Annotated in this window: 50 protein-coding genes (1 of these 50 running past the window's edge); 34 read left to right on the forward strand and 16 right to left on the reverse strand. The window is 39.2% G+C overall.

Translation table 11 applies throughout. The features are described from left to right. The first annotated feature begins 113 nt into the window (after positions 1-113). From AM305_RS05015 to udp, 4 genes are all read left to right on the forward strand, one after another. Positions 114-3,125, forward strand: coding sequence for a glycoside hydrolase family 2 TIM barrel-domain containing protein (locus AM305_RS05015; RefSeq protein ID WP_005823669.1), 3,012 nt, complete (start codon positions 114-116; stop codon positions 3,123-3,125). A gap of 206 nt (positions 3,126-3,331) precedes the next feature. Then, the gene (gene ppnN, locus AM305_RS05020; protein WP_035293988.1) at positions 3,332-4,696 is read left to right on the forward strand and encodes a nucleotide 5'-monophosphate nucleosidase PpnN; all 1,365 of its coding nucleotides are present in this window, start codon (positions 3,332-3,334) and stop codon (positions 4,694-4,696) included. A gap of 8 nt (positions 4,697-4,704) precedes the next feature. Then, complete coding sequence (locus AM305_RS05025) at positions 4,705-6,264, forward strand: DUF2813 domain-containing protein (protein ID WP_005823674.1); 1,560 nt, start codon at positions 4,705-4,707, stop codon at positions 6,262-6,264. Between the two features lie 203 nt (positions 6,265-6,467). Next, a complete protein-coding gene (udp, locus tag AM305_RS05030; protein WP_005823676.1) occupies positions 6,468-7,229 on the forward strand; it encodes a uridine phosphorylase in 762 nt (253 codons plus the stop codon). On the opposite strand, the gene rlmD is transcribed toward udp, so the two are convergent. Then, the gene (rlmD, locus tag AM305_RS05035; protein ID WP_005823678.1) at positions 7,230-8,552 is read right to left on the reverse strand and encodes a 23S rRNA (uracil(1939)-C(5))-methyltransferase RlmD; all 1,323 of its coding nucleotides are present in this window, start codon (positions 8,550-8,552) and stop codon (positions 7,230-7,232) included. Between the two features lie 153 nt (positions 8,553-8,705). On the opposite strand from rlmD, the gene AM305_RS05040 reads away from it, so the two are divergent. The 4 genes from AM305_RS05040 (at position 8,706) to AM305_RS05055 (ending at position 14,769) form a co-directional block, all read left to right on the forward strand. Then, positions 8,706-9,071 (forward strand): hypothetical protein, encoded by a 366-nt coding sequence (locus AM305_RS05040; RefSeq protein ID WP_005823680.1) that lies wholly within the window; start codon positions 8,706-8,708, stop codon positions 9,069-9,071. Positions 9,072-9,699: 628 nt separating this feature from the next. Continuing rightward, positions 9,700-12,609 carry an RNA polymerase-associated protein RapA gene (gene rapA / locus AM305_RS05045; RefSeq protein WP_005823682.1) on the forward strand — a complete coding sequence of 970 codons (2,910 nt, stop codon included), beginning with the start codon at positions 9,700-9,702 and terminating at the stop codon, positions 12,607-12,609. Positions 12,610-12,740: 131 nt separating this feature from the next. Further along, entirely contained in the window at positions 12,741-13,409 is a 669-nt protein-coding gene (rluA, locus tag AM305_RS05050; RefSeq protein WP_005823684.1) for a bifunctional tRNA pseudouridine(32) synthase/23S rRNA pseudouridine(746) synthase RluA, read from the forward strand. 274 nt (positions 13,410-13,683) lie between these two features. Next, on the forward strand, positions 13,684-14,769 hold the full coding sequence (locus AM305_RS05055; RefSeq protein WP_005823686.1) for a 5-methyltetrahydropteroyltriglutamate--homocysteine S-methyltransferase: 1,086 nt from the start codon (positions 13,684-13,686) through the stop codon (positions 14,767-14,769). Between the two features lie 62 nt (positions 14,770-14,831). On the opposite strand, the gene modB is transcribed toward AM305_RS05055, so the two are convergent. The 8 genes from modB to AM305_RS05095 all read right to left on the reverse strand — a co-directional run bounded on the left by modB (position 14,832) and on the right by AM305_RS05095 (position 21,952). Further along, positions 14,832-15,527: a molybdate ABC transporter permease subunit gene (gene modB / locus AM305_RS05060; RefSeq protein ID WP_035293990.1), complete on the reverse strand. Its 696-nt coding sequence runs from the start codon at positions 15,525-15,527 to the stop codon at positions 14,832-14,834. Between the two features lie 64 nt (positions 15,528-15,591). Beyond that, positions 15,592-16,356 (reverse strand): molybdate ABC transporter substrate-binding protein, encoded by a 765-nt coding sequence (gene modA, locus AM305_RS05065; protein ID WP_005823690.1) that lies wholly within the window; start codon positions 16,354-16,356, stop codon positions 15,592-15,594. A gap of 92 nt (positions 16,357-16,448) precedes the next feature. After that, on the reverse strand, positions 16,449-17,210 hold the full coding sequence (locus AM305_RS05070) for an ABC transporter permease (protein ID WP_005823692.1): 762 nt from the start codon (positions 17,208-17,210) through the stop codon (positions 16,449-16,451). Between the two features lies 1 nt (position 17,211). Beyond that, positions 17,212-18,120 (reverse strand): ABC transporter ATP-binding protein, encoded by a 909-nt coding sequence (locus AM305_RS05075; RefSeq protein WP_005823695.1) that lies wholly within the window; start codon positions 18,118-18,120, stop codon positions 17,212-17,214. A 4-nt stretch (positions 18,121-18,124) separates the two neighbouring features. After that, complete coding sequence (gene dnaX, locus AM305_RS05080; protein WP_005823697.1) at positions 18,125-20,221, reverse strand: DNA polymerase III subunit gamma/tau; 2,097 nt, start codon at positions 20,219-20,221, stop codon at positions 18,125-18,127. Between the two features lie 11 nt (positions 20,222-20,232). Next, positions 20,233-20,772, reverse strand: a complete 540-nt coding sequence (apt, locus tag AM305_RS05085) for an adenine phosphoribosyltransferase (RefSeq protein WP_005823699.1) — start codon at positions 20,770-20,772, stop codon at positions 20,233-20,235. A 132-nt stretch (positions 20,773-20,904) separates the two neighbouring features. Continuing rightward, positions 20,905-21,240 carry a TusE/DsrC/DsvC family sulfur relay protein gene (locus tag AM305_RS05090; protein ID WP_005823700.1) on the reverse strand — a complete coding sequence of 112 codons (336 nt, stop codon included), beginning with the start codon at positions 21,238-21,240 and terminating at the stop codon, positions 20,905-20,907. A 46-nt stretch (positions 21,241-21,286) separates the two neighbouring features. Then, positions 21,287-21,952 carry a Bax inhibitor-1 family protein gene (locus tag AM305_RS05095; RefSeq protein ID WP_005823702.1) on the reverse strand — a complete coding sequence of 222 codons (666 nt, stop codon included), beginning with the start codon at positions 21,950-21,952 and terminating at the stop codon, positions 21,287-21,289. 165 nt (positions 21,953-22,117) lie between these two features. On the opposite strand from AM305_RS05095, the gene pgsA reads away from it, so the two are divergent. From pgsA to AM305_RS05140, 9 genes are all read left to right on the forward strand, one after another. After that, the gene (gene pgsA, locus AM305_RS05100) at positions 22,118-22,666 is read left to right on the forward strand and encodes a CDP-diacylglycerol--glycerol-3-phosphate 3-phosphatidyltransferase (RefSeq protein WP_005820829.1); all 549 of its coding nucleotides are present in this window, start codon (positions 22,118-22,120) and stop codon (positions 22,664-22,666) included. Between the two features lie 181 nt (positions 22,667-22,847). Beyond that, on the forward strand, positions 22,848-24,683 hold the full coding sequence (gene uvrC / locus AM305_RS05105) for an excinuclease ABC subunit UvrC (RefSeq protein WP_035293992.1): 1,836 nt from the start codon (positions 22,848-22,850) through the stop codon (positions 24,681-24,683). Positions 24,684-24,695: 12 nt separating this feature from the next. Beyond that, positions 24,696-25,667 carry an o-succinylbenzoate synthase gene (gene menC, locus AM305_RS05110; RefSeq protein WP_005823706.1) on the forward strand — a complete coding sequence of 324 codons (972 nt, stop codon included), beginning with the start codon at positions 24,696-24,698 and terminating at the stop codon, positions 25,665-25,667. Between the two features lie 284 nt (positions 25,668-25,951). Further along, the gene (gene rsuA / locus AM305_RS05115; protein ID WP_005823707.1) at positions 25,952-26,644 is read left to right on the forward strand and encodes a 16S rRNA pseudouridine(516) synthase RsuA; all 693 of its coding nucleotides are present in this window, start codon (positions 25,952-25,954) and stop codon (positions 26,642-26,644) included. Then, a complete protein-coding gene (locus AM305_RS05120; protein ID WP_005823708.1) occupies positions 26,644-27,843 on the forward strand; it encodes a Bcr/CflA family multidrug efflux MFS transporter in 1,200 nt (399 codons plus the stop codon). The genes rsuA and AM305_RS05120 overlap by 1 nt, the downstream gene beginning before the upstream one ends. Before the next feature lie 183 nt (positions 27,844-28,026). Further along, positions 28,027-30,684 carry a DNA topoisomerase (ATP-hydrolyzing) subunit A gene (gene gyrA, locus AM305_RS05125; protein ID WP_005823710.1) on the forward strand — a complete coding sequence of 886 codons (2,658 nt, stop codon included), beginning with the start codon at positions 28,027-28,029 and terminating at the stop codon, positions 30,682-30,684. Positions 30,685-30,926: 242 nt separating this feature from the next. Beyond that, positions 30,927-32,219 (forward strand): nucleobase:cation symporter-2 family protein, encoded by a 1,293-nt coding sequence (locus AM305_RS05130; protein WP_005823713.1) that lies wholly within the window; start codon positions 30,927-30,929, stop codon positions 32,217-32,219. A 130-nt stretch (positions 32,220-32,349) separates the two neighbouring features. Beyond that, complete coding sequence (trxA, locus tag AM305_RS05135; protein ID WP_005820842.1) at positions 32,350-32,667, forward strand: thioredoxin; 318 nt, start codon at positions 32,350-32,352, stop codon at positions 32,665-32,667. 122 nt (positions 32,668-32,789) lie between these two features. After that, a complete protein-coding gene (locus tag AM305_RS05140) occupies positions 32,790-34,733 on the forward strand; it encodes an ABC transporter ATP-binding protein (RefSeq protein ID WP_005823715.1) in 1,944 nt (647 codons plus the stop codon). A gap of 42 nt (positions 34,734-34,775) precedes the next feature. On the opposite strand, the gene ispC is transcribed toward AM305_RS05140, so the two are convergent. From ispC to infC, 5 genes are all read right to left on the reverse strand, one after another. Continuing rightward, positions 34,776-35,966, reverse strand: coding sequence for a 1-deoxy-D-xylulose-5-phosphate reductoisomerase (gene ispC / locus AM305_RS05145; RefSeq protein ID WP_005823717.1), 1,191 nt, complete (start codon positions 35,964-35,966; stop codon positions 34,776-34,778). A gap of 80 nt (positions 35,967-36,046) precedes the next feature. After that, positions 36,047-36,358: a hypothetical protein gene (locus AM305_RS05150; protein WP_005823718.1), complete on the reverse strand. Its 312-nt coding sequence runs from the start codon at positions 36,356-36,358 to the stop codon at positions 36,047-36,049. Between the two features lie 133 nt (positions 36,359-36,491). Beyond that, complete coding sequence (rplT, locus tag AM305_RS05155; RefSeq protein WP_005714486.1) at positions 36,492-36,845, reverse strand: 50S ribosomal protein L20; 354 nt, start codon at positions 36,843-36,845, stop codon at positions 36,492-36,494. 91 nt (positions 36,846-36,936) lie between these two features. Continuing rightward, positions 36,937-37,134 carry a 50S ribosomal protein L35 gene (gene rpmI / locus AM305_RS05160; RefSeq protein ID WP_005596065.1) on the reverse strand — a complete coding sequence of 66 codons (198 nt, stop codon included), beginning with the start codon at positions 37,132-37,134 and terminating at the stop codon, positions 36,937-36,939. 101 nt (positions 37,135-37,235) lie between these two features. After that, the gene (infC, locus tag AM305_RS05165; protein ID WP_081453538.1) at positions 37,236-37,775 is read right to left on the reverse strand and encodes a translation initiation factor IF-3; all 540 of its coding nucleotides are present in this window, start codon (positions 37,773-37,775) and stop codon (positions 37,236-37,238) included. A 244-nt stretch (positions 37,776-38,019) separates the two neighbouring features. Here infC and AM305_RS05170 point away from each other — a divergent pair, with 244 nt between their 5' ends. The 5 genes from AM305_RS05170 (at position 38,020) to AM305_RS11990 (ending at position 45,453) form a co-directional block, all read left to right on the forward strand. Then, positions 38,020-39,411 (forward strand): MATE family efflux transporter, encoded by a 1,392-nt coding sequence (locus tag AM305_RS05170; RefSeq protein WP_005823721.1) that lies wholly within the window; start codon positions 38,020-38,022, stop codon positions 39,409-39,411. A 33-nt stretch (positions 39,412-39,444) separates the two neighbouring features. Continuing rightward, positions 39,445-43,053 (forward strand): exodeoxyribonuclease V subunit beta, encoded by a 3,609-nt coding sequence (gene recB, locus AM305_RS05175; RefSeq protein ID WP_005823723.1) that lies wholly within the window; start codon positions 39,445-39,447, stop codon positions 43,051-43,053. Between the two features lie 132 nt (positions 43,054-43,185). Then, entirely contained in the window at positions 43,186-43,452 is a 267-nt protein-coding gene (locus AM305_RS05180) for a FeoA family protein (RefSeq protein ID WP_005823725.1), read from the forward strand. 1 nt (position 43,453) lies between these two features. Next, positions 43,454-45,310 (forward strand): ferrous iron transporter B, encoded by a 1,857-nt coding sequence (gene feoB / locus AM305_RS05185; protein WP_005823727.1) that lies wholly within the window; start codon positions 43,454-43,456, stop codon positions 45,308-45,310. Then, positions 45,310-45,453: a FeoB-associated Cys-rich membrane protein gene (locus AM305_RS11990; RefSeq protein WP_005820859.1), complete on the forward strand. Its 144-nt coding sequence runs from the start codon at positions 45,310-45,312 to the stop codon at positions 45,451-45,453. Before feoB ends, AM305_RS11990 begins: the two co-directional genes overlap by 1 nt. Before the next feature lie 181 nt (positions 45,454-45,634). Here the strand turns inward: AM305_RS11990 and radA are convergent, their stop codons facing one another. Then, positions 45,635-47,014 carry a DNA repair protein RadA gene (radA, locus tag AM305_RS05190; RefSeq protein WP_005823729.1) on the reverse strand — a complete coding sequence of 460 codons (1,380 nt, stop codon included), beginning with the start codon at positions 47,012-47,014 and terminating at the stop codon, positions 45,635-45,637. A gap of 184 nt (positions 47,015-47,198) precedes the next feature. Here radA and AM305_RS05195 point away from each other — a divergent pair, with 184 nt between their 5' ends. The 9 genes from AM305_RS05195 (at position 47,199) to AM305_RS05235 (ending at position 54,327) form a co-directional block, all read left to right on the forward strand. Then, entirely contained in the window at positions 47,199-47,645 is a 447-nt protein-coding gene (locus tag AM305_RS05195) for a prepilin-type N-terminal cleavage/methylation domain-containing protein (RefSeq protein WP_005823732.1), read from the forward strand. Between the two features lie 49 nt (positions 47,646-47,694). Next, the gene (locus tag AM305_RS05200; protein WP_005823734.1) at positions 47,695-49,080 is read left to right on the forward strand and encodes a GspE/PulE family protein; all 1,386 of its coding nucleotides are present in this window, start codon (positions 47,695-47,697) and stop codon (positions 49,078-49,080) included. Continuing rightward, positions 49,073-50,269, forward strand: coding sequence for a type II secretion system F family protein (locus AM305_RS05205; RefSeq protein WP_005823736.1), 1,197 nt, complete (start codon positions 49,073-49,075; stop codon positions 50,267-50,269). The genes AM305_RS05200 and AM305_RS05205 overlap by 8 nt, the downstream gene beginning before the upstream one ends. Positions 50,270-50,276: 7 nt before the next feature. Further along, the gene (locus AM305_RS05210) at positions 50,277-50,918 is read left to right on the forward strand and encodes a prepilin peptidase (RefSeq protein WP_005823737.1); all 642 of its coding nucleotides are present in this window, start codon (positions 50,277-50,279) and stop codon (positions 50,916-50,918) included. Between the two features lie 25 nt (positions 50,919-50,943). Further along, the gene (gene coaE / locus AM305_RS05215; protein WP_005823739.1) at positions 50,944-51,576 is read left to right on the forward strand and encodes a dephospho-CoA kinase; all 633 of its coding nucleotides are present in this window, start codon (positions 50,944-50,946) and stop codon (positions 51,574-51,576) included. Continuing rightward, the gene (yacG, locus tag AM305_RS05220) at positions 51,558-51,743 is read left to right on the forward strand and encodes a DNA gyrase inhibitor YacG (protein WP_005823741.1); all 186 of its coding nucleotides are present in this window, start codon (positions 51,558-51,560) and stop codon (positions 51,741-51,743) included. Before coaE ends, yacG begins: the two co-directional genes overlap by 19 nt. A gap of 108 nt (positions 51,744-51,851) precedes the next feature. Further along, complete coding sequence (locus AM305_RS05225) at positions 51,852-52,814, forward strand: helix-turn-helix transcriptional regulator (RefSeq protein WP_005823743.1); 963 nt, start codon at positions 51,852-51,854, stop codon at positions 52,812-52,814. A 75-nt stretch (positions 52,815-52,889) separates the two neighbouring features. Next, complete coding sequence (locus AM305_RS05230) at positions 52,890-53,663, forward strand: PDDEXK-like family protein (RefSeq protein WP_005823745.1); 774 nt, start codon at positions 52,890-52,892, stop codon at positions 53,661-53,663. 16 nt (positions 53,664-53,679) lie between these two features. Then, positions 53,680-54,327, forward strand: coding sequence for a hypothetical protein (locus AM305_RS05235; protein WP_005823747.1), 648 nt, complete (start codon positions 53,680-53,682; stop codon positions 54,325-54,327). Positions 54,328-54,594: 267 nt separating this feature from the next. Here AM305_RS05235 and AM305_RS05240 read toward each other — a convergent pair whose 3' ends face one another. Next, positions 54,595-55,101 carry an opioid growth factor receptor-related protein gene (locus tag AM305_RS05240; RefSeq protein WP_005823749.1) on the reverse strand — a complete coding sequence of 169 codons (507 nt, stop codon included), beginning with the start codon at positions 55,099-55,101 and terminating at the stop codon, positions 54,595-54,597. A gap of 203 nt (positions 55,102-55,304) precedes the next feature. Between AM305_RS05240 and AM305_RS05245 the strand changes: the two genes are divergently transcribed. The 3 genes from AM305_RS05245 to AM305_RS05255 all read left to right on the forward strand — a co-directional run. Then, on the forward strand, positions 55,305-56,048 hold the full coding sequence (locus AM305_RS05245; RefSeq protein WP_005823751.1) for a PP2C family protein-serine/threonine phosphatase: 744 nt from the start codon (positions 55,305-55,307) through the stop codon (positions 56,046-56,048). 10 nt (positions 56,049-56,058) lie between these two features. Then, complete coding sequence (cobB, locus tag AM305_RS05250; protein ID WP_035294002.1) at positions 56,059-56,769, forward strand: Sir2 family NAD+-dependent deacetylase; 711 nt, start codon at positions 56,059-56,061, stop codon at positions 56,767-56,769. Between the two features lie 76 nt (positions 56,770-56,845). After that, positions 56,846-57,671, forward strand: partial view of an SIR2 family NAD-dependent protein deacylase gene (locus tag AM305_RS05255; protein ID WP_005823755.1) — the 5' portion only. It continues 11 nt past the right edge of the window; only the first 826 of its 837 coding nucleotides appear in the window; its start codon is at positions 56,846-56,848; the stop codon falls past the right edge of the window.

Genomic DNA, 57,671 nt, shown 5'->3' on the forward strand with positions numbered 1-57,671 from the left:
GGGCGGGGATAAACCCCGCCCCTACGAAAAAATTAAGCGTTTGTGCAAGTGCTACATAATATCAAAAATCCTCCTCTTTTATAAAAAAGAGGCACCAAAATAGGAGAATGAAAATGCAACTTCCAAACTATTTCCAAGACCCAAACACATTACACATTAATACCTTGCCTCATCACGCCTATTTTATTCCCCATCAAAGTGTAGAAACGGCAGAGGAGCGAGAAAATTCAGCCTATTTTACTTTGCTTAATGGCGATTGGGATTTCAATTATTACGAAAGCTATCATCAACTGCCTCAAGATTTTTTAAGTATGGCGTTTGAGCATAAAATTCCTGTGCCATCTAATTGGCAAAATCATGGTTTTGATCGACATCATTACACGAATATTAACTACCCATTTCCATTCGATCCGCCATTTGTGCCACAGCAAAACCCTTGCGGCGTTTATCATCGCACCTTTACAGCACAGCCTAAATCGGCTAAACGCTACCTATTGAATTTTGAAGGCGTGGACTCTTGCTTGTTTGTTTATCTCAATAAACAATTTGTCGGGTATAGCCAAATTAGCCATAACACTTCGGAATTTGATGTGACGGAATTCCTGCAACAAGGCACAAATCATTTAACAGTTGTCGTCTTAAAATGGTGCGATGGCAGTTATTTGGAAGATCAGGACAAATTCCGAATGTCGGGCATTTTCCGAGATGTGTATTTGCTAGAACGCCCAGAAAATTATTTGCAAGATTTCTTTATCCGTTATGAGTTAGACGAGCATTTAAGCCAAGCGGAGCTTCGTTTAGAAACGCAATTTGTAGGGCAAAAACAACCGCTTGATGTTCAGCTTTTTGATCCGAATGGTGTTTTAGTTTTACAGCAACAAGCGGTCGATTTTTGTGAAAAAATCACGAATATTCAACTTTGGAATGCAGAGAACCCACAACTTTACACCTTGATTTTACGCTATGCTGATGAAGTAATTGTCCAAAAAATCGGCTTTAGAAAAGCGGACGTGAAAGAGGGCATTTTCTATTTCAATGGGCAGCCGATTAAATTTAGAGGCGTGAACCGCCACGACAGCGATCCGAAAACAGGGTATGCCATCAGCTATGCGCAAGCCTTGAAAGATTTACAGTTGATGAAACAACATAATATCAATGCCATTCGTACCGCCCATTATCCGAATGCCCCTTGGTTTAGCGAACTTTGCGATCGATATGGTTTCTACCTGATTGGCGAAGCAGATGTGGAAGCGCACGGAGCGAGTATGCTCACGGTAAAAACACCGGAACCGAGCATTTTCCTTAATCACGAAAATGATCCTGAAACGGCACGTATTCGCCAAGATACCATTGATAATTTCTGCTACTTTGCACGTGAGCCTGCTTTTAAAAAGGCGATTTTAGATCGCCAACAAGCGAATGTAGAACGAGATAAAAATCGTACCTCAATTATCATTTGGTCGCTAGGTAATGAAAGTGGCTACGGCGAGAATTTTGAAGCGGCTGCCGAATGGATAAAATCACGAGATCCATCTCGTTTGGTGCATTATGAAAGCTCAATTTATCAACATTCCCAGCACCAAAATGATCTCTCGAATTTAGATTTTTACAGTGAAATGTACGGCTCAACAGAAGATATTGATCGCTATTGTGAACAGCCGAAAGCGAAGCCGTTTGTCTTATGTGAATACACTCACGCAATGGGGAACTCTAACGGTGATGCGGAAGATTATTGGCAAGCGTTCCAACGCAATCGCCAATCTTGTGGTGGTTTTGTGTGGGAATGGTGCGATCACGCTCCTTACTTACCAAACGGCAAATTTGGTTATGGCGGCGACTTTGGCGACACGCCGAATGACGGTAATTTCTGTATGGACGGTTTAGTTTCGCCGGATCGTATTCCGCACAGCAACTTATTAGAGTTGAAAAATGTAAATCGCCCTGTTCGAGTAAGTTATCAAAATGGCGAATTACGCCTGCATAATTATCTTGATTTCACGGATTTAGCGGATTTCTTAACGGTGCATTATGAATTTGTTCAAAACGGTGTGGTAACAAGCGGTGGAAAATGCCAAATCGATTGCAAACCGCAGCAAAGTGCCGTGCTTAATTTGACGATACCTGAAAATAACGGCGAGCATTGGCTACTAAATTTACGTTATACGCAAAATCACGCTTCGGCATTGGTGGCAGAAAATCACGAATTAGGCTTTGATCAAATTCTGCTTTATCCGCAAAATCGCTTCAAAAAACAACCGCTTGTTAAAGAAGCAACCTACTTTGAAGTAACCGAAACAGCCCTTACCGTTGAGATTAAAAATGGTGCTTATCGTTATCTGTTCGATAAACAGAAAGGCATTTTCAGCCATATTGAGAAAAACAACGTTGCACAAATTGAGCAGCCTCTAGATTTTGTGATTTGGCGAGCGCCAACGGATAACGACCGTCTTATTCGTGAAACGTGGCAAAATGCCGGTTACGATAAGGCGTATAGCCGAGCTTATGAAACTATTGTAAAAGTGACGGAGCAAGCGGTTGAAATTGCCGTGAAATCTGCCATTTTAGCGATTTCTCGTGGGCGCATTTTGACTTTAGATCTCCATTATCAAATTTGGGCAAACGGGCAAATCTCATTGCATATTCAAGGAGAACGTGAAGGATATTTACCGTTCTTACCTCGCTTTGGACTACGTTTCTATTTACCGAGAAATCAAATTTCAACAGCGGAGCCGTTAGAGTATTTTGGCTATGGCGAAGCAGAAAGTTACATTGATAAACACCATTTAGCAAAATTGGGGATTTACCGCACAACGGCAAAAGCGAACCATACGGATTACGTCAAACCGCAAGAAAATGGTAGCCATTTTGGTTGTGAGTATCTGAAATTAAATAGATTGTATATTAGTGCAGATAAAGCGTTTAGCTTTAACCTCTCGCCTTATACTGCGGAAGAACTTACCACGAAAAAACATCATTATGAGTTAGAAGAAGCCGCTTCAACCATTTTGTGTGTAGATTACAAAATGAGTGGTATCGGCTCTAATTCTTGCGGTCCGAATTTGAAAGATGAGTATCGCTTGAATGAAGAACGAGTTGAAATCACGTTTCATCTAAACTTTAATTAATGTTGTTCAAGAAATAGTAGGGGCGCCACGTTGGCGCCCGTTTTTATCATGTTCTAAAAATACATTGTTTTTCCGTGTTGGATTTATACGGAGGTCAGCGTGATGTCCCTGTTATATTAAATAAAAGCGAGAGAATTACCGATAAATCTATTTCATAAAAATTTATTTTTTGTTATGTTGTTTGAAAAGACTAGAAGGAATCCGATATGAGTCGTTATAGAATCGCCCCCAAAGGAAGCATGGAACAACTCTCTCAGTTAGAGGTGGAGCTATTAAAAAAAGAAGCTAAAGGGAGTTTATACCCGCTTTATCGTAATTGTTCGCTGGCGGTGTTAAATTCAGGGGCGGTAACAGATGATAGTCGGACACTTTTGGCGCAATATCAACATTTTGATATTGAATTAGTCGCTTGTGAGAAAAGTATTGTGCTTGAATTGCATAATCCGCCTGAAACGGCATTTGTCGATCAAAAAATTATTCGAAATATCCAATACCATCTCTTTTCTGTATTGCGTGATATTGTTTTTGTGAATGGTATGGCAGGGCGACTAAAAGAGATATTGGACATTCCTTTATCAAAATACAGCAGTAATCTAATCTTCTCCATTTTACGTAATGCTAAGGCATTTCCGGCAAACAATGATTTAAATTTGGTCGTTTGCTGGGGAGGGCACTCTATTAGCGAAACGGAATATCAGTATTGTAAAGCTGTTGGGACAGAATTAGGATTAAGAGAACTTAATATCATTACCGGCTGTGGCACGGGTGTGATGGAAGCGCCGATGAGAGGGGCTGCTATCGGGCATGCTCATCAGCGTTACAAAAATAGCCGTTTTATCGGTATTACCGAGCCTTCCATTATTGCTTCTGAACCGCCAAACCCTATTGTCAATGAGCTTATCATTATGCCTGATATCGAAAAACGTCTTGAAGCTTTTGTGCGTTTTGGGCATGGTATTGTGATTTTTCCGGGCGGTCCGGGGACATTAGAAGAGCTATTGTATATTTTGGGGATTAAACTCAACTTTGCCAATCACGATCAACTGCTTCCAGTCATCTTAACGGCGCCAAAAGCATCTGCAAATTACTTTGAAGAAATCGACCGCTTCATTGGCGAAACGTTAGGGAAAGAAGCACAAGCGTTGTATGAAATCATCATCGATGATCCTGTGTTAGTGGCAAAAAAAATGAAATCTTCAATCGCTCGTTTAAAACAGCAACGTAGTCAAAATGGCGAGGCTTATCATTTTAACTGGTCACTCAATATTCCTGAAGCACTGATCAAACCTTTTGTGCCAACGCATCATTCAATGGCACAACTGAATTTACATTTTGAACAATCAAAAGAAGCACTTGCCGCAAACTTGCGTTGCGCATTTTCGGGCATCGTGGCAGGGAATATCAAGCCTGAAACCCAAGCATTGATTGAAAAAGAAGGGCGGTTTAAGTTATCCGGCGATCTGCTGTTGATGGAAAAAATGGATCGACTTTTACAATCATTGGTGCAACAAAACCGAATGAAATTGCCGACAGAAAAAGCCTATCAGCCTTGTTATGAAATTTTGAAATAGGGGGAGATATGTACCTAAAATTTGTTGAAATTCACGGATTTCGTGGCATCAATTCCCTCTTTTTGAAATTACGTCCAAATATGGTGCTTATTGGCGAAAATACTTGGGGTAAATCCAGTTTGTTAGGGGCATTGAGTACAATCTTCAGCTCCAGCGATGAACTTTATCAATTTACGGAAAACGATTTTCACGTTGAATTTGGTAGCCAGCCGAAAAAGCATCCACAAATTCGATTACGTTTTACGTTTTGTGAAGAGCGGGAAAACGAACATCGAGAAGCAGAGTTAAAACCTTGTCGTGGACTATTTATCAATGATGATAAAGGGTTGCACTATCTTCATTTGGAGGTTTTTGGAGAGCGGAATAATGGGGAAGTAACAACGCACTATCGTTTTACGAATGAACGACACCGCGTGATAAGTTGTGAAAACGAACAAGAGGTTATTCGTTATTTAATTCAGCGACACCCTGTATATCGTTTACGTGATGCACGTTTAAATAAATCGATCAATCAGGTGCAATTAACACCGATGCCTATTAACGCTTCAGATCAAGCGTTTGCTCAAGAGTTAGATGCTCTTGCATTGTTGATGAAGTACTATTTTTTAACGGCACAAAGCCGAAAAAATGCCCTCGAAGCTATGCAAGATAATGCTTTCTTATGGGAAAAGGCTAAAGCGCTTTGTATTCGATTACAAAAAGAACCTCATCTTGCGGAAAAAGTCCGTGAATATCTCTCAGCCTTTTTTGTTCGGGATAAAAAATTAGCCAATATAGGCACACCGATCATCTTATTTGAAGATCTTGATACGCAATTACACCCTAGAATGATTGCTATCTTATGGGCATTAATCAGCCAATTACAAATTCAGCGGATTACCACCACCAATTCAATGGAGTTGTTATCACATATTCCGTTAAAAGAGATCTGCCGATTAGTCCGTTCCCCTGATCATACTCATGCTTACCAAATTGAAGGTGGTATGTTAGGTAAAGAAAACTTAAGAAAACTAACCTTTCATATTCATCATAATCGGGGGCTAGCACTCTTTGCCAAAACGTGGATTTTAGTAGAAGGCGAAACAGAAGTTTGGATCTTAGAAGAGATGGCAAAATTACTGAATATCGATTTAGATATCGAGGGAATTCGGATTGTAGAATTTGCCCAATGTGGTTTAAGGCCTCTGATTAAATATGCTAAATCAATGGGGATTGAATGGTACGTCTTAACCGATGGCGATGATGCCGGTTTGCGCTATGCTGATACTGTTCAAAGTTTAGAGGATAATTTTGCCAACCGTTTAACCATTTTGCCTTATCGGGATATTGAGCATTTCTTTTATCATTCCGGTTTTAAGGCTGTTTTCTTAAAGTTAGCACGCTGGCAACCGAATGGAAAATTTTATCCCACTTCGCAAATCATTAAACGAGCCGTGCATTTTACCTCTAAACCCGATTTAGCAATTGCACTTTCAAAAGAGATGGAATTAAGAGGGGAAGATAAAATCCCTGTCTTATTTAAACAGTTGTTTGAAAATGTGCTATTGCTTACGCAAAAGGCACAATGAGTATAATCGTTTACGTAGGGGCGGGGTTTATCCCCGCCCGTAAATGAACCTCGATATTTCGGGCGGGGATAAACCCCGCCCCTACGAAATTTTAACGGAATGTACAATAACATAATTGTGAAAAAATTTGTTTAAACGCAATAAGTTAAATATAGATTTTGTTAAAATAAACCTTAATTTAGGCAAGTATAAAGGAGAAAAATATGTCTGAAGTATTCCATTTAGGCTTAACCAAAGCAATGTTAAACGGCGCGAAAGTTGCGATTATTCCGGGCGATCCGGCAAGAAGTGAGCGCATTGCGGCAAAATTAGAAAATCCAACCTTTTTAGCCAGCCATCGTGAATTTAATTCTTGGCTGGGATATGCCGATGGCGAGCCGATTGTGGTTTGTTCTACGGGGATTGGCGGCCCTTCAACCTCTATTTGTGTGGAAGAGTTAGCACAATTAGGTGTGCGTACCTTCTTGCGTATTGGCACAACCGGTGCAATTCAGCCTCATATCAATGTTGGCGATTTATTAGTGACCACTGGGGCGGTGCGTTTAGATGGCGCAAGCCAACATTTTGCACCATTGGCTTATCCTGCAGTAGCGGATTTTGAATGTACCACTGCATTACATCAAGCTGCATTAGCGCAAGGCGTGAAAACTTATGTAGGGATTACCGCTTCATCAGATACATTCTACCCAGGACAAGAGCGCTACGACACCTATTCAGGTAAAGTCTATCCGGCATATCAAGGTAGCCTAAAACAGTGGCAAGATTTACACGTGATGAATTATGAAATGGAATCGGCAACGCTCTTTACGATGTGTGCTGCTTTAGGCTTAAAAGCCGGTATGGTTGCCGGTGTGATTGTAAACCGTACTCAACAAGAAATTCCAAATGAAGCAACAATGAAGAGTACGGAAGAAAATGCGATTGCGGCTGTTGTGGCTGCCGCTCGCCAATTAGCTAAAAACTAATTATTTTGCTTTAACAAAAAGCGAAATGGACTCTAAATGCCCCGTATGAGGGAACATATCAATCACGGCTACTTTCGCAAGAGAGTAGCCTGATTTTATGAGTTTTTCGGCATCTCGAACTAAGGTTGCCGGATTGCAAGAGACATAAACGATCCGCTCGGGATTAAGCTCACACAAATGATCTAACGCAAAATAAGCGCCATGGCGAGCCGGATCTAATAGCACCTTATTAAAGGCTTCTGTTGCCCACGGCTGATCGACAAAACGCTCGTCTAGATTGGTTTGATAAAAGGCGACATTATCCAACTGATTTTCTACGGCATTTTGACGAGCCGTAGCCACCATCTCTTCAACCCCTTCCACGCCGACAACATAGCCGGCTTGTTGCGCAAGCGGTAAGGTAAAATTCCCCATACCACAGAATAAATCTAAAACCCGATCTGATTTTTCGAGAGCTAACCAATTCAAGGCTTGCGCAACCATTTTTTGATTTTGTTCGGCATTGACTTGAATAAAATCACGAATAGAAAAATGTAGTGTTAAATCATTGAGTTTATAGTATGGTTTTTCGCCACAAATATGCTCAATTTGTTGTGCATCGTTCATTAAGAACAGCGAAAGTTTGGTTTCTTTTGCGAATGCAAGCAATTGAGCCAAATCAGATTGGGCTAGTTCGCCCATATATCTTAATAACATCGCAACAGTGTTATCTGCCTCAACTAACTCGATATGCCCTAAGTGTTTTTTCTGCTTCCAATTCAGCAATAAATTTTGCAATGGTAGCAATAAGGCGGAGAGTGCTGGTGTTAAAATTTCACACTGTTCAAGCGGTATAATTTGGTTGGAATTTTGCATACGAAATCCCATAACCACATTCCCGTTTTGTAGCGCAACACTTAATTTGGTACGGCGGCGATAGCCTTTCGCTTGCCCAACGAGCATTGGCTCAAGTGTAATAGGCGAAGATTGCAATTTTTGTAAACGTTGAAATAACGCTTGTTGTTTGGTTTCTCTTTGTACCTCAAGCGAAATGTGTTGCATTTGGCAACCGCCACATTGAGAATAAATTGCACAACTTGGTGTTTGACGGTTTTCTGTGGTTTTTAACCACTTAACCGCCTTTGCTCGCCCATATTGCCGTTTTTCCTCAATCACTTGAATTGCGACTTTTTCAGTCGGAAGTGCATGTTCAACAAACCAAGTTTTGCCATCGATTTTGGTTACGCCAAGCCCTTGATAATCTAACGATTGGATTTCAACCACAGGGTAAGCGGTCTTTTTTTGCGGCTTTTTTGCCATTTTTTCAGAATAGAATAACACCATTTTTTATCACATAAGATGAAAAGATAAATCACAATAATGAACCATTATATCGAAAAATAAAAAAGCGAACAAAATGGCTAAAAGGGGAACTTATTTGGAGACCCTCAGTCATAAAAGCAGATGATTTATTTTACCTTATGAAGGAAATCAAAAATGAAAATGTTATCTAAAGCTGCTTTATTCGCAACAACATTAGGTTTATTTACCTCATCAGCATTTGCTGCAAGCATTCCGAGTGAAATTTATCGTCCGAATGGTCAGTTGGTAAAAGTCGATAAACAAGGTAGTGGCGAATATGAAGTTGAATATCGTTTAAAAGGAAATGATGTTCGTGGGTTAGCTAAAAGAGTTATTTCTCATGCACAAAGACATGGTTTTCGTTTAAAAGAATCTGATATTGAGCGTGACGATGCAGATTTAAAATTTAAACGTGGCGATCAAGAACTTGATGTGCAAATTGAAGTGAAAGACCACAACCGTATTGAATATAAAGCGGATTTAGATTTAGATAAAAATTAATTTTGTTTTTTAACTCGGAAAGCGGCCGCTTGCGTTTATGCAAGCGGTCTTTTCAATCGTAGTAAATTCAATAGAATTTACGAAGGATTTCAATATATCTGCTTGAATTTTAGAGGATTTATAGTAAAAAAATTAGGTTGACTATTTTTTTTTTTTTTAGAATAGGATAGTTTTTTCTGACAAACCCTTGTTTTGTTACGAAAGAGCGAGAAAGCCCATTAAATAAAAGGGTAAAATTTTATTCATGTATCATTAGCCTCCATTGGAGGCTTTTTTTATATTTGAAATCTAGAAAAAGACAGTGTTGGTGATGATTTTAACGTTTGTGTGCCCTGTGTTTACTCAATTCTCTTTTTTTTGATCAAAAAAATTCGGTTGACTATTTTTTTTTTTTTTATAATAGGGAAGTTTTTTCATAAAGATACTTTGCGAAAAAGCTAAAAACCCATAAACGATAAAAGGGTAAAAATTTATTCATAATTCCTTTAGCCTCTTAATAGAGGCTTTTTTTTTGCCTGAAATTCAGCTTAGGAAACGTTGTAAAATAACCGAAGAAAATGACCGCTAGTTTTTTCTCGATGGTAAATTTGGTAAAATTCTCCTGAATTAAAATAAAAAAGAGGCAAAAATGTTCGTTGTAGGTCAGCGTTGGATAAGTGAATCTGAAAATAACTTGGGATTAGGGATTGTTTCTGCGGTGGATAACCGTGCCATTACGATTCAATTCCCGGCAGCGGAGGAGGAGCGCATTTATGCGATCGCCGTTGCGCCACTCACTCGAGTGCAATTTCAAGTGGGCGATGTTATCAACGCATCAGAAGGTTGGCAAATGGAGGTTAGCCAAGTCATTGAGAATCAGGGCGTGATTTTATATCTTGGTAAACGTTTAGATACTCAAGAGGAAGTGGTATTGCCCGAAATGGGGCTTGATCATAAAGTGAGTTTTAGCCGTCCTCAAGATCGTTTGTTTTCCGCACAAATAGACCGTTCAGATCGGTTTGCTCTGCGTTATCATGCGCTAAAACACCAACAAGCACAATTTCAATCTCCACTACGTGGGCTGCGTGGAGTAAGAGCCGGACTTATCCCTCATCAATTACATATCGCCAAAGAAGTGGGACAGCGTTTGTCGCCTCGTGTGTTATTGGCGGATGAAGTGGGGCTAGGTAAAACCATTGAAGCCGGTATGATCTTACAACAACAACTGTTTGCCGGCCGTGCAGAGCGAGTATTGATTTTAGTACCTGAAACCTTGCAACATCAGTGGTTAGTGGAAATGCTTCGCCGTTTTAATCTTAAATTCTCGTTATTTGATGAGGAGCGTTGTAGCGATTTTGATAAAGCGGATGCAGATGGTCATGATGTGAGTGAGAACCCATTTGATACGGAATCAATGGTTATTGCTTCGATTGATTGGTTATCGGCGAAACCTCATCGTGCGGAGCAGGTTAAAGCGTGTCAATGGGATATGCTGATTGTTGATGAAGCGCACCATTTAGCGTGGTCGGAAGAGGCTCCTTCTGTGGCTTATCAATTAGTTGAGGCATTAGCCAAACAAATTCCTTCAGTATTGCTTTTAACCGCAACGCCGGAACAACTTGGGCAAGAAAGCCATTTTGCACGTTTAGCTTTGCTAGATTCAGACCGTTTTTATGATTATCAAGCCTTTGCTGAAGAACAAAATGCTTATCAGCCGGTGGCGGATGCGGTTACTACTTTGTTAAGCGATAAACCATTGAGTACGAATGCGCAAAATACGATTTCGGAGCTATTGAGCGAAGAAGATACCGAGCCGATGTTTAAAATCATCAATAGCGAAAAATCATCAGAATCCGACCGCTTACAAGTTCGCCAAGAGTTGATTCAAGAGTTAATTGATCGTCATGGCACCAGCCGTGTGCTATTCCGTAATACTCGCCAAGGGGTAAAAGGTTTCCCACATCGTGAATATCATCAGGTCAAATTGGCAATGCCGGGGCAATATACAAATGCATTGAAAGTGATGAAAATGATGGGGGGCATTAAGCAAAGTGATTTGCTTTATCCGGAACAACTTTTTCAGCGTTTAAATCCTACGGCTCGTTGGGCGGAATTTGATCCTCGTATTAATTGGTTAATTACCTTCTTAAAAAATCATCGTGATGAGAAGGTGCTAGTGATTTGTAAACAGGCGGAAACGGCGATTGCACTTGAACAGATCTTGCGTGAAAAAGAGGCAATTCGTGCAGCGGTGTTCCACGAGCGTATGTCGATTGTTGAACGAGATAAGGCTTCTGCCTATTTTGCTCAGCAAGAAGAAGGCGCGCAGGTACTCATTAGTTCAAGCATTGGTTCGGAAGGGCGAAATTTCCAATTTGCCAGCGATTTGGTGTTATTTAATTTGCCGGATCATCCAGATGTGTTAGAACAAAGCATTGGTCGCTTGGATCGTATTGGGCAGAAAAATGATATTAAAATTTATGTGCCTTGCTTTGAGGATTCTGCTCAAATTGTGTTGGCAGAATGGTATCACAAAGGTTTAAATGCTTTTGAGGAAACGTGTCCGATGGGGGCTACGCTCTTTGATGAGTATCATGAGAAGTTGCAAGGCTATTTAGATAATCCACAAGCGGACGGATTTGACGAATTTCTTACCAAAGTAAATCAACGCCAAAAAGTGTTAAAAGCGGCACTTGAAAAAGGGCGAGATCGTTTATTAGAGCTTAATTCTAATGGCGGAGAAGCTGCGCAACAATTAGCAGCAGCGATAGCAGAACAAGATAATCAACCTCAATTAGTAAATTTTGCTTTAAATCTTTTTGATGTGATCGGTTTGGAACAAGAAGACTTAGGCGAACAAAGCATTGTGATTAGCCCGACTGGGCATATGCTCGTGCCGGATTTCCCGGGGCTTGCGGAAGAAGGTAGCACGGTAACTTTTGATCGCCAATTAGCCTTGATGCGTGAGGAAGTGGAATTTTTAACTTGGGATCACCCAATGATTCGTCATGGTATTGATTTAATCACATCGGGCGATATTGGAAAATCGGCGGTGTCGCTGTTAGTGAATAAAAACTTACCAGCAGGCACATTGCTACTTGAGGCGATTTACATTGTGGAAACGCAAGCACCGAAAGGGCTTAATTTGACTCGCTTCTTACCACCTACGCCAATTCGTATTTTATTAGATAATAAAGGCAACGATATGGCTGCTCAGGTCTCTTTTGCCGGTTTGGAAAAGCAATTGAAGCCGGTAAATAAGCAGATGGCAAATAAAATTGCGAAAATGGCACGTACAAATGTCGAGAAGATGATTGGTGCGAGTGAACAGAAAGTTGTAGCGCAAGCCGAAGCGATCATTGCTGAAGCAAAAGCGGAAGCGAATAGCAAATTAAAAGCCGAATTACACCGCTTGGAAGCGTTAAAATCGGTCAATAAAAACATTCGGGCAGATGAAATTGCAACGTTAGAGCAACAGCTTAATGATACACTCACGCAATTAGATCTTGCTACTTGGCGACTTGATTGCTTGCGTGTCATTGTGAGCAATCAAAGCTAGTTAAAATTGTAGGGAGAAATTATATTTGCCCTAAACAATTTATGGTGCATCAGGGCGAATGTGATTCGCCCCTACAACTTATAAATAGATTTTAAACCTGTGGTACATATCCCACATGATTTCGGAAATATATGGCACTTATTGAATATCATCCACCTTTAGAACCTTTTTTAGATGAGGTTTACCGAGATAACCATATTTTGGTCATCAACAAACCGAGCGGATTGCTCTCTGTTCCAGGGAATCGCCCTGAATACTATGACAGCGCAATGACACGGGTTCAGCAAAAATATGGCTTTACCGAACCGGCTCATCGTTTAGATATGGCTACAAGCGGTATTTTATTGTTCGCATTAAGCAAAGTGGCAGAAAAAGAGTTAAAACGCCAGTTCCGAGAGCGTGAGCCGAAGAAACACTATATTGCGTTACTTTGGGGTAAATTAGGCGAGCGAGTAGGGGATAAGGGCGTGATGAATTTTCCTCTAATTTGTGATTGGGAAAATCGTCCTCGTCAAAAAATCTGCTATGAACGAGGTAAAAAAGCGGTAACACATTATGAAGTGTTGGCGCATTTACCGAATAATACAACACGAGTTAAATTAACGCCCATTACTGGACGCTCTCATCAGCTAAGGGTTCATTCACTAGCATTAGGACACCCGATTCTTGGCGATAAATTTTATGCGAACCCATTAGCGAAAAGCCTAGCATCTCGTTTGTGTTTACATGCGGAAAGTCTAACCATTACCCACCCGATAACAGGGGAATTGATGACGTTTAGTGCGGAGGCTGATTTTTAATAAAATTTATGTAGAAGTATATATTATACTTTTACCAGAAATTAATAGAACATCTAATAAATATTTATATGGATATTCTAACATAATGGATAAATCAGGCACTCAATAATCAGATATCAATACAACAAGCCTCTTGATTTGTAGGTGTATGAAATCCATTCATATTAAAAAGGAAAATAATTCAGCGGGTAAATATAGCCTTTTTATTGCCGAAGTGGAAAGATTCTCTTAGGATTAAAGACAACAAAATTAAATCAATAACAAGGAGAATAAAATGGCTAAAACATTACCTTTACACGCAGATACCGTTGGATCATATTTACGTACAGATGCTTGGAAACAGGCTCATGCAGACTATAAAGCAGGTAAAATTTCATTAGAAGCTCGTGATGAAATTGTCGAGCAAGAAGTTAAAAATCTGGTTGAAGCACAATTAGCCGCCGGAATTCAGGTGGTAACCGATGGCGAATTTCATCGCTCTTGGTGGCATATTGATTTCTTAGAAAATTTAAATGGCATTGAAGGTTATGTGCCGGAAAAAGCCTATGCGTTTAAAGGCGTAGAAGTTCGTCCTTATAATACCCGTTGTTGTGGTAAAGTTTCTTGGAATCCAAATCACCCTTTTATTGCACATTTTAAAAAGTTTAATGGGATTGTAGCCGGGCGAGCAGTGGCGAAATTTACTATTCCAAGTCCAAACCAGCTGATGTATCCAATTCAATGGGATACTGGTGTTTATGCAACACGTGAAGAATTTGCCAAAGATGTGCAACAGGCTTATAAAGAGGCAATTAAAGCGTTCTATGAAGCCGGTTGCCGTTATTTACAAATTGACGATGTTTATTGGGGATCGCTTTGCAACAATTATCAGCAACCGACCTTTGAAGCCGATAAAGCACAAGCGGTGGCAAACATTCAAGCTATTTTAGCCGATAAACCGGCAGATTTAACCATTACTACCCACGTTTGTCGTGGTAACTATAAATCTTCTTATCTTTTAAGCGGGGCTTACGATCCTATTGCCGATGGATTATTTGCTCAAACCAATTATGATGGTTATTTCCTTGAATATGATGATGAACGTTCTGGCGGTTTTGAACCCCTCAAGCATTTTGCCAATAACAAAGGGCGTGTTGTGTTAGGCTTAATCAGTTCTAAATTCCCTGAACTTGAAGATAAAGAGCAAATTAAAGCCCGAATTCTGGAAGCGGCAAAATATGTGCCATTAGAACAACTCTGCTTAAGCCCACAGTGTGGTTTTGCTTCTACCGAAGAAGGCAATATTATGACTGAAGCCCAACAATGGGCAAAAGTACGCCATGTGGAAGAAATTGCCAAAGAAATTTGGGGCGAAGATTAGTTAGAAAAGTGATAAAAAAGACCGCTTGTGGAGGGGAGAGCAGAATGACAAGCGGTCTTTTTTTAGCTGATTTTTACATATTTTTTCTGGCGTTCAGCCAACCATTCGGAAAGAAAGAGTGCCAATAGCGAAATTGCAATAGCAACAGCACAAAGACGTGCGGCGGCGAGTTCACCGTTTGGTGTTTCGATAAAGGTAAATAGTGCAGCCGGAATAGTTTGGGTTTGATTTGGTATATTGGAGACAAAGGTTATTGTTGCACCAAATTCTCCGAGTGAACGGGCAAAACCTAACACCGCACCGGCAATAATACCTGAAAATGAAAGAGGAAGATTGAGGGTAAAAAAGACCTTAATCGGTGTGGCACCTAACGTTCTGGCTGCTTGTTCCAACTTAGGATCAATAGCATCAAAGGCTAGACGGATAGAGCGAACCATTAGCGGAAATGCCATGACCATTGAGGCTAATACCGCCCCTTTCCAAGAAAAGCTAAACGAAAAGTGAAACCACTCCCATAGGTATCGCCCAATAACGCCTCGTTTTGCCATTGAGATTAGAAGCAAATACCCAATAACAACGGGAGGAAGCACCAAAGGTAAATGTACAATGCCATTGAGTAAACTTTTTCCCCAGAAATTTTTACGGGAGAGAATCCAAGCAATCCAGATTGCTAAAGGTAAGGCTAAGATAATCGCAATAGAGGCGACTTTTAAACTCAAAAAAATGGCATCAAGTTCTTGTTGTGAAAATATCATCATCAGAAAACCAAGAGCAAGCGGTCGTAAAATATTTTAAGATTACGACCGCTTGTATTTGTTGAGATTATTGAACAGGATAGAAACCCGCTGCTTCAAATTTTGCTTTAGCTTCAGGGGTTTTTAAGAAATCTAAAAATTTCTTCGCTTCGGGCTTGCTGCTTGTCGTTGCTGCTGGGTAAACCACTTCGCCATAGCTCTCTTGAGGGAATACCGCCACAATTTTTACTTTATCTGCTGAGACCTTCGCATCCGTAGAATAAACAATCCCTAGAGGTGCTTCATTGCGTTCAACAAAGGATAATGCATCTCGCACATTTTTAGCTCGAGCCAGTTTGTTTTCAACATCGCCCCATACGTTGTAGTATTCAAGCGCTTTTTTCGCATATTTACCCGCTGGAACGTGATCCGGATCGCCTACAGAAAGATAGCTGTCAGCTAATTCTTTGCTGAAATTTACAGATTGAATGTTCTCGGCTTGAATTTTGCTAGAAATAGGCGCAATAAGCACAAGATCATTTTTGACTAACATTTCAATATTTTGGGTTTTAGTTGGTTGTTTCTCTTTAACGTAGTCCATCCACTTCGTATCGGCGGAAATAAAAACATCGGCAGGTGCATCTTGTTCAATTTGTTTGGCCAAAACAGAGGAAGACGCAAAAGAGAAGGTTACCTTATCTTGAGGGTATTTTTGTTCGAAATCTTTATTGATTTCTTGCAAAACATTAGTCATAGAAGCCGCAGCGAATACGGTAATATTTTCTGCAGAAACGGTTGTTGAAAGTAAGGCAAAAGCACTTGTCAAAGCAAGTGTGGTTAATGTTTTTTTCATATTAAGTTCCTTAAAAATTGGCACGAGAGAACAACGGGTAAGATAATTCCTAATTTGGCAAAATCTCTCTCGTGCAATCCGTGGCAATGAAATTAGGAACGTAATCCTACCCCCTTCTCGATCAGTGAGAAGGCAATCCAGTATAACACAATTGTAAAACAACCCAATACGATAAATGTATAAATGACAGGGACATCACTAATCCCTAAAAAACCATAGCGAAAGCCATTGATCATATAGACAATCGGATTGAATTTAGATACCTGTTGCCAAAATTCAGGTAAGAGCGAAATCGAATAAAACACACCACCTAAATAAGTTAGGGGAGTCAGTACAAAGGTTGGAATTAACCCTACATCATCAAAAGATTTCGCAAAAATTGCATTGATTAAGCCGCCTAAAGCAAAGCTGATTGTTGTGAGTAATAAGGTAATCAGAATAATTGCCCAAGAATGAATATCAAATGACACAAAACAAAGAGCAACTAACATCACGAGAATACCAGCCAAGCCGCCACGCATTATGCTCCCAGCAACATATCCCCAAATAATATCGTGGCTAGAAAGCGGCGAAACGAGTAATTCTTCGTAGGTTTTGGTAAATTTGCCTAAAAAGAAAGAGGACGCGGTATTAACGTAAGAAGCTGTAATTGCTGTCATCATCACTAAACCGGGCGCGATAAATTGCATATAGCTGACGCCGTGCATATCGCCGATTCGCCCACCAATCAATTTCCCAAAAATCAAAAAATAGAGTGTGGTTGTAATAATTGGAGGGACGAGCGTTTGCTTCCAAATACGTAGTACTCGGCGAGATTCTTTGGTTGCAAGGGTTAAAAAGCCTGTTAAATTCATATTAGTTTGCCATTTTCATAAAAAGCTCTTCCAAGCGGTTGGATTTATTCCGCATGCTCAACACTTCAATGTTATGCCGAGCCAGCTGTTGGAAGAGATTAGTTAAACCTTGTTTACGTTTGACTTCAACTTCAATTGTATTTTCATCTAACCATTGATATTGATAATGCTCAATGACAAGCGGTTGATTTTTCTCTGAATGTTGCAAATCCAGCACAAAAGTTTCAGTTTCCAATTTAGAGAGCAGGGTTTTCATCGAAGTATTTTCAATGAGTTTTCCATTTTGAATAATGCCGATATTACGGCATAAATTTTCCGCTTCTTCCAAATAATGGGTCGTCAGAATAATGGTTGTGCCTTGTTGATTGAGTTCTCGGAGAAAATCCCAAAGCGAACGGCGAAGTTCAATATCAACCCCTGCTGTTGGTTCATCTAGTATGAGGAGTTTCGGTTGGTGCATTAATGCTCTGGCAATCATCACACGTCTTTTCATACCACCGGAAAGTTCACGGGTAAGATGATGACGTTTTTCCCACAAATCGAGCTTTTTCAGCCATTTTTCAGCATAAACTAAGGCTTCTTTTAGTGGAATACCATAGAAGCCGGCTTGTTGAGTGAGTACATCAATTACTTTCTCAAACTGGTTAAAATTAAACTCTTGAGGAACTAAGCCAATTTGTTGCTTTAATTGCACTTTTTGGTTATCTAGGTCGTAGCCAAAAACCTTGACCGTACCGCTGGTTTTATTCACTAAGGAGCTAATAATACCGATAGTCGTTGATTTCCCTGCGCCATTATGTCCGAGGAGCGCATAAAAATCGCCTTGTTCAACGATAAGATCAATGCCTTTTACTGCCTGAACACCAGTCGGGTAAGTCTTTACCAAATTTTGGATTTCTAATGCATACATAGCTTTACTTTGTTTTTGTATGTGCCTTTGGATTAGCAACGGCACGAATGGTAGATTCATCGATTTCAGCATCAAATGCTTGTCTGAGTAACATTAGCTTTTCATCTGAAAAAAGCGCATTTTTAGCATCTACGGTTAATTGTTCAAAGATAGCTCGGCGAATTTCAAGGGGCGTTTTGTTTTCAGCACTTTCGCCAAGCGTTAATTGATAAGTAAAGCCCTTTTCTAATAATGCTGTTGCAAGGCTTTGACGAGATTCCAGATTGTCTAAATGTGCCATAGCCGGTTTGAGTACTAAATGTAATTCGTTATTTTGGGTATCACTTAAATAGCTATTTAAGGCAAGCTGACGAGATAATCCGCCTAATGCTAATTCATTGACTAATTTACACCATTTATCTTGTTCACAAGAGAGTGAGATTGTTTTTTCAACCAGCTCAGGCGTTCTTTCTTGTAAGATCGCTCGTTTGATATCAGAAGGTTTGGCACTTTCGTCTTGATTTTCTAATTCGGGATTGAGCCAGGTCCAACGATAATCTTCATCGTTTGTTGGTTTAGCAGTTGCAACCGGTTTAGTGACCGTTTTTTCACGTGTTGTTTGTTGCTGTTGTGCAACCGCTAAATTCATAAAACGTTCTTGAAGATTAGCCGGTTGCTTATTCGTATTGATTGGCTTAGGGATAACTAACTCAGGCTTTTTTTTTTCTGTTTGATCGAGCTGAGCTTGCGTTTCTTGTAGCTGTTTACGAGCTTGCATTGCAACCAATGCCGCTGAAACACCTTGTGTTGGTGTTTCAGTTGAAGTTGGTGCATTCACATTTGGTGAATAAGCGGTCGCATTTTGCGATACTTTTGCAAAATGTTCATTATTTTGAACCGCTTGTGTTGACGAAGACTCTTTCGCTAAACGCTCACGTAATTGAGCAATATTATCCTGTGCAGTACGTGTCGGTTGTTGAACAATTTGTTGTGGCGCAACGCTGTTTTGAGTTTGCTGAGGTGCAACATTCAGGTTAATGGCTTCTGTACGCTTAGGGTGGAAAGCCAATGCACGCAAGAACGTCATCTCAACACCTGAACGCTGTTCAGGGGCGAGAGGAAGTTCTTTTTTACCCATCAAAATTACTTGGTAGAAGAATTGGATATCCTCCGGTGCCATTTGTTTGGCAAGAAAATGGATTGCACTCTCTTCTTGCTCGGCAGATTTGACCAATTGTAACATAGCAATTTGATGTAGCACTTCTGCAACATCATTAAGGAGTTGGTTCCAATCAACCCCTTTCTCGGCTACATTTTGGATAACTGCCATGACTTTTTCGCCATCAGCATTGGCTAGTGCCATAATTAGTTCAAGAGGCTGATGATCATCAATTAACCCAAGCATTTGGCTGACCGCAGAAAGCGTTACATTGGCATTAGTAACCGCAATAGCTTGATCCGTTAAACTTAATGAATCCCGAATACTGCCTTCAGCCGCTTTCGCTAATTTTTCGATAGCCGCAGTTTCATAGGGAATTTGCTCTGCTTTTAAAATGAATTCTAAATGATGAGCAATTTGCGTTTGATCGAGCGCACGCAAATGAAATTGCATACAGCGAGAGAGGATTGTAATCGGTAATTTTTGTGGGTCAGTGGTTGCCAGCAAAAACTTGACGTATTCAGGAGGTTCTTCAAGGGTTTTTAATAACGCATTGAAGCTATGACGAGAGAGCATATGCACTTCGTCAATCAGGTAAACCTTAAAGCGTCCAACTGTAGGTTTGTATTGAACGTTATCCAATAATTCACGGGTATCTTCAACTTTGGTACGTGAAGCCGCATCAATCTCAATCAGATCAATAAAACGCCCTTCTTCAATGGCTTTACAGTTAGCACATTCTCCGCAAGGCGTAGCCGTAATACCGGTTTCGCAGTTTAGCCCTTTGGCAAATAAACGGGCAATAGAGGTTTTACCAACACCACGAGTACCTGAAAAAAGATAGGCGTGATGAAGTCTGCCTTCTCGTAAACCATTTTCGAGGGCAGATAAAACGTGTTGCTGTCCAACAACTTCAGAAAAACGTTGTGGGCGCCATTTACGGGCTAAAACTTGATAACTCATATTTGGGGAAATTAATGACCTTCAAAGCTCACAAGTGTGAAAGATTTGATGCCTTCTTGCTCTAAGCGTTCTTTACCGCCTAAATCAGGTAACCAAATCACGAAAGCAGCGTGTTCTACTTTACCACCTAAACGGCGAATGAGTTTTGCAGTGGCATCAATAGTGCCGCCGGTTGCTAATAAGTCATCAATCATTAACACATTATCTTGTGTATTGATTGAGTCGGTGTGAATTTCTAATGTATCTTCGCCATATTCTAAAGCGTAAGATTGCGAAATCACTTCACGAGGGAGTTTTTTCGGCTTACGAACCAATACAAAAGGCACACCTAACGCTAAAGCCACTGGCGCACCAAAAATAAAGCCACGAGATTCTGTGCCAACAATTTTGGTAATTCCTTTATCTTTAAATTCTGCCACAATCGCATCAATGGTCGCTTGGAATGCTGCAGGTACTTCAAGTAATGAAGTGATATCACGGAAAATAATGCCTTCTTTTGGATAGTTAGGAATAGATTTGATAGACGATTTAATTAAATCTAATTGGTTCATTTTTTAGCCTTTTATAAAAAACAAAATAACTTAAAGAATTTAGACAAAAATGATCAAAAAAACAAGGAATATCGTTGATAAATTCAAAAAAATAACCGCTTCATCTCCAAGCGGTCATTTTTTCAACGTGATTTACAAACATTTAGCCGGTTTGGGTAATCCAGCAATTTTCGTAGCTTGTTTAGCCGGTCCATCAGGAAACAGTCGTTGTAAGTAACGGCTATTGCCTTTTTCTTCGCCAAATCTTTGCGACATTGCTTTAACCAGCATTCGAATTGCCGGCGAAGTTTTGTACTCTTGATAGAAATCTCGGACTAACCAGATAATTTCCCAATGTTCTTCTGTTAATTGAATTTGCTCTTTTTCGGCAATTTTTTCAGCTAATTCAACTGACCAGTCATCAAGATTTTTAAGATAACCGCTTTCATCCGTTGGGTAGCTATTTTGGTTTAATTCAATGGTATGCATAAAATAAAAAGTGCCACAGCAAGTGGCACTCCCAAAAATTTAAGAATTAGTCGTCACTACCTAATACACCAAAGATTTGTAAGAAGCTTACAAAGAGGTTGTAGATAGATACGTATAAGTCTACAGTTGCACGAATATAGTTAGTTTCGCCACCGTGAATAATATTGCTGGTTGCCAATAGAATTGCACCACTTGAGAAGATAACAAATAATGCGCTCATCGCTAAACTTAGCGCTGGCATTGCAAGGAAGATATTAGCGATAATACCAACTAAAAGCACAACAAATAATGCCATCATCATACCACCTAAAAAAGACATATCTTTTTTCGTGGTTAATACATAAGCTGAGCAAGCAAAGAATACTAATGCGGTTGCACCTAATGCAAGTGCTACGGCATCGCCTAAGCCAGCACCTAAATAACGATTTAAAATAGGACCAAGGGTGTAGCCTAAGAAACCTGTTAAAGCAAATACGCTTAAAATACCAGCACCGCTATTTGCTGTTGCATTAGTTAAAAATAATAAGCCATAAAAACCCACTAATAATCCCCACCAAGGTAGTGCTGGTGCATTCATTGTCATTGCAATAAAAGCTACTACAGCAGAGAAAGTGAGAGTCATACCTAATAGAAGATAGGTGTTACGCAACACTTTATGTGTGCTAATTAAAGATTCACGACGAGCATAGCCCTGTGTTAAACGATTTTCCATATATTCTCCTAAGAAACGGAAAGTCAAAAATTCATTTGCTATTTATGGGCGAAAAACCATAAATCAAGTGCAAAATTATCTGTAATTTCACGTAAAGTCAATCGAAAAATCAGTTCAAAATGTGATAAACTCTTCTCATAAATTTTCTTTCTGCAAGCCACAACAATGAAACTGAATTTTCCAACTTATTTAACTTTATTTCGGGTCGCTCTGATTCCGCTTTTTGTCGTTGCATTTTATCTGCCAACCCCTTATGCACCAGAAATCTCGACTCTGATTTTTTTTATTGCTTCTATTACCGATTTATTTGATGGCTATTTAGCCCGTAAGTGGAATCAAACCACAAGATTGGGCGCATTTTTAGATCCGGTTGCCGATAAAGTACTTGTTGCAGCAGCTTTTGTTTGCGTGGTCGAGTATTACCACACGTGGTGGATTACCATTCCGGTAAGCATTATGATCGGGCGAGAAATTATTATTTCAGCATTAAGAGAGTGGATGGCTGAAATTGGTGAAAGAGCGAGCGTTGCCGTTTCTATTTGGGGGAAAGTGAAAACAACAGCTCAAATGTTGGCATTAGGCGGTATGCTATGGCGACAAAGTGAATTTATGGAAATTCTTGCATTTATCTTACTTTACATCGCAGCTATTTTAACCATTTGGTCGATGTTGCAATATCTACAGGCCTCAAAAGGCAGTTTATTAAAATCCTAATAATTCGATATTATGTAGTTGCACAAAAGCCAATTTTAAGAAAATTTGTGTAGGGGGGGGGATCCTCGCCCGAATATTGGTTTTACGGGTGGGGATAAACCCCACCCCTACGAACAAAATTGAATGTTTGTATAAGTATTACATAATGTTGCAAAAATTCTTAATATCTCCCTACAACCCTATGTCAAAATTCGATTCCAAACAATTCCTTGCGGATACACCACATAACCCCGGTGTTTATCGTATGTATGACGATAAAGGCACGATTATCTATGTCGGCAAAGCAAAAGATTTAAAAAAACGTCTGTCGAGCTATTTTCGTAGCACTCTTGCCAGCCGAAAAACTGAAGCCTTGGTATCGCAAATTGCTCATATTGATACCACCATTACCCATTCGGAAACCGAAGCCTTACTGTTGGAACACAATTACATTAAGGAAAATCAGCCGAAATATAATGTGTTGCTACGTGATGATAAATCTTACCCTTATATTTTGCTCACCAAACACCAGCATCCACGTTTAGCCAGCTTTCGGGGAAGCAAAAAAATTGCAGGGGAATATTTTGGGCCTTACCCAAATGCAGGGGCGGTGCGGGAAACCTTAAATCTGCTACAAAAACTGTTTCCGATCCGCCAGTGTGAAGACAGCTACTACAAAAACCGTTCTCGCCCTTGTTTACAATATCAAATCGGGCGTTGCCTTGCCCCTTGCGTGGAAGGCATTTATTCCCAACGAGAGTACGATCAACAGGTGGAGTATGTTCGCTTGTTTTTACAAGGCAAAGATCAGCAAGTGATCGAACATTTGATTAGCAAAATGGAAAAAGCAGCGGAAGATCTGGATTTTGAAGCTGCCGCTCGTTTTCGAGATCAAATTCAGCAGGTGCGAGCGGTCACTGAAAAGCAATTTGTATCGAATGAACGTCTAGACGATCTCGATATTATTTCGATTGCCTATCAACACGGTATCGCTTGCGTGCATATTCTGTTTGTGCGACAAGGGAAAGTGTTGGGTAGCCGAAGCTATTTCCCAAAAGTGCCGAACCATACCGAACTCGCTGAATTGAGCGACACTTTTATCGGGCAATTCTATTTGCAGATGAACCAACATCGCACCATTCCACATCAAATTATTATCGATCACCCCGTGAGCGAAGTGGAAGCCTTAGAAAAGGTGTTATCGGAACAAGCAGGACATAAAGTGAGTATTACCGACAAGGTGCGAGGCGAAAAAAGCCGTTACCTTGCGCTTGCTAAAACCAACGCAATGGCGGCACTGACTTTGCAACTCAAGCAAGATGCTCGTATCCAAACCCGTTATGAAGCCTTGCAAGCGGTGCTTTCTTTGCCAAAAATTGCAAGAATGGAATGTTTCGACATCAGTCATACGATGGGCGAACAAACGGTCGCTTCTTGCGTAGTGTTTGATGAAAATGGCCCGTTAAAATCCGACTATCGCCGTTTTAACATTGAAGGTATTACAGGGGGCGATGATTATGCCGCAATGGAACAAGCTCTGCTCAAACGTTACGATAAACCGCTACCGCCTGAAAAAATCCCCGATATTATCTTTATTGACGGCGGAAAAGGACAGTTAAACCGAGCCTTAGAAACCTTTGCCAATCTCAAAGTGGAATGGGATAAATCCAAACCATTACTTATCGGCGTAGCAAAAGGCGTAGAACGCAAGGCAGGGCTAGAAACCTTGCTGATCAGCAAATGGGACAAGGAAATCCACTTACCCCCCGACAGCCCTGCGTTACATTTAATTCAGCACATCCGTGATGAATCCCATAACCACGCCATTAGCGGACACCGCAAAAAACGGCAAAAAGCCTTTACCGAAAGCGGTTTAGAGTCAATCGCCGGAGTTGGGGCTAAACGTCGCCAAGCTTTACTGAAATATCTTGGTGGTATGCAAGGGGTAAAAGCCGCGACTTTAGAAGAAATCCAGTCTGTACCTGGGATTTCAGCTTCCCTTGCGGAAACGATTTTTGATACCTTACATCATAGTTAGCGGTCATTTTCAATGCAAAGCATAGATAAAATTAAGCTCTATCGTTATCGAATTCCTTGTCAAACCGGTGTTGTGTTGCGAAAACAGCCATTAGTTGAGCGACAAGGTTTTATCATTCAACTGGAACGTTCGGGAAAAATGGGATTTGGCGAAATTGCGCCTTTACCGACCTTTAGCACCGAAACGCTAGAAATGGCAGAGCAGCAGTTAAAACGCTGGTGTCAAAGTCCTACGCAAAATGTGGAAGAGCTATATCCTTCGGTAGCATTCGGATTGAGCTGTGCTTTAGCAGAATTAGAGGGAAGTTTAGACGAAGAGGGGGCATTTGAATCCGCCTTGCTATGTGATGGAAATATGGCAGCATTTAAGGAAAAACTTGCGCAAACAGGCTCATCTCTGGCTAAAATCAAGATTGGTTTTGATGCTAAGCAAGAAGGGCTATTGGCAAATAGATTATTAACTGAATTTCCTCAATTACAGCTACGCTTAGATGCTAATCGAGCTTGGCAACAGGATCAAGCGGTCGAATTTGCACAACAAATTGCAAAATCATTGCGTTTCCGCATTCAATTTATTGAAGAGCCTTGCCAAACGCCTAGCTTGTCTCGTCAGTTTGCACAACTTACAGGGATTGCGATTGCTTGGGACGAAACGGTAAGAGAGGCTGATTTTTGTGTTAAAAAAGAACCTTATTTAAATGCGATTGTCATTAAACCTACCTTAGTGGGCTCTTTGGCTAAATGTATTGATCTCATTCAACAAGCACATCAGCAAGGTTTGCAAGTAGTCATTAGCTCAAGTATCGAATCCAGTCTAGGATTAAGTCAATTAGCTCGTATTGCCAAACAGTATACCCCTGAAAGCGTTGCCGGCTTGGATACCTTGCATTTAATGAAGGTACAATTAGTAAGGGGGTGGAACGGATCATCGTTACCGTTAGCTGATCTGCAAAGCGAATTTATTGAACCGATACAATTTGCATAAAAATCAGATATTATGTTGCAGCTGCTCGAAATTTTATTTAATTTCTCCCCCTCCGTTTACGGAGGGGGGATAGGGGGGAGGGAAAATACTTTAACTTTACTCATTATATATTATTTCCCCTCCCTCAGCCTTCGGCAGCTCCCTCCGTAAACGGAGGGAGCGAAGGTCTTTGAGCTAAATGATTCTTTGTTCAACTGTTACAGAATGCCGTAAAACCAAGAAAAAACGACCGCTTGTAAAGTGAAAAGCGTATAATGATACAAGACGATAAGAGGAAAAATAAAATGAGATTAGATAAATTTATTGCAGAAAATACGGGACTTACGCGTTCACAAGCTGCAAAAGCATTGAAAAGCGGTTTAGTGACCGTAAATCAAAAGGTTGAAAAAAGTGGTTCAGTAAAAATTTCTGCTCAGGATGAAATTCGCTATGATGGCGAATTATTGGAATGGATGGACGAAGGGCAGTATTTTATGTTGTATAAACCGCAAGGCTATGTTTGCTCTCACGATGATGGCGAATATCCAACGGTGTTCCAATTTTTTGACTATCCATTAATGACTAAATTACATACAGCTGGGCGTTTGGATGTAGATACTACGGGGCTTGTTCTTTTAACCGATGACGGTAAATGGTCTCATCGTATTACCTCGCCGAAACACCATTGTGAAAAAACATATTTAGTGACATTAGCTGATCCGGTTGAGGATTTTTATGCTCAACGATTTGAAGAAGGCATTTTATTACGAGGCGAACGAGAGCCTTGTTTACCGGCAAAAATGGAAGTACTAGATGACTATAATGTAAATTTAACCATAAGTGAAGGACGATATCATCAGGTTAAACGGATGTTTGCGGCATTGGGAAATAAAGTTGAAGCCTTACATCGTTGGCGCATTGGTGATGTTGTATTAGATGAAAATTTACAAGAAGGGGAGTTTCGCCCTTTAACGGAAGATGAAATGGGGAGTTTTTAATGACTGAAAGAAAACCACATCCGTGCTTTTTTATTATTCTCGGGATGATGGCTATGTTGCCGCCTTTGGCTATTGATATGTATTTACCTTCATTCCTTGATATCGCACGGGATCTTAATGTTTCTCAAGAAAAAGTGCAAACTACGCTCGCTGTTTTTACCTTTGGCTTTGCGACAGGACAATTGTTTTGGGGTCCAATAGCAGATAGTTTTGGGCGAAAACCGATTATTTTAATTGGTTTGATGGGGGCTGCTGTGGCAGCTTATTTCCTCACTCACGTAGATAATATTGAAACCTTTTATGTTTTAAGATTGATCCAGGGCTTGTGTGGCGCTGCGCCTGCTGTCGTATTAGGGGCTTTAGTTAGAGATTTATTTGAGCGTAACCGATTTGCACAAATGATGTCAGTTATTATGATTATCTCGATGTTAGCGCCCTTATTAGCTCCGATTATGGGGGGCTATATTGCCAAATACTTTCATTGGCATTCCATTTTTTACACTCTCGTGGCAATGGGCGTTGTTTGTGTCGTTCTCGTTTCGTGGAAAATCCCGGAAACCTTATCTACGGAAAAACGCCAACCATTAAAATTCGGGCAAGTATTAAAGAACTTTGCTTCTTTACTATCACATAAAGCGACTTTAGGTTATGTGTTAGTCGGTGGTTTAACGTTTGCTGGAATGTTTTGTTTCTTAACATCCGGCTCGTTAGTCTATATCGGTATTTATGGTGTGTCGCAAGAATATTTTGGCTATTTCTTTATGCTGAATATGATCGTAATGCTTTCTATGACGGTATTAAATGGTCGGTTAGTAACCAAACTAGGGTCAGAGAAAATGCTGCGTATTGGTTTAACCATGATGTTATTGGCAGGTATTTGGCTTGCGATCGTTGCAACCTTTAGATTAGGATTCTGGGCAATGGTTGTCGGGGTGCCGTTTTATGTAGGTATGCTTTCAACGATTGGTAGTAATGCGACCGCAGCGGTGCTGGATCGTTATCCTCAAATGGCAGGAACGGCAAATGCTGTTGCAGGCGTGGCTCGTTTTGGGATTGGTTCATTAGTGGGAGCATTGCTTTCACAAATTGCTGTGACAAGTGAAAAGCCTATGCTTTATGCGATGGCAATGTGTGTAACATCAGCTGCAGTGATTTATTATTTTTGTTGTTATCGTTCGACAAATATTCAAAAAGCATAAAATGATGTAGAAAATAAGCGGTTTCTTTTCCTTTTTAGGTGATTAAACCGCTTTTCTTTTTAAAGAATATTCTGCTTTCTCTGTGCTTCTTTCCCCTTTTTCTCCCTTTTTATGCTATAATCTTGCACAATTTTGCCTTGCTAGTAAGGCTTTCTTTTTAATAAATGAGATTAGGAAATTTCAATGAGCGAATTAGCCAAAGATATTACTCCCGTCAGTATTGAAGACGAACTGAAAACGTCTTATCTCGACTATGCGATGTCTGTTATTGTCGGACGTGCGCTTCCCGATGTGCGTGATGGTTTAAAACCTGTACATCGTCGCGTGCTGTTTTCTATGGATCAAAACAGCAATACATTTAACCGCCCTCACGTTAAATCTGCTCGTGTTGTGGGTGATGTTATCGGTAAATACCACCCTCACGGCGATTCAGCAGTATATGACACCATTGTACGTATGGCGCAGCCATTTTCGCTTCGTTATATGTTAGTGGACGGGCAGGGTAACTTTGGTTCGATTGATGGTGATGCTCCGGCGGCAATGCGTTATACCGAAGTACGTATGCAAAAAATTACTCAGGAATTATTAACGGATTTAGATAAAGAAACCGTGGATTACTCGCCAAACTATGATGGCAAGGAGATGATTCCTGATGTTCTTCCAACCAAAATTCCGGCATTGCTTGTAAATGGTTCATCAGGTATTGCGGTTGGTATGGCTACCAATATTCCGCCTCATAACTTAAATGAAGTATTAGATGGCTGTTTGGCGTACATTGAAGATGAGCAAATTTCAATTGAAGAGCTAATGCGTCATATCCCTGGTCCTGATTTCCCTACAGGGGCGATTATCAATGGACGTAAAGGGATTGAAGAAGCTTATCGCACGGGGCGAGGTAAAGTTTATGTTCGTGCGAAAGCAAGTGTAGAAACGACTGATAAAGGTCGTGAGCAAATCGTTGTGACTGAATTGCCTTACCAAGTTAATAAAGCAAAATTAATCGAAAAAATTGCGGAATTGGTAAAAGACAAGAAAATCGAAGGTATCAGTAAAATTGATGATTATTCGGATAAAAAAGGTATCTCGATTGTTATTGAAGTGAAACGTGATGCAGTAGCCGAAGTGGTACTTAATCATCTTTATTCACTTACCCAAATGCAGGTAACTTTTGGTATCAATATGGTGGCATTAGACAATGGTCAGCCAAAAGTATTGAACCTCAAGCAGATTATAGAAGCCTTCGTGAAACACCGCCGTGAAGTAGTAACACGCCGTACCATTTTTGAGTTACGCAAAGCGCGTGAGCGTGCACATATTTTAGAAGGTTTAGCGATTGCATTAGCTAATATCGATCCTGTGATTGAATTAATTCGTGCATCTAAAACGGCAGATGAAGCTCGTGAAGGTTTATTAGCTCGTGCGTGGGAGCTCGGTAACGTTGCTCCAATGCTAGAAGCCGCAGGCGTTGATGCATCTCGTCCTGAAGATTTACCGGAAGAATTAGGTGTACGTGATGGAAAATACTTCTTATCTGAAGCACAAGCTCGAGCCATTTTAGAATTACGTTTACACCGTTTAACCGGTTTAGAACACGAAAAAATCGTAGATGAATACAAAGCGTTATTGGTGGAAATCGGAGAATTATTGCACATTTTAACTAGCCCGGAACGCTTAATGGAAGTTATCCGTGAAGAGTTAGAGCGCGTGAAATCCGAATTTGGCGATGAGCGCCGTACAGAAATCACGGCAGCATCGGGCGACATCAATATCGAAGATTTAATTGCGCAAGAAGATGTTGTAGTAACACTTTCTCACGCCGGATATGTGAAATATCAACCGTTATCAGACTACGAAGCTCAACGCCGTGGCGGTAAAGGTAAATCGGCAACGAAGATGAAAGAAGATGATTTCATTGAGAAATTATTAGTGGCAAATACGCACGATACTATTCTTTGTTTCTCAAGCCGTGGTCGTTTATATCAATTAAAAGTATATCAATTACCACAAGCAAGCCGTGGTGCACGTGGTACGCCAATCGTGAACATTTTACCGCTTGTTAAAGAGGAAAATGAACGTATTACAGCAATTCTTCCGGTTCCAAATGGTGAATTTAGTGCAGATAAATTCATCTTTATGGCAACAGCAAGCGGCACGGTGAAAAAAGTTTCATTAGATGCGTTTAGTAACGTTCGTTCAAGCGGTCTAATTGCGTTAAAACTTCGCGAAGGCGATGAGTTGATTGGTGTAGATATTACCAACGGAGAGAGCGAGATTATGCTCTTCTCTGCACAAGGTCGAGTTGTTCGTTTTGCCGAAACACAAGTCCGTGGTATGGGACGTGTTGCGACAGGGGTTCGTGGTATTAAACTGGCAACAACAGAAATTTCAGATGAAGTTGAAGATGTTGAAATTGAGACCGTTGAAAACGAAGACACAGAAGAAACATCAAGTGTGAATTTAACGACTGATAAAGTGGTTTCTTTAGTTATTCCACATACGCAAGGCGAAATTTTAACGGTAACGCAAAATGGTTACGGAAAACGTACGGCATTAAGTGAATACCCTGTAAAATCACGTGCAACAAAAGGGGTTGTCTCGATCAAAGTGAATGAGCGTAATGGTAAAGTAGTTGCTGCTGTTCAAGTTGAAGAAAATGACCAAATTATGTTGATTACCGATGCCGGCACGTTAGTCCGCACCCGTGTAAATGAAGTGAGCTTAGTCGGACGTAACACACAAGGCGTTCGTATTATCCGCACTGCTGATGATGAACACGTTGTGAGTTTAGAGCGCATCTGCGATGTGGATGAAGAAGAGGACTTCGAAGAATCCGAAGCGTAAATTATTATAGGGCAAATCACATTTGCCCATTAAATTCATTCACCGTTTACTTGGGGCTAATATAATTAGCCCCTACAAAAACAAATTCCAAACGTTGTGCCATTTCTACATAATCCCTTCATTTTTTGCAAATTGTTTTATAAAAATAACCGCTTCCTTTTTCTTCAATTTGCTTCGCAAACGTTTGCGTAAAATCAAAGAAATCCGTATAATCGCCTCAATTTTTTTACGATGAGGCATTTATGCAAAAATTACGTTATCCTGTTGATTCAAAACCTCCTTTTGGTTTAACCCTTCTTTTAGCCGCTCAGCACCTTTTGGCTGCATTAGGCGGTATTATCGCTGTTCCGCTTGTTATCGGAAATGTGTTAAAACTTCCAACGCCAGATACGATTGTCTTGGTCAATGCAGCGTTATTGGTTTCAGGGATTGTTACCATTATTCAATGTCGAGGGATTGGTCCGATTGGATTACGTTTACCAAGCGTAATGGGCACAAGTTTTACTTTTGTGGCTGCGGCACTTGCCATTGGTTTTAGTGAACACGGTGTTGCCGGTATTTTAGGAGCTTCGCTTGTTGGCTCTCTTGTGATGATTATCGGTAGCTTTTTTATGCCTTATGTGCGTAAATTATTCCCACCGGTTGTTACCGGCGTTGTGGTTATGATGATTGGTCTAAGTCTTATCCCCGTTGCGGTGGATTGGTTTGCCGGTGGTCAAAAAGGTGATCCACATTATGCTGATCCGGCAAATCTTGCGATGGCAACCTTCGTGCTGATTTTAGTGGTCATTTTAGTGCAATGGGGTAAAGGGATTTTCTCGGCAGCGGCTATTGTAATTGGTATGATGGTTGGTTATGTTGTTGCATTAGCATTAGGTTGGATTAACTTTGATGCGGTAAAAAATGCGGATTTAGTGGCAATTCCTCAACCATTGCATTTCGGTTTAGCCTTCCCAATTTCAGGGATTATTGGCATGTCTATTGCTTATTTGGTAACGATTGTGGAATCAAGCGGTAACTTTTTAGCATTAGGTAATGCAACTCAAACAGAAATTACCGGTAAACATTTACGTGGCGGTGTACTTTGTGATGGTTTAGGTTCTGCTTTAGCGGCGATTATGTCCACGACACCATTTTCATCTTTTGCTCAAAATATTGGGGTAATCTCTTTAACCGGTGTGGCAAGTCGCTATGTTGTTACCGTCATGGGCGTATTATTAGTGCTTGCTGGAATTTTCCCTTGGTTAGGTGCGTTAATCGTTTCCATTCCTAGCCCGGTATTGGGGGGCACGGGCTTAATGATGTTTGCAATGATCATTGCAGCCGGTATTCAAATGCTAGATAAAGTGGAACGTTCTAAACGTAACGGCTTAATTATTGCGATTTCAATTGGCTGTGGTTTAGCGGTAACAACAAGACCTGAGCTACTTGATAAACTGCCTTCATTCTTTAAAGAAGTCTTTGGCTCAGGGATTACCGTAGGTTCTATCTTAGCTTTAGTTCTTAACCTGGTTTTACCTGAAGATAAAGAATAGATTTATTGGTGTAATTGGGAAAATAGACTTGAAATTGTTTTAGTTAAACCTTATCTTACACCCCAACCGAACGCCACGAGATTTTACTGGTGGCGTTTTTACTTCGATTTACTCAAAATAAGGAAAAATTATGACTTTACAAGTAACTGATGCAACATTCGAACAAGAAGTTTTAAAATCAGATGTGCCTGTATTATTAGATTTCTGGGCGCCTTGGTGTGGTCCTTGCCGTATGGTTGCGCCAATTTTAGATGAACTTTCAGAAGAATTTGCTGGTCGTGCTAAAATTGCCAAAGTGAACGTGGATGAAAACCAACAAATCCCAGCGCAATTTGGTATTCGTTCAATCCCAACATTAATTCTTTTCAAAAATGGCCAAGTGGTAGCAACCCAAGTTGGTGCATTACCAAAATCACAACTTGCTGCTTTTGTTGAGCAAGCACTTTAATTTTGTTAAGCCTTGTATTTTATACAAGGCTTTTTTGCAAAAGATACCTAAAATCTATCCGCTTACATCACTTCTGAAATCTGCTAAAATAGCCCCATTTTCTTTTTAAACGCATTATATTTATGGCATTACTAAACCTTTCAAACGCCTATTTAGGCTTTGGCGATCATCCGCTTTTAGATCATACTGAATTACATATTGAACCCAATGAACGAGTGTGTTTAGTGGGGCGTAACGGAGCCGGGAAATCCACACTAATGAAGGTATTAGCCGGCGAAGTTCAATTAGATGATGGGAAATTAATCTTTGAAAAAGATATTGTCGTTACTCGTTTAGAACAAGATCCACCTCGTCATATTCAAGAAACCGTGTTTGATTATGTAGCAGAAGGCATTGCGCATTTAAGTGATTTATTAAAGCAATATCATCATATTTCGCAACAAATGCAAACGGATTATAGCGATGAATTGATGGCAAAACTTTCAGCGGTGCAAAGTCAGTTAGAGCATAACGATGGCTGGCAGTTTGAGAACCGTATTCAAGATACGTTGAAATTATTGGAGCTCGATCCGGATAAACGTTTATGTGAATTATCCGGTGGTTGGGTTCGCCGAGCAGCATTAGCTCGTGCGTTGGTGGCAGATCCCGATATTCTCTTATTAGATGAGCCGACCAACCATTTAGACGTAGAAGCAATCACGTGGTTAGAGGATTTATTACTCAATTTTAAAGGTTCGATCATCTTTATTTCGCACGACCGTTCGTTTATTCGCAAAATGGCAACCCGTATCGTGGACTTAGATCGTGGTAAATTGGTCTCTTATCCGGGAAATTACGATCTTTATTTAGAAACGAAAGCGGAAGAATTAAGGGTAGAGGCGCTACAAAATGAGCTATTCGATAAGAAACTTGCTCAAGAAGAAGTTTGGATCCGTCAAGGGATTAAAGCTCGCCGAACCCGTAACGAAGGGCGTGTACGTGCGCTGAAAAAATTACGTGAAGAACGCCGAAATCGCCGAGAGGTTCAGGGAACCGCTAAAATTCAGCTCGATACCACAGCTCGTTCAGGCAAGATCGTCTTTGAAGTCGAAAATGCAAGTTATGAAATTGAAGGTAAAACCTTATTGAAAAACTTTTCTACGACCATTCAGCGAGGCGATAAAATTGCGCTCGTGGGTGCTAATGGTTGTGGAAAAACAACGTTTATCAAATTGTTACTTGGCGAACTTCAACCTACCTCAGGCTCAATTCGTTGTGGGACAAAACTAGAAGTCGCTTATTTTGACCAATACCGTGCAGAACTGGATTTAGAAAAAACAGTAATGGATAATGTGGCGGATGGTAAGCAAGATATTGAAGTAAATGGCGTTAAACGCCATGTGTTAGGTTACTTGCAAGATTTCTTATTTCCGCCTAAACGTGCGATGACGCCCGTTAAAGCATTATCTGGGGGCGAACGTAACCGCTTATTATTAGCGAAATTATTGCTAAAACCGAATAACTTGTTAATTCTGGACGAACCAACCAATGATTTAGATGTGGAAACGCTGGAATTATTGGAGGAGTTACTCGCGGATTATCAGGGAACTTTGTTAATTGTTAGCCACGACCGTCAATTTATTGATAATACCGTTGAGGAATGTTATTTCTTTGAAGGAAACGGCGTACTGAATAAATATATTGGTGGTTATTTCGATGCGAAACAGCAGCAAGAAAACTACCATGCGACATTGGCAGCGGCTTCGCAAAATGTGAAGAAAAATGAACCGCTTGCAAAAGAAGAAGCCGTAAAAAAAGAAGCAGTTAAAGAGAAGCCTAAAACTGATAAGAAAGTGAAGCTCTCTTATAAAGATCAACGAGAACTGGAAGAACTCCCTGCTAAAATGGAAGCGCTAGAGGCAGAGATTGAGCTTTTACAAACCGAAGTGAATAGTGCAGATTTCTTCACGAAAGACACCGCTTATACACAAGGGCAACTACAAAAATTAGCCGAAGCAGAACAGGCTCTTGAACATGCTTTTGAGCGTTGGGAAACCTTAGAAAACATTAAAGCAGGTAATGCTTAAACAAAAACACCGTTAGGAGAAAAACTAACGGTGTTTTTTTATTTATTGCTGTAAGATCGCTTGTTTTGCAAGTTCTCTCGCAAGTTTATCAATATGCAGCACATCGGCAATTTCACGAATGGCAATTGGCGCAATGTTTTCTACAACGGTGCGGTTGATATGCACAATATCGGTAAAACGAATTTGCTCGTTAAGGAAGGCTTCTACGGCGATTTCGTTAGCCGCATTCATCGCAGTGGTCGCATATTGCCCTTCAGCAAAAGCATCAATCGCTAATTTTAAATTTGGATAGCGGGCAAAGTCAGGTTCAATAAAGGTTAATTCTTTTAATTTAAAGAAATCCAATGGCGCAACGCCAGCATGGATACGGTTTGGGTAAGCCATGGTATGTGCGATTGGCGTACACATATCAGGATTGCCCATTTGCGCAATTACTGAACCGTCAATATAACGTACCATTGAGTGAATAATCGATTGAGGATGGATGATGATTTCCATCTCTTCAGCCGAAGCATTAAATAGCCAGCGTGCTTCAATGTACTCTAAGCCTTTATTCATCATTGTGGCAGAATCGACAGAGATTTTTCTACCCATAGACCAGTTAGGATGAGCAACAGCCTGAGCCGGGGTAATGGTTGCAAATTCTTCCAACGGTTTGGTTCGGAAAGGTCCGCCTGAACCGGTTAGAATAATTTTACTCACGCCAAGTTCTGATAAAGGACAAAAGCCAACTTTGTGTTGCGCTTCTACCGGTAGCGATTGGAAAATCGCATTGTGTTCGCTATCAACTGGCAAAAGTTGTGCACCTGATTTTTTTGCTTCATCAATAAAAATTTGCCCGCAGGTTACTAGAGATTCTTTATTGGCAAGTAGGACTTTTTTACCTGCTTTCACCGCTGAAAGTGTTGGTAATAAACCTGCCGCCCCGACAATTGCTGCCATTACCATATCTACTTCAGGGTGAGCAGAGAGTTCGCAGATGGCTTTTTGTCCGGCAAGCACTTCGGTTTTCACATTTAATTGTGCCAGATGATTTTTTAATTCATAAGCTGCATTTTCATCATCTAAAGCCGCAAATTGAGGCTGAAATAATAAGCATTGTGCAGCCATCAATTCCACATTTTTTCCGCCAACAAGCGCAAAAATTTGGTATTGATCAGCATTTTTTTCAATAACAGAGAGGGTACTTTTTCCTATAGATCCTGTTGAACCTAAAATGACAATTTTTTTCATCGTAAACTATCCTAAATAAATCGTTAATTCATTTTAGCATAAATTAAAGGGCTGTGGATTATTCCACAGCCCTTAGATCATTAGTACCAATAGCCCGTACCTAGCCTTGTGCCAATACCATAATGATGGTGTCTATGCCCCCAGCCATAACCAACACCCACAGAAGGGTAAATGGCAGCAGGTGCTCGCTGATAAACCACTTTAGGTTTATGATCGCTTTGGTTAAGCGGTTCATTATTAGATGGATTGTTTTTATCAACGGTATTTCCACTTGTAATACGTTGCTGATATTCTTGAACGGCTTTCATATCTAATGGAACCGTGCTTTGTTGCTGTGGTGTAGAACAGGCAACGACTAAAAAAGGTGCTAAATAGAGAATAAATTTTTTCATCATATTTCCTTATGGTAAAAAAGTGTTTAAATTAGACCGCTTGTTTTTAAGAATTATCCCTTTTATTTAAAATAATTTCTTTAGGATATAAAAAAGGACGCCCGAAAGCGTCCTATTTATCTATTCTTTAAAATTAAAGAGCAGATTTTGCTTTAGCAACTAATGCTGCGAAAGCCACTTTGTCAAATACTGCGATATCAGCAAGGATCTTACGATCGATTTCAACAGAAGCTTTTTTCAAGCCATTGATGAATTTGCTGTATGATAAACCGTTTTGACGAGCTGCCGCGTTGATACGTGCAATCCATAATTGACGGAATTGACGTTTACGTTGACGGCGGTCACGGTAAGCATATTGTGCAGCTTTAACTACTGCTTGGAAAGCAACGCGATACACGCGTGAACGTGCACCATAATAACCTTTAGCAGCCTTAAGAACTTTCTTATGGCGTGCTCTTGCAATAACACCACGTTTTACACGAGCCATTATTAAATCTCCTACTATTTAAGCGTAAATTAACGCTTTTACATTTATTAAACTAAAAATTAACTAATCGTACGTTATGCTTAATTTACGCTTATGCGTATGGTAAGCATGCTACTACTAAAACTTGGTCTGCTTTCGCTACCATTGATTTGTGACGTAAGTGACGTTTACGTTTAGTTGTTTTCTTAGTCAAAATGTGACGTAAGTGAGATTGTTTACGTTTGAAACCGCCTGAAGCTGTTTTTTTGAAACGCTTCGCAGCACCACGTACTGTTTTAATTTTAGGCATTGTTAAAATAACTCCGCATTGTTTATGTTAATAACCAGTAATTAGGCGAATATTGTTGCCAATATTACTTGGAAGCACTAATTACATCTCAAGGTAATGGACTATTTCTTTTTAGGAGCTAGAACCATTACAACTTGGCGACCTTCGAGTTTGCCTGGAGCAGACTCTACTACGGCAATGTCTGCTAAATCGTTTTTAACACGTTCTAGCACGTCCATACCAATTTCTTGGTGAGCCATTTCACGTCCACGGAAGCGAACAGTGATTTTGGCTTTGTCGCCATCTTCCAAAAAGCGAATCAGGCTGCGTAGTTTTACCTGATAGTCACCTTCGTCTGTACCCGGACGGAATTTAATTTCCTTCACTTGTACAACTTTCTGCTTTTTCTTCTGCTCTTTTGCAGCTTTTTCTTTTTCGTAGATGAACTTACCGTAGTTCATAATACGGCAAACCGGTGGTTCAGCATTTGGGCTAATTTCAACTAAGTCTAACTCAGCTTCTTCAGCTTTTGCTAATGCTTCTTGAATTGATACGATACCAAGTTGTTCACCATCTTGATCAGTTAAGCGAACTTCTTTCACGCGGATTTCTTCGTTAAGACGATGCGCGCGATTTGTCTGAACACGTTTTACAGGTTTAATAGTATTATTCCTCTAGTTAGTTTTATACGAATATTCTGCCGAGCAGATTTCCATTATTAGCTTGTCTTAAAAAAGACAAAATCGGGCGGATTCTAACGGATTTTAATTGATTATGCAATAGACAATACACAAACAGAGGCATTTAAACTAAAGAATCTGTGTTTAGGCTAGTTGTTTTGCTCTTTGATAAAGGATTTCGCGCAAAAGCTGGGGTATAATAGCGTATTATTTTTTGAGGTTTTTTATGAATTTACAGTGGCAAAGATATCCCCAAAATGCCCATCGATTATTTAAATTGACGGTTCCTATTTTTATTTCTCAATTATCCGCTTCAGGTATGGGGTTGGCGGATATCGTGATGGCAGGATTAGTGAGCGATGATGATGTTTCTGCAATAGCGGTCAGTAACTCTATCTATTTCCCGTTATTTTTATTTGTCTTAGGCTTATTAAATGCTATTACACCTACCGTTTCTTATTTAAATGGCTCAAATCAGCGGCATTTAATTGCGCATCAAATTCGTCAAGGTTTTTGGCTGGTTTTAGCATTATCTGCGCCGCTGATTATCATCTTTTTAAATAGCAATCTGATTTTAGATTATATGCAAACGCCGGCTTCATTTTCGCTGAAATCACAACAGTATTTAGCGATTATGTCGCTTGGTGTAATCCCAGCATTATTAGCAATCAATCTACGCTGTATGAATGATGGTTTATCAAATCCTGCGCCTGCAATGCGTATTACATTTTTCGGGTTATTACTCAATATTCCTCTTAACTATATTTTTATTTTCGGGAAGTTAGGTATGCCGGAAATGGGGGCTGTTGGGTGTGGTGTGGCAACGGTAATTGTTAATTGGGTTATGTTCTTGTTGATGTTGCATTATAGTTACACTCATAAATCTCAACGAGATATTGGTTTATTTAACCAATGGTTTGAAAAACCAAGCGGTCAAACTTTATTAAAAATTTGCAAATTGGGCTTACCTATCGGTTTTGCGACTTTTACGGAAGTGATGTTATTTTCGACCTCATCATTGTTGCTTTCGCCATTAGGTGCGCAAGTTGTGGCGAGTCATCAAGCTGCATTACAAACCAGTTCAATCTTTTTTATGATTCCAATGTCTTTTAGTATTGCGACAACGATTGTTATTGGGCAAACACTTGGGCAAAAATTGGTTGAGGAAGCAAAAGTATTGAGTTATCACGCGTTACTCACCGGGTTTATATTCGCCATTCTGGCAGCTATTGTGATCATTCTCTTTAATCAACTGATTCCTTTAGCCTTTACCCGTGATACGTTATCAATTTCTATTGCAGCACATTTATTGCTATTTGCAGCGGTTTATCAAATTCCTGATGCTTTACAGGCAGTCGCTAACGGTATATTAAGAGGTTATAAACATACAAAACCGATTTTATTTGTAACATTATTTTGTTATTGGATTGTCGGCATGCCTTTAGGTTTTATCCTTGCTCGAACTAACTGGTTAGTAGAACCTATGGCAGCTGCAGGTTTTTGGTTTACTTTCTGTGTCTGTTTAAGTTTAGCGAGTGGATTATTGATCTGGCAAATGGTAAAAATTCATCGTATTCCGGCAGAACAGTTGATTCGAAAATTAGAAAAAATTAAATAAGATTAAGGTAACAAAACTTTAGGTAACACAATTATGAAAACGCTCGATCCTATTACGCTTCCATTAAATTGTTCAAGTCTTATTGAAGCCTCGGCAGGTACGGGGAAAACGCATACGATTAAGAACCTATACTTACGTTTATTGCTTGGGTTAGGGCATGATAAAAGTGCTTTTCAGCCTTTAACGGTGGCTCAAATTTTAGTGGTTACCTTTACAAAAGCAGCAACGGAGGAGTTGAGAGAGCGTATTCGAGAAAATATTCAAGCGTGTTACACATTTTTTCAAGAGAGATTGTCAGGGGAAGAGACTAAATCTGATGATTTTTTTGAGCAACTGTTTGAGCAAGTAGAAAATAAAGAAGAAGCCTTGTTACGTTTGCGCATAGCCGAACGAGAGATTGATCTTGCAAGCGTGTTTACTATCCATAGCTTTTGCCAAAAAATGTTATTCCAGTTTGCTTTTGATTCAGGTGTGCGTTTTGATATTGAACTTAAAGCCGAGCAAAGTGAATTGATGCTGAAGTTAGCCCAAGAGGTTTGGCGTGAACAATTTTACCCTATGGGGTTAAAAGAAACACAAATTGTCGCTCAAGAATTAAAGGCGCCTCAAGAGGCATTAAAACAGATCAGAAGTTATTTAAATGATGCCCTTCCTGAATTAAGTCAGCAACAGCAGCTTTTTTCTCAACCAATTTCTGAGTATTTAAATGAATATCAACGCTTTTTTACAGAGTTAAAAGATTATTGGCGTGAATATCGTGCTGATATTGTGACACCAATTCAAAATGAGCTTGAAAAGAAATATAAAACAGGTGAGAAAAAAGCGCTGAGTCGTCAAAGTTATAAGAAGAATTTGGTTGAAAATTGGATTAAAGCAGTAGACCAATGGGTTGCAAGTGATTCATCATCTTTCCCTGCTAATGCTTTCGAACGCTTTTGCCAGCAAATGTTAATAGAAAAAGCAGAAGAGGGGGGAGTACCACTCACTTCACCACATTTTGCAAAAAATCAGGCATTTTTAACCGCTTATCAAACTCAATTTGATGGCAAAATTAAACCTGTATTGCTTTACCATTTTCTGCTTTCTTTACGGGAAAAAATTGCGGAACATCAGGCGCAGTATGCGGAGCGTGGCTTTGATGATTTATTAAAAATGTTAAACCAAGCCTTAAAAGGAGAACGAGGCGAGCAGCTTGCGGCACAAATTCGAGCTCAATTTCCTTTTGCGATGATCGATGAGTTCCAAGACACAGATAAAACGCAATATGATATCTTCCGTCAGATTTTTATGTCTGAGAAGGCGGAAAATCAGGGATTTATTATGATTGGCGACCCAAAACAATCGATTTATAAATTCCGTGGAGCCGATATTTTTACTTATCTTGAAGCCGCAAATCAAGCGAAAGAAAAACGGACGTTATCGAAAAACTGGCGCTCCTTCCCCGAAGTGGTAGAGAGTGTTAATCAGTTATTTTCTTTCCCTCAACATACGGAAGCATCACCATTTTTACACCAAGATATTCACTTCCAACCCGTGAGTGCGAAGGAGTTTGAATTTCAACTGATGGGCAGCGAGCACGTTGTTTGCTATTTACAAACAGAATTTGATGAGGAGCAAGCGGCAGAGCATTGTGCCACCCAAATTCAGCTTCAACTTAAAGCAATGCAAGAAAAGAACTTTGGGGTTGTGGGGCTAAATGATTCTTCAAAAAATATTTTTCAAGCGAAAGATATTGCGGTATTGGTTCGTTCACGAAATCAAGCTTCATTAGTCAAAAATGCATTAGCACAAAGAGGTGTTAAATCGGTCTTTTTGTCTGAAAAAAGCAGTGTTTATCAAAGTGAAGTAGCTTATGATTTGGCTGTAATTTTGAAGGCATGTTTACATCCTTATCATCAAAAAACATTACTGAGTGCATTAGGCTCTAATTTATGGGGGCTAACGGCATTCGAGCTTTACGAACTCAAACATGATGAAAGCGTGTGGGAAAACTATGTGGCGAATTTTGTTGCTTACCAACAACTTTGGCAAAAGCAAGGTGTGCTGGCTATGCTGCATCAGCTCTTCTTGAATGAAGGTATTATTCAACGGTTGAAATCAAGAGAAAATGCCGAACGATTGATTACCGACCTTTTTCATCTTGCCGAGCTTTTACAAAGCGGTAGTCATGACGTTGAAAATGAAACGGCGTTGTTACGTTGGTATGAGCGCCATTTAGAAGATGATGAAGCAAATGATGCCAATACGTTACGTTTAGAAAGCGAAGAAAATTTAGTCAAAATTGTGACCATTCATGGCTCAAAAGGGTTACAGTATCCTATCGTTTGGCTTCCTTTTGTGGGGAAAAATAGCTACGAAAACCGAAATGGCGGTTTAGCGACCTATCACGATGAAGAAGACCAAAAAAAATGGGATTTCAATGAAAAAGATGAACGTATCCAGCGTTTGAGAAATCAAGCCGAATTTGCGGAAGATTTACGTTTACTTTATGTCGCGCTAACTCGTGCTGAACATCAAATGAATTTGATTTTACCGGCGCATTTTGCCAAAGGTTGGAATGCCATGCACTATTTACTCAGTAATGGCGAGTTAGCATTAGATAATCGAGAAGAAGCGGCTATTTCAACAGAGGATTATATTAAAGCAAAAAATATGCCTTGTAAGATTGAGAATTTGCCGGAGCAACCTCGTATTGATGATTGGCGAGCTGAAGTAGATCAACAAGAGACACTTTCTGTTCTACCATTTGAACATAGTATTCCCCAAAGAGAGGGACAAATAACCAGTTTTACGGCATTGTATAGCTATCATGAATGGAAAAAACAATCAAAGGATCACAATGAGGCTGGTTCGCTATTAACGGATTTAGCACAAGATTATGATCAATCTGTTTCAGTACTTAATCAAACTGATGAATTAGAGCAATTGGATTCAGCATTAAATGCCTACCATTTTCCGCATGGGACTAAAATTGGGAATATGTTGCATCAATTTTTTGAGCATTATGATTTCCAACAAGCGGTTGAAAAAACAGAAATTATTGCATTATGCGAGAAATTAGCAATTGATGAAGTTTGGGTTGAACCTGTTTGTCAATGGTTTGAAAAAGTTAGAACAACACCATTTGGCGAAGATTTGGTTTCTTTAAGTGAAGTTGCCAAAGAAAATCGCTTAAATGAATGGCAATTCTTCTTGCGTTTAAATAATGAAGATTGGGTTAGTGAACTCAATCACTTACTGAAAGAACATAGTGAGTTGGCAAAACATTTACCGCCATTAAAATTGCCTGATTTAGAAGGATTTGTCAGAGGTTTTATTGACTGTATTGCAAAAGTGAAGGGTAAATTTTATGTCATTGACTATAAATCAAACTTCTTAGGCTATTTACCACAAGATTATTCAGCAGAAAATTTAGCAAAAACAATGGGGCAATACCGCTATGATTTGCAATATTTACTTTATACCTTGGCGGTTCATCGTTACCTAAAAGGGCGTTTAGGCAAGCAATATGATTATCAAAGAGACTTTGGCGGAGTAGCTTACCTCTTCTTACGAGGCATGAATGGTTCTCCGCAAAGTGGTGTTTATTTTGATAAACCGAGTTTAGCGCTTATTGAGGGATTAGATCGGTTATTTAACTAAAAGAGGTAAATAACTGTTATCTTTAAAATTTCTTTGAGCTTTATCAATATATTAAGCTTTAATGTATTTACGAGTCATTTGCATCTAGATAGAATTTGATATCAATTCTTATTTGAAATAAAGAGGTGTCAAATGTCTATGATTTCACTTTCTTCATTAGAAAAAAATGTATCGGCTCAAATTCATGAGATTATTGCGAGTGATATTTTTGGCGAGATTGATCACGTAGTAAGTCGCCGTTTAGCAGATCTTGGGTTCTCAAAAGGTATGCCGTTAAAAGTGATTGCTAAAGGTTCCTTTGGAAAAGGACCTTATGCAGTACGATTAGGAAATAAATCACAATTTGTATTACGTGGGCCTGAGGCTGATAAAATTTTATGCCAAATTGTAGGAGAATAGTATGAGTTGTTATATTTCTATCCTAGGTGCTCCTAACTGTGGTAAAACGGCTCTTTTTAATAGCCTTACAGGCTCTAATGCTAAAGTGGCTAACTATGTTGGCGTAACAGTTGATAAGTTAGAAGGCACTTTTATTGATGATGCGAATATTCGTATTATTGATTTACCGGGCACTTATAGTTTACGAACTACAAGCCTAGATGAAGCTGTTGCTCGTGATATGGTTTTAGGTAAAATCGGTAAACGTCCTGATGCATTGATTGCGGTGGCAGATGCGACCAATTTACGTATGACATTGCGTATGGTGCTTGAAATTAAAACGTTAGGTTTGCCTATTGTTGTCGCACTAAATTTAAGTGATATTGCCCGTTCTCGTGGTTTAATCATTGATACACAAAAATTAAGTGCTTTGCTTGAAGTGCCTGTCATTGAAACGGTAGCAATCAAAAAAGAGGGAACACAAGCTCTACGCGAAGCGATCAAAGACTTACCTCATCAAAAAGCGACACCGTTAGATACAGAATCAGCAGAAAAAATGCTAGAGCAACTTGATAGCCAGTTATTGTATCAACAAGTAGAACAGCTCCTTTCTCAATCCGTTACTCGTGAATTAGAACTTCCTCAATGGCACCAACGTTTAGATAACATTGTAATGCACCCTGTTATGGGAATTGGGTTATTGCTCGTCATTTTATTGCTTGTTTTCCAAGCGGTTTATTCTTGGGCAGAACCTGTTATGACGTTAATTGAAGATAGCTTTACATGGCTAGGAGAATGGGTGACTGCAACTTTACCGGAAGGGTTATTGGTTGATTTATTGGTAAATGGTGTGATAGCTGGGGTAGGTGGCGTGCTTGTCTTTTTACCACAAATTACCATTTTATTTGCCTTTATCTTACTTTTAGAGGATTCTGGCTATTTACCTCGAGCCGCCTTCTTATTGGATAATTTACTCGCCAAAAGTGGATTATCAGGGCGAGCATTTATTCCATTGCTATCAAGCTTTGCCTGTGCGGTACCCGCCGTGATGTCGGCAAGAACGATTCAAGATCCGAGAGAACGTTTAGTGACTATTGCGATTGCGCCAATGCTAACCTGTTCAGCTCGACTTCCTGTGTATGCACTAATTATAGGCGCTATCATTCCTGATCAAACGGTATGGGGAATGTTTAATCTACAAGGTTTAGTACTATTCTCACTTTATTTCATTGGGATTTTATCGGCTGGTATTGTTGCTTATATCACGAAACGTTTTGCCTTACGCAAAGGGAATATTCAGCAGTTTCCTCTTTTAATGGAACTTCCAACATACCGTATGCCAAACATTCGTCATATCTGTTTAACATTGTGGGATAGAGTAAGTGCATTCTTAAAACGTGCAGGAACCATTATTTTTGCTCTAAGTGTCATTTTATGGTTCTTAGTTACCTTCCCATCTGCGCCAGAGGGCGCAACTGCACCGGCAATTGATTACAGTTTTGCGGGGATGTTAGGTCATTTGATTCAACCTATTTTTGCGCCTTTAGGCTTCACTTGGCAAATGTGTATTGCAATGATTCCGGGTGTAGCAGCTCGAGAAGTGGTTGTTGCAGCACTTGGTACAGTTTATGCCATGAGTGGTTCAGAAGATCAAATTGTCGATGCATTGATTCCGGTTGTAACCAATGATTGGGGGCTTCCAACTGCGCTGGCTTTCATCACATGGTATATTTATGCACCAATGTGTATGGCAACACTTGCGGTAATTAAGCGTGAAACGAAATCAACCAAACAAACCGCATTGATTACTGCTTATCTTTTTGCATTGGCATACTTGTTTGCCTTTGTGGTTTATCATATTGCATTGAGGGTTATATAATGGTTCAGAATATTATTGTTGGTGCGATTGTTATCGCATGCCTTGGTTATCTTGTTTGGAAATTCGGTTTAAATAGGAAACGTAATCTTTGCAGTGGTTGCGATAAGTGTTGTGGTAAAAAAGACCAAGGTGGTTGCCACTAATTGCTTAAGTTCAAGCGGTCAAAAATAATTGAAATGCCACAAATAGAAAGATTAAATTATTCTATTCTGGCTTTATAAAACATAATGACTTATTCTAATTGTATGATGTATAAAAGGTGGGAATGTGTTATCGCCCACCTTTGTTTACCTATTATATAGAGCTCATGTGAAAATAAGCACTTTACAAATTCCCCAAAATATCTAATGCTTCAGAGAGCTTTTTAACCCCCATGACTTCCATACCTTTAATGGCTTTTTTCGGCATGTTGCCAAAAGGTACGATGGCACGTTTAAAACCATGTTTCGCAGCTTCAGAAATACGTTCTTGACCACTCGGGACAGGACGTATTTCACCGGCTAAGCCAACTTCGCCGAAGATGACTAAATCTTGAGGTAATGGACGATTTCTAAAGCTAGAGATTAAGGCAAGAATTAACGCTAAATCAGCACTGGTTTCGGTCACTTTTACACCACCGACAACATTCACAAACACATCTTGATCCGACATCTGTAATCCGCCATGACGATGGAGTACAGCAAGTAATAGAGATAAGCGATTATGATCTAAGCCTACCGCAACACGGCGTGGATTTGCCAACATTGAGTGATCGACAAGAGCTTGGATTTCAACAAGCAGTGGGCGTGTTCCTTCCCACAATACAACCACAGAGCTACCTGAGACTAACTCTTCACTACGGCTAAGGAAAATTGCAGAAGGGTTTTTAACTTCACGTAAACCTTGTTCCGTCATCGCAAAAACACCGAGCTCATTGACAGCACCAAAACGGTTTTTTTGGCTGCGTAATGTTCGATAGCGAGAGTCAGATTCGCCTTCTAAAAGTAAAGAGGCATCTATGGCATGTTCTAATACCTTCGGTCCCGCCAATGTGCCGTCTTTTGTTACATGACCCACCATAATAATAGCGACTTGGCGTGTTTTGGCATAACGAGTAAGAAATGAAGCACATTCACGCACCTGTGAAACAGACCCCGGCGAAGATTGAATATCGGCAAGATGCATCACTTGAATGGAGTCGATAACCATAATTTTCGGTTTTTCCTGATCCGCGATATTACAAATATGTTCGACAGACGTTTCAGAGAGCATTTTAAGATGTTCGGTGGGTAAGCCTAATCGATTTGCCCGCATAGCGACTTGTTGGAGCGATTCTTCCCCAGTGACGTAGAGTGTTGGGATCTCTTTTGATAAGCCACACATTACTTGAAGGAGTAGGGTGCTTTTTCCTGCCCCCGGATGTCCACCAATTAAAATAGCAGAGCCTGGCACAACGCCACCACCGAGAACACGATCTAATTCATAAAATCCACTACTGAAACGAGGCACTTCTTGCAGGCTAATTTCTGAGAGAGCCTGTACTTTACCTGATGTTTCACCAGCATAGCCACTAAAGCGGTCATTTTTCTTTGTTTCTTTGGCAGAAATGAGACGAACCTCGCTAATGGTATTCCAAGATAAGCACTCTTTGCATTGCCCAAGCCATTTTGAATATTCCGCACCACAATCATTACAAACATAGGCTGTTTTAGGAGCTTTAGCCATTTTTAACCTCAAATAAATCACTGTAAAAACAAACAGATGATAGCAAAATTTATAGATTAAAGTAAATGCTATGCCACTATTTTTGCGATCGTGCTCGAAAATTTTAAGATTGCCACTCGCAAAAAAGAGTGAGTTCGGCAAACTATAAGGGCGCAAATCTTGCGTCTTACAAAAGGAACTTTACATGAAATCTCAATTTTTATTTAAAACGGCAAAAGCATTTACGTTAATCGAATTGATGATCGTGATTGCGATTATTGCCATTCTTGCCACGATTGCGATCCCTTCATATACCACCTATACCCAGAAAGCAGCGCTATCAGAGTTGCTCAGAGCATCTTCCTCTTATAAATCAGATGTGGAGGTCTGTATCTACAATACTGGTGCTGTGACGAATTGTTCGGGTGGTTCGAATGGTATTCAAGCTAATAAAACCTCAAGCGATGAAACCAAATACTTGAAATCCGTTTCTGTCACGAATGGGGTAATTAGTGTGGCAGGAAAAGGGAATGTTGATGGCTTTGGTTATAGCATGACCCCAACATTTGCAAATAATACGATTAGTTGGAAAACCGCATGTACAGGTTCAGACACCAGCTTGTTCCCTGCAAATTTCTGTTCGACTAACTAAAAAACAACCCATTCTTTTTGCCTCGTAGAAAGAATGGGGAGGATAACGTATGACTTATTCAGTATGTGATCTTAATACCCAAGAAGTATTTGATATTTCAGAAAAACAATGGCAAAAAAATTGCCATGAAAAGCAGATATTGCTTCGTTATTTAGCCGTGCCAATAAAAGAAGATAAAGAAAAGCTTTGGTTAGCCATTGATGATTTAAATAATTTAACCGCTTGTGAAATTTTCTCATTTTTGGTGCATAAAGCTATTGAGCCTGTATTAATTTCAAAAGAAGAATTGAAGTATTTGCTTAATGAATTATCGCCTGAACAACAAGTGATTTATGAAGAGGCAGAATTTCAACTAGCACAAAAAGATCAAGAGGAAATAACAAATCCAAATGATCCTATTATTCAAACATTGGACCAGCTTTTTAAATTTTGTTTACAACAAAACGCATCTGATATTCATATTGAACCTCAAAAAGCTCATTTAATGATTCGATTAAGAATTGATGGTGTTTTGCATATTTATAAAACATTGCCGATTAGTTTATCTAATCGGATAGTTTCACGGATTAAGCTTTTAGCTAAATTAGATATTAGCGAAACAAGATTTCCACAAGATGGGCAATTTCATTTTAAAACATTATTAGGAGATATTTTAGATTTTCGTGTATCAAGTCTGCCAACAAATTATGGAGAAAAATTAGTCTTACGTTTACAAAAAAATAAACCCACACAAGCCGATTTTTTATCTCTAGGGTTTAATCAACAACAAAAAGAAAAACTCATTTTTTCCTTAGAACAACCTCAAGGTTTAATTTTAGTTACAGGACCAACAGGTAGCGGTAAAAGTATTACATTATATAGCGCACTCAGTTATTTAAATAACAATCAAAGACATATTCTTACTGCTGAAGATCCAATTGAAATTGAAATAGATGGAATTATTCAGACACAAGTAAATCGAGGTATTCAATTAGATTTTAGCCAATTATTAAGGACTTTTTTACGCCAAGATCCGGATATCATTATGTTTGGTGAAATTCGGGATGAAGAGAGTGCGCAAATGGCATTAAGAGCTGCGCAAACAGGGCATTTGGTACTTTCGACATTGCATACTAATGATGCATTCTCTGCTGTGGAGCGTTTATTACAATTAGGGATAAAAGAATATGAATTGAATAATTCGTTGCTTTTGGTTATTGCACAAAGATTAGTGCGAACACTTTGTTCTCATTGTTTAGGAAAAGGTTGTGAACATTGTTATCAAGGCTATAAAGGACGTACAGGCGTTTATCAATTATTATCTAAAAATGGCAATTTTTTTGAAAAAACGACCGCTTGTTTAGACTTTAAAACGCTCGTTGAAAGTGCAAAAGAAAAAGTTATAGCAAAAATAACAGATGAAGCAGAAGTGAAAAGAGTATTAGGCTATGTTTAAAGTATATGAATATCAATGGTCGGCAATAAATCGATTTGAGCAAAAACAAGAAGGGAAGCGATTAGCAAAAAATCAAGAAGAATTAGAAAATCTGCTGTTAAAAAAGGGCTATCATCATATCAAAATAAGCCGGAATTTTGCTTTAGCGAAATCGCCAAAATCAGAAGAAATAACCCAAGTCCTTTCTCAATTAGCAATGCTGGTAAAAGCCAAAATTCCGTTAAAATCGGCATTGACTATGATTTTAGAAAATTGCACACAAATAAAAATTTATTTATGGCTCGAAACCTTAATTAAATGGATTGAATTAGGCTATGCGTTTTCAGCGGCATTAGGAAGGTCAGAGACATATATCCCTCAACAAGAAATTCAACTCATTAAAATGGGGGAGGTAAGTGGCAAGTTAGAAACTATTTTACAAAACATTGCAAAAGCTAGAACAGAAAAAGAAAAGACCTTAAAAAAGGTAAAAAAGATCTTATTTTATCCCATTGTTGTTTTGACGATCTCGTTTTCTCTTTCGATTGGTTTATTGCTATTTATTGTTCCACAATTTGCAGAATTGTATGGTGCAAAAGATAAAAGCCTCCCGATGATTACTGAAATTTTATTTAGTTTATCGGCATTTTTACAAGAATATATTAGCGAATTTATCTTCTTTTTTATTGTTACTGTGCTATTTTTCAGATTTATTGTGAGAAAAACAGCTTGGTTTTTCCATATAAAAAATCGTTTATTGAAATCTACACCTATCTTCAATCAGATTTTTAATGATGCGCGAATTGTCTTTTTTCATCAAAATTTAGCTTTAATGTTAAATGCGAATATCAGGCTAGATGCCATATTACGCTCTTTTTTATCTGAAGCTCCCGATGATCCGCAATTACAGCAAGAAATTACAACAAGCCTACAATTATTAAAGCAAGGGTATTCATTATCAGAAAGTTTAAACCCGAATTTGTTTAATGAACAGGTCATTCAAATGCTATTTATTGGCGAAAAAAGTGGAAATTTAGCACAAATGAGTGAGCATATTCATGAAATTTATCAGCAAAAGTTAGACTATCAAATTGACATGATTTCTCAATTATTAGAACCGATGTTAATGTTAATTATGGGAATGATAGTAGGAACGATTATTGTGGGATTATATCTTCCTATTTTTGATATGGGATCGTTAGTAGAGTGAGTGGAATATGGCTATTTTTTTTAAAATCATACTAGCGATTTGCTTCGCATGGTGGGGAAGAAAAGAAATTCCAGCGTTTGCATTAAGAATTAATCGGCAGATTTATATGGAATATCATTCTCTTGTTGATATGAACGAAAATTATGATTTCTTTCAGAAAAAATCTTGTTTGCAACCGAAAGAAATGCATTTTTCTTATCTGTTTTTTCTATTATTCCCCAGTATTTTAATACTTTATGATGATGTGATTATTGGCGGAATTTTAATTCTATTGTGTTTTCTAGCCTGTTTAGATATTGCTTATTATTTAACAGATATTAGAGTAGTCGCACTAATCTTTTTATTATCCTTATCTCAAGGCGAAATTAATACCTTATATGTTTTGATTGGGTTATTTATCATCATTCAAATTATTTCATACGTGATTTTAAAGAAAGAAGGGATTGGCATGGGTGATTATTTACTTTTTTTAGCCTTATCACCTCTATTTCAAATAGAACAAATGCTGTATTTAATTCTTATCGCCTCTTTACTTGGGATTATTTATTACCTTTTTTATTGGGGAATCACAAAACAAAAGCTGGCTAAATTGCCTTTTATCCCTTTTATAACTGCTTCGACTTTTATTGTATTTGTTGATAAAATTTAAACATAGTTTGTAAAAGGAAAATCATATGACGTATGTTGTGGGCTTAACCGGTGGAATTGGCAGTGGCAAAACAACCATTGCCAATTTATTTTCAGAATTAGGCGTGCCGATTGTTGATGCAGATATTGTCTCTCGCCAAGTTGTAGAAAAAGGCTCGCCGCTATTAGCTCAAATAGCTGAGCATTTTGGGCGTCACATCTTAACTGAACAAGGGGAACTGAATCGGGCAAAATTACGCCAAATTATCTTTGCGCATGAAGCCGAGAAGCAATGGTTAAATCATTTGCTTCACCCTGCGATTAGAGAAGAAATGATACACCAATTACAAGCATGCCAAGCACCTTATGTACTTTTTGTGGTGCCGTTGCTGATTGAGAACCAATTAACTACGTTATGTGATCGTATTTTAGTGATTGATGTTGCTCCTGAGATCCAGCTGGAACGGGCAGCAAAACGAGATCAAAATCATCTCGAAATCATTAAAAACATTATGAAATCGCAAGTGAGCCGAGAGGTGCGGTTAAGCTATGCCGATGATATTATTGAAAATAACCTTCCTTTTGAGAGGGGCTTAGCGCAACTCCAACAAAAAGTAAAACAATTACATACACTTTATCTTCAACTCGCAGAGGAAAAACAATGTCAGAAACAATCGTAAATTGCCCTATTTGTAGCAAACCAGTACCATGGAATCCATCAAGCAAATACCGCCCATTTTGTAGCGAGCGTTGCCAACTCATTGATTTAGGCGAATGGGCTAGCGAAGAAAAACGTATTGCAAGTGTTGAAGATGATGTTTTTTCAGAAGATTTAGAAAAATACTAATCTCAACTGATAATCTAAGGGTTTACAAGCGGCAAAATTCTTTCTATTTCTTACAAATGTATGCCCTAAGATTGCTATAATCGCCTTAGTTTGACTAAGGAGATTATTATGCCTAAACGCCCATCTGATTTAGATTCTACCTTTTTTCTACTCGAAATTTTACGCCGCATACCTAGACAACCAAGGCGAATTACCACATCAGAAATGTATTCCGCCATCACAGATGCTGGATTTACAAAAGATAAACGCAGTGTTCAACGCGCATTGAAAAAATTAAGCGATTATTTTACCGGTTTAGAGTGCGATGATCGTGATAACGAATACGCTTATTATTGGCTCGAACACGCAGAAGGGCTTTCGGTATCGATGTTGAACGAACAACAAGCGTTAATCTTAAAATTAGCGGAACAGCAACTTAAATATCTCTTGCCTGCGAATATTATGTCGTCAATGGAACCCTTTTTTAAACAGGCAGAAAAAATTGTAGGAACAGGGACGAGCAATCCTGAACATCAGTGGCTCGGGAAAATTTGTAGCCTACCGACTAGCCAGCCACTTATCCCAGCTAAAGTGAAAGAGGACGTTTTTACAGCTGTCAGTACCGCTCTTTTCCAAAATAAATTACTGCACATTGAATACCAAAACCAAACTGGCAAAAAACATAAAGCACAAATTATGCCATTGGCGATTGCGCAACAAGGGGCAAGCACCTATTTAGTCGCTCGTTATGATGGGTTTGACGATAACCGCTTACTTGCCTTACATCGTATCAAAAAAGCGGAATTATCAACTTTTAGCTTTGAACGCCCAAAAGATTTCAACTTAAAACAGTATCAAGATGAAGGGCATTTAGGGTTCGGAAGTGATGGGAAAGTGAAGCTGACATTTTCCATTACTCGCTGGGCAGGCTTCCATTTAACCGAAACGCCACTTTCAAAAGATCAAATTACACTCGAAGAAAGCGAAGAACATTACCGTTTCCAAGCGACCGTTGCCGATACGGATATGTTAGAATGGTGGATAAGACATTTTGGAGAAGAGATTTGGGATATTGAGAAAGAGAGTGTTTAGTGCGACATATCTTGTCGCATTGCTGAATATAATCAGTTTATAACAAGATTTAATCATTTGATTGAAGGGTAAAATATGCATTTATTAGTAAATTTTAATCAAGATAAAGATAAAACATTGGACATTGCTCAACTAGATACATTTTTTAAAATGTGGAAAGACGGTGTTTTTTTTGAGCCTTCGGAAGAAAAAGCAGAATTAGTGATTCCTGATCGTGAAAAATTACAATACTTTTTTAATGAGTATAAAGAAGCACGAGTACCGATGGAAGAAGAAAAGGCTTTAGGCATGAAGGTTAATGTATGGAAAACCGCAAACTTGGGGCGTTATGAGGTTCGCAATAGTAAAGTTTTACGCTGGTTTTTAGATATGCACGAAGATCATGGACAAGGAAGTTTCTTCTTGAAAGCGTTGTATGACAGTCTAGGTTGGGATAAGTCATCCTTTCCTTTCCCAAGCGTTTATCGGGCAACGGAAGAATGTTGTCCTTTAGGAGATGAAAGTGAACGAGTCGATATTGAAATTGAATCTGACGAAGTGTTGCTATTTATTGAGGTAAAAATTGATGCTTTAGAAGGTAAAGAGCAGCTAAAAAGATATCATGATGTTGCCAAAATAAAAGCAGGTTCAAGAGAATGGAAAATTATTTATTTAACAAAAGATGGTATTGTTAAATATGATCAGGAAGATAAACAAAGTTTATCGGATAAAGAAAAAATTATAGGTCTTTCTTGGACGCATTTTGCGAAAGTTTTGCAGAAGCAAATAAGACAAGAGCTAAGAAAAAATCCAAATAACCGCAGTTTATGGTTAGCCGAACAGTTTGTAGAACACATCTTAACTTTTTAATATGAGGGAAACTAAAATGAGTAAACAAGCCGCTTTCAAATTAATTATCGAAATCATTCAGATGTTTGATGAAGCTTCAAAGTTAATTAGTGAAGAGTTTGATTCTGAACTTTTTAATGCTGTAGATAATGTGATTAAAGAGTTCGAGTTTGATTTTGAGTGTAAAGGAAAATTTGATTTTGTTAAAGAACGTGAATCAAGATTTTATCCATCACACTGGTTAGCAAATTCATCAGATGGTACAGATGCGAATAACTGCTACGCACATTATTATTTGGGTTTCGAATCAGAAGAAACGGGTAAAGTAATTCATTATTGGGGAATTACTTCTTTATTTTCAAATGCTGAGAGAATGGTTTTAGGTTTTTATAGTTGGAAAAAACAATTTTCTAAATGTGGAAATAAAGATTGGAAAGAGTTTATGATAGAACAGAATAAAAAGTATACTAAGCTAGAGAAATTGGGCTTTAAATTTAATACTAAAGAACATGATTTTTATCTACCAATTAAACCTTTAGATCCTAAACAAGTCATTGAGAACTATCCTGATTCCTTAGAAGATGCAATGGAGCCGATTCGTGATGCGTTAAAAACGTTAAAAGAAGCCCATCCGATTTTTAACGAAATTGTTGAAGCGGCGAAAAAGAAATTTGGCACAAATTAGGGCTTGTTGATGTTTTGAGGTTGCAAGATCATCAAGAGGTGTTTATTTAATATCCTAGCACGGCAGAGCCGTACTGGGTTACGCATATGGCAAGTGATGTTGATTCAGTGACGAAGGCTTTTTGGAATCCAATAGAAATGCTGTTAGATGGATTAAATAAGGCTGAGAGTGGTAAATAAAATTATCTCAGAGTAATTAAAAATAACAATCCGAATATTATAAATGCGGATTGTTATTTTTATTTCTGACTTAAATGTATAAATAATACTATTTTTGATATTCATCAAGAATATTTTGCCAAATAGTTAATGTGCCTTCTTTTAGATAACCTTTTTCTTTTATAAGCTCAATGGATAGTTTTTGCAGGTTTCTTGCTAATTCAAGATGCCCACACCATGCTAATGATCGAATAATTCGGCTAATTTTCTTTTCTTCATGTCCTACTTCTCTTAGCCAGTAGGAGCGAACTTTGAGTTCATCAGAAATAAACAATGTATTTCCTTCACGATAGATTCCAAAGTAGTGAATAATTTTGTCAAATGATGTCAGATAGTTTTGCTGAATCTCCTCATTCTGTTTGAAAAAGTCTAAATCATCACCTAATAATAGTGGTGCATGTTTGTTCCATTTGGAAGCTTGATTGACAGGAAATAGCCATTCGATATAGAAGTATTGTAATCCAATCATTGTAGGACTAAGATTCCACAACGTAGGCAAATCAAATCCTCTTTCTGTTTTACGTAGTCCTAAATAAAATTCATTGATCGGGTGCATATATTCTCCTTTGTTGGGTTAAATTCATTAAAGATGATTATATGTTAATGCGCGACATTCTGTGTCGTTCTAATTTTATTTTTTTTTTGCGACGCATCTTGTCGCACTAAGCGATATTATTCCTTTGTAAAAAATTTCCCACCTGACTTTTAACTTTCATTTAGAGCCTGTTAAGTAGAACGATAAAATACAATAGGGTTTATATGACATTTACTATCACATTTTGCCAACAAGCCGGCAAAGATAAATTAAAAAATCAAGACGCATTATTTAATGGAAATTCAGTTTTTCAATATCAATTAAAGAAAGCGGAAACCATTGAGTTGAGTGCTGAAAAAATAATGTTAGGCGTGGCTGATGGTGTATCAAGCAGCCCAAAATCTCATTATGCAAGCCGATTTATGATGGAGCAATTAGCACAATGTCAGCAGTTAAGTTCAGCGTGGTTACGTCAAACACAGCAAGCATTAAGCCAAACTTTATCAAGCCGTTACTTAGGGTCTTCGACCACCTTTGTGGCTTGCGAAGTAAATCAAAATGGCAAATGCAAAATTATCAATGTGGGCGATAGTCGAGCCTATAAAATTACGGCTGAAGGCGAGTGGCAACAGCTAAGTGTTGATCACACCATTTTGAATGAAATGCAAGAGCAGGGCTTGGCAGATAGGAAAATAGCGTATTCGGGACTGTACAACGGCTTGTCTGATTGCTTGGTCGCAGATGAGAATGAAATCGCATTTAGGATTGCAGTAGCTGAAACGGAGCTTGTTCAAGGTGAAGCGATTCTGCTCTGTTCTGATGGCTTAAGTCATTACCTTCATTCCGACTTACTTAAGAAAATCTGGCAACAGTTTTCGACTAATCGAGAGCGATTGACCATTTGCAGAAAAATGGTAAAAAAGCACCGTTATTACGATGATTTTTCAGCCATTATTTGTCAATTTTAACGGAGAAATTATGAATTTACCTAAAGTCGTTATATTAACCGGTGCAGGCATTTCTGCCGAATCGGGTATCCGCACTTTTCGTGCGTCAGATGGATTGTGGGAAGATCACCACATTGATGATGTGGCAACGCCCGAAGGATTTCGGCGTAATCCTGCGTTGGTTCAACGTTTTTATAATGAACGCCGCCGCCAGCTGACGAGCCCTGATATTCAGCCAAATGCGGCACATTTAGCCTTAGCGAAATTAGAGCAGACATTAGGTGATAATTTGCTAATTGTGACGCAAAATGTAGATAACTTACACGAACGTGCAGGATCTAAGAATGTTATTCATATGCACGGCGAATTGCTTCAAGTGCGGTGTGTTAAATCAGGTAAGGTCTATGAATGGTATAAAGATGTCACAGACAGTGATCGCTGTACTTGCTGTGAACCGTCAAATGTTTTACGCCCTAACATCGTTTGGTTTGGTGAAATTCCTTTTGAAATGAAACAAATTCAGACCGCACTTCAACAATGTGATTATTTTGTTGCGATTGGTACGTCTGGCAATGTTTATCCTGCCGCAGGATTTGTTCGTGAAACACATCCTTACCGTTGTAAAACGATTGAGATCAATCTAGAGCCAAGCAAAGTCAAATCGCATTTTGATGAAGTGCGAATTGGCAAAGCAGGAACACTTGTGCCTGAATGGGTAGAGGAGCTTTTGGCAAAATTTTGAAATAAGTGCGACACATTTTGTCACCGCTCTTTATAAAATTCTGTGCATAAAATGAAAAAACGAAGAGAGATGAGTTATGAAAAATGATCTTAATTATGCCGTCGAACTTATTCGCAAAGCGAATGGTATTTTGATTACAGCTGGAGCAGGAATGAGTGTGGACAGTGGTCTGCCTGATTTTCGCAGTGTAGGCGGATTGTGGAATGCTTATCCGCCACTTGAAAAATTCGGATTGTCTTTTGCTGAGATTGCGACACCTAAGATCTATCTTGAACAGCCAGAACTTGCCTATTGGTTTTTTGCTCATCGACTGAAAAGTTATCGAGAAACGCCTGCTCATCAAGGCTATCACATTTTAAAACGCTGGGCGGAGCAGATGGAACACGGCTATTTTGTGTTTACTAGCAATGTAGATGGGCATTTTCAGCAAGCAGGATTTGATGATGAGAGGATTTATGAAGTTCACGGTTCTTTGCACCGAATGCAATGTTTTTATAACTGCCAAGATAAAACGTGGCGTTCAGACGATTTTCAGCCTGAAGTGGATAATGAAAAATGTTTACTTTTAAGTGAAAAGCCAACTTGCCCTGATTGTCACGGTATGGCTCGCCAAAATGTGATGATGTTTGACGACTATCTTTATTGCGATAAACATTACGAACCTAAACTGGAAGCGTTACAAAAATGGCTAAAACAGGTGGAACGATTAGTGGTGATTGAATTGGGAGCAGGTAAGGCGATCCCAACGGTTCGGCGATTTTCAGAGCGGACAGCAAAACAGAAAAAGGGTGGTTTTATTCGTATTAACCCCCTTGATGCAGGCGTACCCAAAATGCATTTTTTAAGTCTGGAAATGAAAGCGTTGGAAGCATTAGTGGCGATTGATGAGCAACTAAACAAGC

It is taken from the genome of Actinobacillus minor NM305 (assembly GCF_000175195.1).
Classification (GTDB): Bacteria; Pseudomonadota; Gammaproteobacteria; order Enterobacterales; family Pasteurellaceae; genus Haemophilus_A; species Haemophilus_A minor.

What these genes read in the sequence shown, in the direction of transcription:
- AM305_RS05015 (WP_005823669.1), top strand. Translation starts at nt 114, where the DNA reads ATGCAACTTCCAAACTATTTCCAAGACCCAAACACATTACACATTAAT.
- ppnN (WP_035293988.1), top strand. Translation starts at nt 3,332, where the DNA reads ATGAGTCGTTATAGAATCGCCCCCAAAGGAAGCATGGAACAACTCTCT.
- AM305_RS05025 (WP_005823674.1), top strand. Translation starts at nt 4,705, where the DNA reads ATGTACCTAAAATTTGTTGAAATTCACGGATTTCGTGGCATCAATTCC.
- udp (WP_005823676.1), top strand. Translation starts at nt 6,468, where the DNA reads ATGTCTGAAGTATTCCATTTAGGCTTAACCAAAGCAATGTTAAACGGC.
- rlmD (WP_005823678.1), bottom strand. Translation starts at nt 8,552, where the DNA reads ATGGTGTTATTCTATTCTGAAAAAATGGCAAAAAAGCCGCAAAAAAAG.
- AM305_RS05040 (WP_005823680.1), top strand. Translation starts at nt 8,706, where the DNA reads ATGAAAATGTTATCTAAAGCTGCTTTATTCGCAACAACATTAGGTTTA.
- rapA (WP_005823682.1), top strand. Translation starts at nt 9,700, where the DNA reads ATGTTCGTTGTAGGTCAGCGTTGGATAAGTGAATCTGAAAATAACTTG.
- rluA (WP_005823684.1), top strand. Translation starts at nt 12,741, where the DNA reads ATGGCACTTATTGAATATCATCCACCTTTAGAACCTTTTTTAGATGAG.
- AM305_RS05055 (WP_005823686.1), top strand. Translation starts at nt 13,684, where the DNA reads ATGGCTAAAACATTACCTTTACACGCAGATACCGTTGGATCATATTTA.
- modB (WP_035293990.1), bottom strand. Translation starts at nt 15,527, where the DNA reads ATGATGATATTTTCACAACAAGAACTTGATGCCATTTTTTTGAGTTTA.
- modA (WP_005823690.1), bottom strand. Translation starts at nt 16,356, where the DNA reads ATGAAAAAAACATTAACCACACTTGCTTTGACAAGTGCTTTTGCCTTA.
- AM305_RS05070 (WP_005823692.1), bottom strand. Translation starts at nt 17,210, where the DNA reads ATGAATTTAACAGGCTTTTTAACCCTTGCAACCAAAGAATCTCGCCGA.
- AM305_RS05075 (WP_005823695.1), bottom strand. Translation starts at nt 18,120, where the DNA reads ATGTATGCATTAGAAATCCAAAATTTGGTAAAGACTTACCCGACTGGT.
- dnaX (WP_005823697.1), bottom strand. Translation starts at nt 20,221, where the DNA reads ATGAGTTATCAAGTTTTAGCCCGTAAATGGCGCCCACAACGTTTTTCT.
- apt (WP_005823699.1), bottom strand. Translation starts at nt 20,772, where the DNA reads ATGAACCAATTAGATTTAATTAAATCGTCTATCAAATCTATTCCTAAC.
- AM305_RS05090 (WP_005823700.1), bottom strand. Translation starts at nt 21,240, where the DNA reads ATGCATACCATTGAATTAAACCAAAATAGCTACCCAACGGATGAAAGC.
- AM305_RS05095 (WP_005823702.1), bottom strand. Translation starts at nt 21,952, where the DNA reads ATGGAAAATCGTTTAACACAGGGCTATGCTCGTCGTGAATCTTTAATT.
- pgsA (WP_005820829.1), top strand. Translation starts at nt 22,118, where the DNA reads ATGAAACTGAATTTTCCAACTTATTTAACTTTATTTCGGGTCGCTCTG.
- uvrC (WP_035293992.1), top strand. Translation starts at nt 22,848, where the DNA reads ATGTCAAAATTCGATTCCAAACAATTCCTTGCGGATACACCACATAAC.
- menC (WP_005823706.1), top strand. Translation starts at nt 24,696, where the DNA reads ATGCAAAGCATAGATAAAATTAAGCTCTATCGTTATCGAATTCCTTGT.
- rsuA (WP_005823707.1), top strand. Translation starts at nt 25,952, where the DNA reads ATGAGATTAGATAAATTTATTGCAGAAAATACGGGACTTACGCGTTCA.
- AM305_RS05120 (WP_005823708.1), top strand. Translation starts at nt 26,644, where the DNA reads ATGACTGAAAGAAAACCACATCCGTGCTTTTTTATTATTCTCGGGATG.
- gyrA (WP_005823710.1), top strand. Translation starts at nt 28,027, where the DNA reads ATGAGCGAATTAGCCAAAGATATTACTCCCGTCAGTATTGAAGACGAA.
- AM305_RS05130 (WP_005823713.1), top strand. Translation starts at nt 30,927, where the DNA reads ATGCAAAAATTACGTTATCCTGTTGATTCAAAACCTCCTTTTGGTTTA.
- trxA (WP_005820842.1), top strand. Translation starts at nt 32,350, where the DNA reads ATGACTTTACAAGTAACTGATGCAACATTCGAACAAGAAGTTTTAAAA.
- AM305_RS05140 (WP_005823715.1), top strand. Translation starts at nt 32,790, where the DNA reads ATGGCATTACTAAACCTTTCAAACGCCTATTTAGGCTTTGGCGATCAT.
- ispC (WP_005823717.1), bottom strand. Translation starts at nt 35,966, where the DNA reads ATGAAAAAAATTGTCATTTTAGGTTCAACAGGATCTATAGGAAAAAGT.
- AM305_RS05150 (WP_005823718.1), bottom strand. Translation starts at nt 36,358, where the DNA reads ATGAAAAAATTTATTCTCTATTTAGCACCTTTTTTAGTCGTTGCCTGT.
- rplT (WP_005714486.1), bottom strand. Translation starts at nt 36,845, where the DNA reads ATGGCTCGTGTAAAACGTGGTGTTATTGCAAGAGCACGCCATAAGAAA.
- rpmI (WP_005596065.1), bottom strand. Translation starts at nt 37,134, where the DNA reads ATGCCTAAAATTAAAACAGTACGTGGTGCTGCGAAGCGTTTCAAAAAA.
- AM305_RS05170 (WP_005823721.1), top strand. Translation starts at nt 38,020, where the DNA reads ATGAATTTACAGTGGCAAAGATATCCCCAAAATGCCCATCGATTATTT.
- recB (WP_005823723.1), top strand. Translation starts at nt 39,445, where the DNA reads ATGAAAACGCTCGATCCTATTACGCTTCCATTAAATTGTTCAAGTCTT.
- AM305_RS05180 (WP_005823725.1), top strand. Translation starts at nt 43,186, where the DNA reads ATGTCTATGATTTCACTTTCTTCATTAGAAAAAAATGTATCGGCTCAA.
- feoB (WP_005823727.1), top strand. Translation starts at nt 43,454, where the DNA reads ATGAGTTGTTATATTTCTATCCTAGGTGCTCCTAACTGTGGTAAAACG.
- AM305_RS11990 (WP_005820859.1), top strand. Translation starts at nt 45,310, where the DNA reads ATGGTTCAGAATATTATTGTTGGTGCGATTGTTATCGCATGCCTTGGT.
- radA (WP_005823729.1), bottom strand. Translation starts at nt 47,014, where the DNA reads ATGGCTAAAGCTCCTAAAACAGCCTATGTTTGTAATGATTGTGGTGCG.
- AM305_RS05195 (WP_005823732.1), top strand. Translation starts at nt 47,199, where the DNA reads ATGAAATCTCAATTTTTATTTAAAACGGCAAAAGCATTTACGTTAATC.
- AM305_RS05200 (WP_005823734.1), top strand. Translation starts at nt 47,695, where the DNA reads ATGACTTATTCAGTATGTGATCTTAATACCCAAGAAGTATTTGATATT.
- AM305_RS05205 (WP_005823736.1), top strand. Translation starts at nt 49,073, where the DNA reads ATGTTTAAAGTATATGAATATCAATGGTCGGCAATAAATCGATTTGAG.
- AM305_RS05210 (WP_005823737.1), top strand. Translation starts at nt 50,277, where the DNA reads ATGGCTATTTTTTTTAAAATCATACTAGCGATTTGCTTCGCATGGTGG.
- coaE (WP_005823739.1), top strand. Translation starts at nt 50,944, where the DNA reads ATGACGTATGTTGTGGGCTTAACCGGTGGAATTGGCAGTGGCAAAACA.
- yacG (WP_005823741.1), top strand. Translation starts at nt 51,558, where the DNA reads ATGTCAGAAACAATCGTAAATTGCCCTATTTGTAGCAAACCAGTACCA.
- AM305_RS05225 (WP_005823743.1), top strand. Translation starts at nt 51,852, where the DNA reads ATGCCTAAACGCCCATCTGATTTAGATTCTACCTTTTTTCTACTCGAA.
- AM305_RS05230 (WP_005823745.1), top strand. Translation starts at nt 52,890, where the DNA reads ATGCATTTATTAGTAAATTTTAATCAAGATAAAGATAAAACATTGGAC.
- AM305_RS05235 (WP_005823747.1), top strand. Translation starts at nt 53,680, where the DNA reads ATGAGTAAACAAGCCGCTTTCAAATTAATTATCGAAATCATTCAGATG.
- AM305_RS05240 (WP_005823749.1), bottom strand. Translation starts at nt 55,101, where the DNA reads ATGCACCCGATCAATGAATTTTATTTAGGACTACGTAAAACAGAAAGA.
- AM305_RS05245 (WP_005823751.1), top strand. Translation starts at nt 55,305, where the DNA reads ATGACATTTACTATCACATTTTGCCAACAAGCCGGCAAAGATAAATTA.
- cobB (WP_035294002.1), top strand. Translation starts at nt 56,059, where the DNA reads ATGAATTTACCTAAAGTCGTTATATTAACCGGTGCAGGCATTTCTGCC.